At 73.3% G+C, this 57,671-nt stretch carries 37 protein-coding genes and 1 tRNA gene (1 of these 38 cut by a window edge); 29 read left to right on the top strand and 9 right to left on the bottom strand.

What is annotated here, in order from left to right:
* The 24 genes from ACIRBX_RS19890 to ACIRBX_RS19775 form a co-directional block, all read left to right on the top strand.
* Window positions 1-616 carry the 3' portion of a TIGR02234 family membrane protein gene (locus ACIRBX_RS19890; RefSeq protein ID WP_402298336.1) on the top strand. 11 nt of this gene lie to the left of the window's left edge, so the window shows 616 of its 627 coding nt (coding positions 12-627); its start codon lies beyond the left edge, outside the window; its stop codon occupies window positions 614-616.
* 111 nt (window positions 617-727) lie between these two features.
* Complete coding sequence (locus tag ACIRBX_RS19885) at window positions 728-994, top strand: HGxxPAAW family protein (RefSeq protein ID WP_402298335.1); 267 nt, start codon at window positions 728-730, stop codon at window positions 992-994.
* A gap of 116 nt (window positions 995-1,110) precedes the next feature.
* Window positions 1,111-1,560: a DUF2752 domain-containing protein gene (locus tag ACIRBX_RS19880; RefSeq protein ID WP_402298334.1), complete on the top strand. Its 450-nt coding sequence runs from the start codon at window positions 1,111-1,113 to the stop codon at window positions 1,558-1,560.
* A 227-nt stretch (window positions 1,561-1,787) separates the two neighbouring features.
* Window positions 1,788-2,600 carry an indole-3-glycerol phosphate synthase TrpC gene (trpC, locus tag ACIRBX_RS19875; RefSeq protein WP_402298333.1) on the top strand — a complete coding sequence of 271 codons (813 nt, stop codon included), beginning with the start codon at window positions 1,788-1,790 and terminating at the stop codon, window positions 2,598-2,600.
* Window positions 2,601-2,607: 7 nt separating this feature from the next.
* Complete coding sequence (trpM, locus tag ACIRBX_RS19870) at window positions 2,608-2,751, top strand: tryptophan biosynthesis modulator TrpM (protein WP_380148896.1); 144 nt, start codon at window positions 2,608-2,610, stop codon at window positions 2,749-2,751.
* 61 nt (window positions 2,752-2,812) lie between these two features.
* Window positions 2,813-4,060, top strand: coding sequence for a tryptophan synthase subunit beta (gene trpB, locus ACIRBX_RS19865; RefSeq protein WP_402298332.1), 1,248 nt, complete (start codon window positions 2,813-2,815; stop codon window positions 4,058-4,060).
* 2 nt (window positions 4,061-4,062) lie between these two features.
* Window positions 4,063-4,869 carry a tryptophan synthase subunit alpha gene (gene trpA, locus ACIRBX_RS19860; protein WP_402298331.1) on the top strand — a complete coding sequence of 269 codons (807 nt, stop codon included), beginning with the start codon at window positions 4,063-4,065 and terminating at the stop codon, window positions 4,867-4,869.
* A gap of 996 nt (window positions 4,870-5,865) precedes the next feature.
* Window positions 5,866-6,120, top strand: coding sequence for a hypothetical protein (locus tag ACIRBX_RS19855; protein ID WP_402298330.1), 255 nt, complete (start codon window positions 5,866-5,868; stop codon window positions 6,118-6,120).
* A 173-nt stretch (window positions 6,121-6,293) separates the two neighbouring features.
* Window positions 6,294-6,812 carry a MauE/DoxX family redox-associated membrane protein gene (locus tag ACIRBX_RS19850; protein WP_402298329.1) on the top strand — a complete coding sequence of 173 codons (519 nt, stop codon included), beginning with the start codon at window positions 6,294-6,296 and terminating at the stop codon, window positions 6,810-6,812.
* 113 nt (window positions 6,813-6,925) lie between these two features.
* Window positions 6,926-7,747, top strand: coding sequence for a DsbA family protein (locus tag ACIRBX_RS19845; RefSeq protein WP_402298328.1), 822 nt, complete (start codon window positions 6,926-6,928; stop codon window positions 7,745-7,747).
* Window positions 7,748-7,820: 73 nt separating this feature from the next.
* Window positions 7,821-8,858, top strand: coding sequence for a prolipoprotein diacylglyceryl transferase (gene lgt / locus ACIRBX_RS19840; RefSeq protein ID WP_402298327.1), 1,038 nt, complete (start codon window positions 7,821-7,823; stop codon window positions 8,856-8,858).
* Between the two features lie 163 nt (window positions 8,859-9,021).
* Window positions 9,022-9,765, top strand: coding sequence for a VIT1/CCC1 transporter family protein (locus ACIRBX_RS19835; RefSeq protein WP_402298326.1), 744 nt, complete (start codon window positions 9,022-9,024; stop codon window positions 9,763-9,765).
* Between the two features lie 485 nt (window positions 9,766-10,250).
* Complete coding sequence (gene gltB / locus ACIRBX_RS19830) at window positions 10,251-14,834, top strand: glutamate synthase large subunit (RefSeq protein WP_402298430.1); 4,584 nt, start codon at window positions 10,251-10,253, stop codon at window positions 14,832-14,834.
* On the top strand, window positions 14,827-16,287 hold the full coding sequence (locus ACIRBX_RS19825; protein WP_402298325.1) for a glutamate synthase subunit beta: 1,461 nt from the start codon (window positions 14,827-14,829) through the stop codon (window positions 16,285-16,287). Before gltB ends, ACIRBX_RS19825 begins: the two co-directional genes overlap by 8 nt.
* A 543-nt stretch (window positions 16,288-16,830) precedes the next feature.
* Window positions 16,831-17,085, top strand: a complete 255-nt coding sequence (locus ACIRBX_RS19820; protein ID WP_402298324.1) for an acyl carrier protein — start codon at window positions 16,831-16,833, stop codon at window positions 17,083-17,085.
* Entirely contained in the window at window positions 17,072-17,917 is an 846-nt protein-coding gene (locus tag ACIRBX_RS19815) for an alpha/beta fold hydrolase (protein ID WP_402298323.1), read from the top strand. Before ACIRBX_RS19820 ends, ACIRBX_RS19815 begins: the two co-directional genes overlap by 14 nt.
* A gap of 222 nt (window positions 17,918-18,139) precedes the next feature.
* The gene (locus ACIRBX_RS19810) at window positions 18,140-25,345 is read left to right on the top strand and encodes an SDR family NAD(P)-dependent oxidoreductase (protein WP_402298322.1); all 7,206 of its coding nucleotides are present in this window, start codon (window positions 18,140-18,142) and stop codon (window positions 25,343-25,345) included.
* Window positions 25,346-25,434: 89 nt separating this feature from the next.
* A complete protein-coding gene (locus ACIRBX_RS19805; RefSeq protein WP_402298321.1) occupies window positions 25,435-32,952 on the top strand; it encodes a beta-ketoacyl synthase N-terminal-like domain-containing protein in 7,518 nt (2,505 codons plus the stop codon).
* 90 nt (window positions 32,953-33,042) lie between these two features.
* The gene (locus ACIRBX_RS19800) at window positions 33,043-34,638 is read left to right on the top strand and encodes a PfaD family polyunsaturated fatty acid/polyketide biosynthesis protein (RefSeq protein ID WP_402298320.1); all 1,596 of its coding nucleotides are present in this window, start codon (window positions 33,043-33,045) and stop codon (window positions 34,636-34,638) included.
* Window positions 34,635-36,641 carry an acyl-CoA dehydrogenase family protein gene (locus tag ACIRBX_RS19795; RefSeq protein ID WP_402298319.1) on the top strand — a complete coding sequence of 669 codons (2,007 nt, stop codon included), beginning with the start codon at window positions 34,635-34,637 and terminating at the stop codon, window positions 36,639-36,641. The genes ACIRBX_RS19800 and ACIRBX_RS19795 overlap by 4 nt, the downstream gene beginning before the upstream one ends.
* Window positions 36,642-36,671: 30 nt before the next feature.
* On the top strand, window positions 36,672-38,456 hold the full coding sequence (locus ACIRBX_RS19790; protein WP_402298318.1) for an acyl-CoA dehydrogenase family protein: 1,785 nt from the start codon (window positions 36,672-36,674) through the stop codon (window positions 38,454-38,456).
* The gene (locus ACIRBX_RS19785) at window positions 38,443-38,703 is read left to right on the top strand and encodes a hypothetical protein (RefSeq protein WP_402298317.1); all 261 of its coding nucleotides are present in this window, start codon (window positions 38,443-38,445) and stop codon (window positions 38,701-38,703) included. The genes ACIRBX_RS19790 and ACIRBX_RS19785 overlap by 14 nt, the downstream gene beginning before the upstream one ends.
* Window positions 38,700-39,404 carry a 4'-phosphopantetheinyl transferase family protein gene (locus ACIRBX_RS19780; RefSeq protein WP_402298316.1) on the top strand — a complete coding sequence of 235 codons (705 nt, stop codon included), beginning with the start codon at window positions 38,700-38,702 and terminating at the stop codon, window positions 39,402-39,404. The genes ACIRBX_RS19785 and ACIRBX_RS19780 overlap by 4 nt, the downstream gene beginning before the upstream one ends.
* Window positions 39,405-39,444: 40 nt before the next feature.
* Window positions 39,445-40,740: an NAD(P)/FAD-dependent oxidoreductase gene (locus tag ACIRBX_RS19775; protein WP_402298315.1), complete on the top strand. Its 1,296-nt coding sequence runs from the start codon at window positions 39,445-39,447 to the stop codon at window positions 40,738-40,740.
* Window positions 40,741-40,743: 3 nt separating this feature from the next.
* On the opposite strand, the gene ACIRBX_RS19770 is transcribed toward ACIRBX_RS19775, so the two are convergent.
* Entirely contained in the window at window positions 40,744-41,376 is a 633-nt protein-coding gene (locus tag ACIRBX_RS19770; RefSeq protein ID WP_402298314.1) for a MerR family transcriptional regulator, read from the bottom strand.
* Between the two features lie 87 nt (window positions 41,377-41,463).
* Here ACIRBX_RS19770 and ACIRBX_RS19765 point away from each other — a divergent pair, with 87 nt between their 5' ends.
* Window positions 41,464-41,910, top strand: a complete 447-nt coding sequence (locus ACIRBX_RS19765) for a DUF3291 domain-containing protein (protein ID WP_402298312.1) — start codon at window positions 41,464-41,466, stop codon at window positions 41,908-41,910.
* Window positions 41,911-41,955: 45 nt separating this feature from the next.
* Window positions 41,956-43,395: a DHA2 family efflux MFS transporter permease subunit gene (locus ACIRBX_RS19760; protein ID WP_402298310.1), complete on the top strand. Its 1,440-nt coding sequence runs from the start codon at window positions 41,956-41,958 to the stop codon at window positions 43,393-43,395.
* Window positions 43,396-43,454: 59 nt separating this feature from the next.
* On the opposite strand, the gene ACIRBX_RS19755 is transcribed toward ACIRBX_RS19760, so the two are convergent.
* The 4 genes from ACIRBX_RS19755 to ACIRBX_RS19740 form a co-directional block, all read right to left on the bottom strand.
* Entirely contained in the window at window positions 43,455-44,363 is a 909-nt protein-coding gene (locus ACIRBX_RS19755; RefSeq protein ID WP_402298308.1) for a hypothetical protein, read from the bottom strand.
* A gap of 75 nt (window positions 44,364-44,438) precedes the next feature.
* Window positions 44,439-45,350 (bottom strand): hypothetical protein, encoded by a 912-nt coding sequence (locus ACIRBX_RS19750; RefSeq protein ID WP_402298306.1) that lies wholly within the window; start codon window positions 45,348-45,350, stop codon window positions 44,439-44,441.
* Between the two features lie 76 nt (window positions 45,351-45,426).
* The gene (locus tag ACIRBX_RS19745) at window positions 45,427-47,244 is read right to left on the bottom strand and encodes a bifunctional metallophosphatase/5'-nucleotidase (RefSeq protein ID WP_402298305.1); all 1,818 of its coding nucleotides are present in this window, start codon (window positions 47,242-47,244) and stop codon (window positions 45,427-45,429) included.
* A 294-nt stretch (window positions 47,245-47,538) separates the two neighbouring features.
* A complete protein-coding gene (locus tag ACIRBX_RS19740; RefSeq protein WP_402298303.1) occupies window positions 47,539-48,207 on the bottom strand; it encodes a LuxR C-terminal-related transcriptional regulator in 669 nt (222 codons plus the stop codon).
* 214 nt (window positions 48,208-48,421) lie between these two features.
* Here ACIRBX_RS19740 and ACIRBX_RS19735 point away from each other — a divergent pair, with 214 nt between their 5' ends.
* Complete coding sequence (locus tag ACIRBX_RS19735; RefSeq protein ID WP_402298301.1) at window positions 48,422-51,292, top strand: LuxR C-terminal-related transcriptional regulator; 2,871 nt, start codon at window positions 48,422-48,424, stop codon at window positions 51,290-51,292.
* A gap of 394 nt (window positions 51,293-51,686) precedes the next feature.
* Here the strand turns inward: ACIRBX_RS19735 and ACIRBX_RS19730 are convergent, their stop codons facing one another.
* Genes ACIRBX_RS19730 through ACIRBX_RS19720 form a run of 3 tightly spaced genes read right to left on the bottom strand, consistent with a single transcriptional unit; the run spans window position 51,687 to window position 54,938 of the window.
* Window positions 51,687-52,220: a hypothetical protein gene (locus ACIRBX_RS19730; RefSeq protein WP_402298299.1), complete on the bottom strand. Its 534-nt coding sequence runs from the start codon at window positions 52,218-52,220 to the stop codon at window positions 51,687-51,689.
* A complete protein-coding gene (locus ACIRBX_RS19725) occupies window positions 52,207-53,835 on the bottom strand; it encodes a VWA domain-containing protein (protein ID WP_402298297.1) in 1,629 nt (542 codons plus the stop codon). The genes ACIRBX_RS19730 and ACIRBX_RS19725 overlap by 14 nt, the downstream gene beginning before the upstream one ends.
* 23 nt (window positions 53,836-53,858) lie before the next feature.
* Entirely contained in the window at window positions 53,859-54,938 is a 1,080-nt protein-coding gene (locus ACIRBX_RS19720; protein ID WP_402298295.1) for a hypothetical protein, read from the bottom strand.
* A 259-nt stretch (window positions 54,939-55,197) separates the two neighbouring features.
* Here ACIRBX_RS19720 and pyk point away from each other — a divergent pair, with 259 nt between their 5' ends.
* Window positions 55,198-56,628: a pyruvate kinase gene (pyk, locus tag ACIRBX_RS19715; RefSeq protein ID WP_402298293.1), complete on the top strand. Its 1,431-nt coding sequence runs from the start codon at window positions 55,198-55,200 to the stop codon at window positions 56,626-56,628.
* A gap of 84 nt (window positions 56,629-56,712) precedes the next feature.
* Here the strand turns inward: pyk and ACIRBX_RS19710 are convergent.
* Window positions 56,713-56,795: transfer RNA gene (locus ACIRBX_RS19710), tRNA-Leu, on the bottom strand.
* A gap of 93 nt (window positions 56,796-56,888) precedes the next feature.
* Here ACIRBX_RS19710 and ACIRBX_RS19705 point away from each other — a divergent pair.
* A complete protein-coding gene (locus ACIRBX_RS19705) occupies window positions 56,889-57,542 on the top strand; it encodes an ANTAR domain-containing response regulator (RefSeq protein ID WP_402298291.1) in 654 nt (217 codons plus the stop codon).
* Window positions 57,543-57,671 lie beyond the last annotated feature (129 nt).

Genomic DNA, 57,671 nt, shown 5'->3' with positions numbered 1-57,671 from the left:
GCTGCCTTCGCCCCGTACCGCCGAGAGCCCCGTGAGTGCCGCGCCGAGCCCGGGAGGGCGGCGGATGCTCGGGGTGATGCTGGGGCTCACGGTGCTGGGCGCGGTGCTCGTGCTGACGGCGGTGAGCCGGGTGTGGGCCGAGGGGACGGCCGACGGGCAGATGGCGGTGTCGGCGACCGGGAGTGCGGTGTCGGGGCTGCCGGGCGGGCTGGCGCTGGTCGGGCTGGCCTCGGCGGTGGCGGTGTTCGCGGTGCGCGGGGTCGGCAAGCAGGTGGTCGGTGTGCTGCTGGCGCTGGCCGGTCTCGGGGCGGCGGTGGCCGCCGTGCTGGGCGCGACCGACAGCGCGGCGCTGCACGCGGCGGCGGCCCAGAAGCTGGCCCTGACGAGCGCCTCGGCCGAGCAGGTGAGCCACACCGCCTGGCCCTGGGTGGCCTTCGCCGGGGGGCTGCTGCTGGCGGCGGCCGGTCTGCTGACGGTCCGTCACGGGCGGTCCTGGCCCGCCATGGGGGCCCGGTACGAGGCGCCGGCCCGGAAGGCCGCGCCGAGGGCGAGGGCGGCCGGTACCCCCGCCGACCTCTGGCAGGCGCTGGACCGGGGCGAGGACCCGACCGCCTGACCGGTGGACCCCCGCTTGGGTTCGGGTGTGTGGGCCCGGCACAATGGAGCAGTCAACCCGACGGGCGCCCGCAGCCCGGCCGGGCCCCGGAGAACCAAGGAGCACCATCAGATGTCGGCAACAGCGCACGGCCACACCCCCGCCGCCTGGACCGGCTCGACCATCGCCTTCATCGGCTTCACGGTCAGCGGCGTTGCGATGATCATCCCCGCCGTCTGGCTCTTCTGGGTGGGCCTGGGCGTGGTCCTGCTCGGCGGCGTCGTCGGCAAGGCGATGTCGATGGCGGGCATGGGCAAGCAGCCCAGCCCGTACTTCGCCACTCCGGAGGAGACCCTGGCCCGCCGCGAGCTGGCCGCGAAGGCCACCGCGGGCGTCTGAGCCACCGGGCCGGTACGGGAGCGACGGGGCGCGTGCGGCGCCCGGTCGCTCCCGTTCGCATGACATCCGCCCCCGCCTCGGGGGTGCGCCCGGCTCCCGGGGGCAGAATCGGCTCCGTGACCGCAGCCCCGCAGCCGAAGCCGACCACCACCCCGTCCTCCCGGGTCCGCCGGGTGGCCCGTCCGCTGCTGGCCCTGGCGGCGGTGGCGGCCCCCGCCCTGTACGTCGCCTCGGTCGACCCGAACGTGCCGGGCCACTACCCGGTCTGCCCGGTACTGGCCGCGACCGGCTGGTGGTGCCCGGGCTGCGGCGGCCTGCGGGCGGTGCACGCGCTGGCCCACGGCGACCTGGTGACCGCCGCGCACGACAACCTGCTCGCGGTGGCACTGGTGCTGGCGGCGGGTCTGCTCTGGGCCGGCTGGACCTGGGCCGCGCTGACTGGGGGACGGCCGCCGAGGGCGCGGCTGGATGCGGGGCGGGTGGTGCTGATGGTGCTGGTGCTGGTGGTGTTCACGGTCTACCGCAACCTCCCGGTCGGGGCCGCACTGGCGCCTCCGGTGGTCTGAACCGGCCGCCTCCACGCCTCCCGCACGCATCCTCCACGGCGCGTGGCCCGGTCCGCTCCGCGAGACGCGCGCCGGGCGGATGCGGTTCGCGCCCCCGGCTCCCGATACCATCGACCTGCCGACGGCGGTGGGAAGTCCGGAACTGTTCAGCAGGACGGATTCCGCAGCCGGCGGTGAAACACCCGACGAGCCGGGCACCCGCCCGGCGGAATGATGGGGGCGCCCGCGTGAGTGTGCTCGACGAGATCATCGACGGGGTCCGTGCGGACCTCGCCGAGCGGCAGTCCCAGGTCTCCCTGGACCAGCTCAAGGAGCTGGCCGCGAAGGCTCCGGACGCCAAGGACGGAGTGGCCGCGCTGCGCGGCGACGGTGTCCGGGTGATCTGCGAGGTCAAGCGCTCCAGCCCCTCCAAGGGAGCCCTGGCGGCGATCGCCGACCCGGCCGCCCTGGCGCTCGACTACGCGGCCGGCGGTGCCGCCGCGATCAGCGTGCTGACCGAGCAGCGCCGCTTCGGCGGTTCGCTGGCCGACCTGGACGCCGTCCGCGCGGCGGTGGACACCCCGCTGCTGCGCAAGGACTTCATCGTCACCGCCTACCAGCTCTGGGAGGCCCGCGCCCACGGCGCCGACCTCGCGCTGCTGATCGTGGCGGCCCTGGACCAGCCGGCCCTGGTCTCGCTCATCGAGCGGGCCGAGTCGATCGGGCTGACCCCGCTGGTCGAGGTGCACGACGAGGAGGAGATCGCGCGCGCGGTGGACGCCGGCGCGAAGATCATCGGCGTCAACGCCCGCAACCTCAAGACCCTCGAGGTGGACCGGAACACCTTCGGCAACGTGGTGGACGCCATCCCGGCGCACATCGTCAAGGTGGCCGAGTCCGGCGTGCGCGGCCCGCACGACCTGATCGCCTACGCCAACCTCGGCGCGGACGCGGTGCTGGTCGGCGAGTCGCTGGTGACCGGCCGGGACCCGAAGGCGGCCGTCGCCGACCTGGTCGCCGCTGGTGCCCACCCGGCGCTGCGCAACAACGGGCGGGGCTGACCCGCAGATGAACGCCCGCCTCGCTCCCGGCTGCCGGCCGCGCGGTTGCCGCGCGCCCGCGCGTCGGGTGCTGGGCCGGCGGGTCCGGTACGTGATCGGTTGCGAACCGGGACAGGTCCCCGGTCGGCGATGGCGACGCACGCACGGCTGACGTTCCGTCAGCATGCATGTCGTACACGCCAGTTCACCGATCACACGAGGACGTAACTGCCATGTCCGAGAAGGACTACCTGCCAGGCACCCAGGTCCCCGACGCCCGGGGGTACTTCGGGGCGTACGGCGGCCGCTTCATCCCGGAGGCGCTGGTCGCCGCCGTCGAGCAGGTCGCCGAGGAGTACGAGAAGGCCAAGGCCGACCCGGAGTTCGCCGCCGAGCTGGACGGGCTGCTGAAGGACTACACCGGCCGCCCGAGCCCGCTCACCGACGTGCACCGGTTCTCCGCCGAGGCCGGCGGGGCGCGGATCCTGCTCAAGCGCGAGGACCTCAACCACACCGGCTCGCACAAGATCAACAACGTGCTGGGCCAGGCCCTGCTGACCCGCCGGATGGGCAAGACCCGGATCATCGCGGAGACCGGGGCCGGCCAGCACGGCGTGGCCACCGCCACCGCCTGCGCGCTGTTCGGCTTCGACTGCACCGTCTACATGGGCGAGGTCGACACCGAGCGCCAGGCGCTGAACGTCGCCCGGATGCGGATGCTCGGCGCCGAGGTGGTGGCCGTGAAGTCCGGCAGCCGCACCCTCAAGGACGCCATCAACGAGGCGTTCCGCGACTGGGTGGCCAACGTGGACTCCACCCACTACCTGTTCGGCACGGTGGCCGGCCCGCACCCCTTCCCGGCCATGGTCCGGGACTTCCACCGGGTGATCGGCGTCGAGGCCCGCGAGCAGGTGCTGGAGCGCACCGGGAAGCTCCCGGACGCGGTGGTCGCCTGCGTCGGCGGCGGCTCCAACGCGATGGGCATCTTCCACGAGTTCATCCCGGACGCGGGCGTCCGGCTGATCGGCTGCGAGGCGGCCGGCGAGGGCGTGGACACCGAGAAGCACGCGGCCACCCTGACCAAGGGCGACCCGGGCGTGCTGCACGGCTCGCGCACCTACGTGCTGCAGGACGAGGACGGCCAGACCATCGAGTCGCACTCGATCTCGGCCGGCCTGGACTACCCCGGCGTCGGGCCGGAGCACGCCTGGCTGAAGGACTCCGGTCGGGCCGAGTACCGCCCGGTCACGGACGACCAGGCCATGCAGGCACTGCGCCTGCTGTCCCGCACAGAGGGCATCATCCCGGCCATCGAGAGCGCCCACGCGCTCGCCGGGGCGCTCGAACTCGGCCGCGAGCTGGGCCCGGAGGCGACCATCCTGGTCTCGCTCTCCGGCCGTGGCGACAAGGACATGCACACCGCCGCCGAGTACTTCGGCCTCTACGACGCCGCGCGCAACGACAGCAACGGGGGCAAGTGACCATGGCTTCGAAGTTGAGCGCGGTGCTGGCCGCCGCGAAGGACGAGGACCGGGCCGCGCTGATCGGCTACCTGCCGGCCGGCTTCCCGACCGTGGACGGCGGCATCGCCGCCGCCAAGGCGCTGATCGAGGGCGGCTGCGACGTGGTCGAGGTCGGCCTGCCGCACTCCGACCCGGTGCTGGACGGCGCGGTCATCCAGACCGCCGACGACATCGCGCTGCGCGGTGGCGTGAAGATCAAGGACGTGATCCGGACCGTCGCCGAGGTGGCCGCCGCCCACCCGGCGGCGGCGGTCCTGGTGATGACGTACTGGAACCCGGTGGAGCGCTACGGCGTGGCCCGGTTCGCCGCCGACCTGGCGGCTGCCGGGGGCGTCGGCTGCATCCTGCCGGACCTGCCGGTGGAGGAGTCCGCCGAGTGGCGGAAGGCGGCGGGCGAGCACGGTCTCGACACCGTCTTCGTGGTCGCCCCGAGCAGCAAGGACGCCCGCCTCGCCGAGGTCACGGCGGCCGGCTCCGGCTTCGTCTACGCCGCCGCCGTGATGGGCGTGACGGGCACCCGGTCGGCCGTCGGCAGCCTGGCCGAGGACCTGGTCGCCCGCACCCGGGCCACCACCGACCTCCCGGTCTGCGTCGGCCTCGGAGTCTCCAACGCGGCCCAGGCCACCGAGGTGGCCGCCTTCGCGGACGGCGTGATCGTCGGCTCCGCCTTCGTCCAGCGCATGCTGGACGCGGCCGACGAGCCGGCCGGCCTGGACGCGGTCCGCGCCCTCGCCGCCGACCTGGCGGAGGGCGTCCGCAAGCGCTGACCCCACCGTCCGAGGCCCGTGCGAACCCCTGGGGGGCGTACGGGCCTTGGCGTTCCGTCAGGTCGTCGACACCGCATCGGCGGCGTACTGGCTCGGCGGCAGACCGGCCCGTTCCACCCGTGCGCCGGGTCGGCGCTGCCTCGGCCTTCCGGGCTGGCCGGTGTGGCGCCGCAGGGCGAGCCGACGGTCCGTCAGCCGGGTCGCGCCCTCGCGGCCGATCCGGTGGGGCGGCGTCCGCAAGGGCTGACCCCACCGTCCGAGGCCCGTGCGAACCCCCGGGGATCGTACGGGTCTTGGCGTTCCGTCAGGTCGTCCCTACCGCATCGGCGGCGTACTCGCTCGGCGGCAGACCGGCCCGTTCCACCCACATGCCCGGCCGGCGCCGCCTCGGCCCGCCTGGTCGGCCGGGTGCGGGCGCCGCAGGGCGAGCCGACGGTCCGTCAGCCGGTCCGCGCCCTCGCGGCCGATCCGACGGGGCGGCGTCCGCAAGGGCTGACCCTGCCCCGGGGCCCGGGCGAACCCGCCGGGAAGCGCACGGCCTCGCCGACCCGTCAGGCCCCGACATCCCACCCTCGCCGCACCCGCAGCCGGGCGTCGGCCGGGCGTGCGCGCCACGGGTCAGGCCGGGGCGAGCCGACGGCCCGCAAGCCGACCGACCCGTCCGTTCGGTTCGGCCATCCGGGGTGGCCCGCGTACGTGATGGTGCGGGCTCGCCCCGGGGGTCTCGGTGCCGCCGGTCGACGGCCCGTCAGGCCGGTTCCGGGGGAGGCGCGATCGGGGCTGCGGGATGCCGCCGGCCCCGGCCGGGAGGGCCGCTCCGCGAGGCCCGCGCACGCGGTGGTGCGGCGCGGAGACGTCAGCGCGGACACACCGGGGGCACTGCCCCGTCCGGGTGAAGTCGCCGGGCTCGTCGCATCGGCGGGGATTGACCGGCGTTGAGTGGAGGGACGAGTTCGTGTGCGGTACGGACCGTTCCCGACCGAAGGAGTCCGCCCAGTGCCCTGTTTCCACCGTGCCGTCCTGCTCCGTGCGGCGGTCGCCGCCCTGGTGCTCGGCGTGACGATGGGGGCGGAGGCCACCGTGGGGCCGGCCATCGCGCGGCGCGGGGTGGAGCGGGCCGAGCACGAGGCGTACCGCTGCGGGCAGTTGGCCGCTGCGGACCCGGCGGCCCGGGCCGGGCGCTCGCAGCCCGGGGGTCGCCCGGCCCTGGACCGGGCCGACGAGCGACTGCGCTGTCGACCGCCGCGCTGACCGGCCGTCAGAGCGGGGCACCGGCACGCCAGATCATATCGGACATACGCACTATTACTTCACTCATTCGGCTTAAGGTGCGAATGTGGAGTAACCGCCATTCATCCCCTACGGTTCATCAGGAAGCGTGAGCGGCAGCCACGTCACGACGCACCGATGGGGGAGGACACCCGATGGCCGTTGAGCAGACCGCCGGACACCAGGGCGGCGGGTCCGCCCTGCGCCGGGTGGTGGACGGCCCGCCCGGCGAGTGGATCGGTCTGGCGGCCCGGCTCGGTCTGGCCGTGGTCTGGGCCTGGGCCGGCTTGGCGAAGATCGCCGATCCGGCGGAGGCCGCCCAGGCGGTGCGGGCGTACGAGATCCTCCCCGAGTCCCTGGTGAAGCCGGTGGGCTACGGGTTGCCGTTCCTCGAAGTGACGCTCGCCCTGCTGCTGGTGGTCGGTCTGGGTACCCGGATCGTCGCGGTGGTCTCGGCCCTGCTGCTGCTCGCCTTCATCGCCGGGATCGCCTCCGCGTGGGCCCGGGGCATCTCGATCGACTGCGGCTGCTTCGGCGGCGGCGGTGCGGTCGACTCCTCGAAGACCGAGTACGCGCAGGAGATCGCGCGTGACACCGGCTTCCTGCTGCTGGCCGCCTGGCTGATCTGGCGCCCCAGGACCAGGCTCTCGGCCGACGCCTGGCTGAACGCCTGACCATCTCGGCGCCCGGTCACCGCAGCGCCGAGCCACCGGCCCCCGCCCCGGACCCGACGGACCCCCGACGACTTCCCCCGCCCACCCGGCCCCCACCTTGGACGTACCGAGACATGAGCGAGAAGAACCGAGAAGGCAAGCGCACCGCCCGCGAGCGGATGCTGGAGGAGCGGGCCGCCGAGGAGGCCCGGGACAAGCGGAGGAAGAAGCTGATCGCCGGCGGCGTGGTGCTCGCGGTGATCGCGGTCGGCGTGGTGATCGGCGTGGTGGTGCAGAACCAGCGGGACAAGCCGGACACGCCGGTGGCCCACCCGGCCGGCACCATCGGGGAGAAGAACCTGGTGATCCCGGACGGCCCGGCGACCGCTCCCTCGGTGCTCACCGTCTACGAGGACCCGCGCTGCCCGGCCTGCGGCATCTTCGAGCGCGAATTCGCTTCCACGGTCGACCAGTTGGAGGACGCCGGGAAGCTCCAGGGGAACTACCACATCGTCTCCTTCATCGACCGCTCGCTGGGCGGCAAGGGCTCCAAGTACGGGGCCAACGCCCTGGGCTGCGCGCAGGACGCCGGCAAGTTCCGCGCGTACCACGACGTGATGTACAAGAACCAGCCCGAGGAGACCGCCGACACCTTCGGGAACAAGCAGACCCTGATCGACCTGGCCAAGCAGGTGCCCGGCCTGGACACGCCCGCCTTCCAGAGCTGCGTCAACGACAACAAGTACGCGGACTGGGTCTCGGCGGTGCAGCAGGACTTCGACAAGTCCAGCTACAAGTCGACCCCGACGGTGCTGCTGAACGGCCAGCCGGTCTACCCCAAGAACGCGGCCGGCGAGCAGATCTCCCCGGAGAACCTGGTGAAGTGGGTCGAGGAGGCCAACGCCGCCAAGCAGGCCGGAGCGACGGCCGCTCCGAGCGCCTCGCCGACGCAGTAGGAGGAACGTTCGGAAGCTGTGACCCCGCGCGGTGCAGGAGCGCCGGGCGGGGTCCGGTAGCGTCGACCCTGCCATGGAACTCGCATACATTCCGAGCCCGTCGCGGGGCGTCTACGAACTAGGACCGATCCCGCTACGCGCCTACGCGTTCTGCATCATCATCGGCGTCGTCGTGGCCGTCTGGCTCGGCAGCAAGCGCTGGGTCGCCCGGGGCGGCGCCAAGCACACCGTCGGGGACATCGCCGTCTGGGCGGTGCCGTTCGGCCTGGTGGGCGGCCGCCTCTACCACGTGATCACCGACAACCAGCTGTACTTCGGGGAGGGCCGGGACCCGGTCGACGCCCTGAAGATCTGGGAGGGCGGCCTCGGCATCTGGGGCGCCATCGCGCTCGGCGCGGTCGGTGCCTGGATCGGTGCCCGCCGCCGGGGCGTGCCGCTGCCCGCCTACGCCGACGCCATCGCCCCCGGCATCGCGCTGGCCCAGGCCTGCGGCCGGTGGGGCAACTGGTTCAACCAGGAGCTGTACGGCCGGTCCACCGACCTCCCCTGGGGCCTGGAGATCGACAAGGTCGAGTCCGACGGCACCAGGATCGTCGGGGTCTTCCACCCGACCTTCCTCTACGAGTCGCTCTGGTGCGTCGGCGTCGCGCTGCTGGTGATCTGGGCCGACCGGCGCTTCAACCTCGGCCACGGTCGGGCCTTCGCGGTCTACGTCGCCGCGTACAGCGTCGGCCGGTTCTGGATCGAGGGGATGCGGATCGACGAGGCGCACCACTTCCTCGGTCTGCGGCTCAACGAGTGGACCGCGATCCTCACCTTCGTCGCCGCCGTCGTCTACCTGGTGGTGGTCGGCAAGCTGCGCCCCGGTCGTGAGGCCCCCGACAGCATCGACCCGGCCGCCAAGGCCGACCCGTCCCCGGAGGCCGGCCCCTCCACGGACGCGGACGCCGACGCAGGCGCGGATGCAGATGCGGCCAAGGACCCGTCCTCGGACGCGGACGAACTGACGGTGTCTCAGCCGGAGTCCGCCAAGAGCGACCGGACCCCTTCCGTGCCCCCCGCCGGCCAGCCCGCCGATCCGGTCCGACCGGAGCCCGGCACCAAGGCCTGACCAGCGCGTACCCGACTCCTCGGCCGCCCGCACCGGTTCGGTGCAGGGCGGCCGAAGTGTACTTCGGACAGCCTTACTTTGCTGGAAAGCCCTCCATGATCGGACTACCTTTCGAAGGGTCAACAGGAACGTTCAACCACCTTTCCAAGGGGGGCTATTCGCCATGGCCGCAACCATCGCCCAACCGTTCGTCAGCGGGGACCCGGCGCCGCGGGTGCCCGCCGAGGGGCACCACCGGGACGTCAACGGCGGCTGGCTGCGGCCGGCCGTGTTCGGTGCGATGGACGGCCTGGTCTCCAACTTCGCGCTGATGACCGGTGTGGTCGGCGGCGCCGCCTCCCCGGGCACCGTGATCATCACCGGCCTGGCCGGGCTGGCGGCCGGTGCCTGCTCGATGGCGGCGGGGGAGTACACCTCGGTGGCCTCCCAGCGGGAGCTGGTGGAGGCCGAGATCGAGGCCGAGCGGCTGGAGCTGAGCCGCAACCCGCAGGGCGAGCTGGCCGAGCTGGCCGGGCTCTACGTGGCGCGCGGGGTGGATCCGGAGCTGGCGCACGAGGTGGCTCGGCAGCTGTCGGCCGATCCGGAGCAGGCGTTGGAGACGCACGCCCGCGAGGAGCTCGGGGTGGACCCGCACGACCTGCCGTCGCCGATGGTGGCGGCCGTCTCCTCCTTCACCTGCTTCGCGCTCGGCGCGCTGCTCCCGCTGCTGCCCTACCTGCTGGGCGCCACCACCGTGGCCCCGGCGCTGCTGCTCTCGCTGGCCGGACTCTTCCTGTGCGGCGCGGTGGTGGCCCGGGTGACCGCCCGGACCTGGTGGTTCAGCGGCCTGCGCCAGCTGGTGCTGGGCGGCGCGGCCGCCGCCGTGACCTACGGTCTGGGTGCCCTGATCGGTGGTCAGCTCGGCTGACCGGAGCGCCCGGCCCGGCCCCGGCCCGGCCCCGGCCGGGCGCTGAGCTGGGCCGTTCGGGGGTATTCCGAACCCTGCATGACTATGACCTTGCCCACATGACCGCGCGGCCCGACCCGTACTGATCCCGTCGAACGCCCGGTCGGGCCGCAGATTCTCATGCCGGGGTCGCCTCGCGGCGCAGGATTCGCAGGACCTCTGTTCTCGCCATGTGGACACCTGATGACGGCGCTGTTTCGCGCCTGTGGGCAGGGGGCACACTGGTGGGGGCACGCGGCCGAGCACAGGCTTGCTCCCCGTCCCCGATCCGTCAGGTTGAGCGCCCTGACCAGGGCTGATCGTCCGCAGTGTGGACGGAAAATCCCACTGTCCGGTCAGTCCGACATCATGTAACCTGCACGAAATCGCATGAGGGCCAACGTCGTCCCTACTGCACCAAGCACTTGCCAGAGACGACGACGGGAGAGCCGATGCTGTCTGCATCCATGCACTCCGCCAACGAGCCCGGTCAGGCCGCCGCGCGGCCGTACGCGCTCGTTCCGGATGCGCGACCCACTGCTCAGGGCCTGTACGACCCGCGTAACGAGCGCGACGCCTGCGGCGTCGGTTTCGTCGCCACGCTGACCGGCATCGCCGACCACACGATCGTCGACCAGGCGCTCACCGTGCTGCGCAACCTGGAGCACCGGGGTGCCACCGGCGCCGAGCCGGACTCCGGTGACGGCGCGGGCATCCTGACCCAGGTGCCGGACGCCTTCCTGCGCGCCAAGGTCGCCTTCGAGCTCCCCGAGGCCGGCTCCTACGCCGTCGGCATCGCCTTCCTGCCGGACGAGGACGCCGCCGACGCGGCCGCCGTCGCGCAGATCGAGGCCATCGCCGCCGAGGAGGGCCTGACCGTCCTCGGCTGGCGCGAGGTGCCGGTCACCCCCGACCTGCTCGGCGCCACCGCCCGCTCCGTGATGCCCCGCTTCCGCCAGGTCTTCGTGACCGGCGAGGGCAAGAGCGGCATCGAGCTGGACCGGATCGCCTTCGTCGTCCGCAAGCGCTCCGAGCGCGAGGCCGGGGTGTACTTCCCCTCGCTCTCCGCCCGGACCATCGTCTACAAGGGCATGCTGACCACCGGTCAGCTGGAGCCGTTCTTCCCCGACCTGTCGGACCGGCTGTTCGCCTCCGCCATCGGCCTGGTGCACTCGCGGTTCTCCACCAACACCTTCCCGAGCTGGCCGCTGGCCCACCCGTACCGCTTCGTCGCCCACAACGGTGAGATCAACACCGTCAAGGGCAACCGGAACTGGATGACGGCCCGTGAGTCCCAGCTGGCCACCGACCTGATCCCCGGCGACCTCGACCGGATCTTCCCGATCTGCACCCCGGACCACTCCGACTCGGCCTCCTTCGACGAGGTCCTGGAGCTGCTCCACCTGGGCGGCCGGTCGCTGCCGCACTCGGTGCTGATGATGATCCCGGAGGCGTGGGAGAACCACGCCACCATGGAGCCGGCCCGCCGCGCCTTCTACCAGTACCACTCCAACCTGATGGAGCCCTGGGACGGCCCGGCCTGCGTGACCTTCACCGACGGCACCAAGATCGGTGCGGTGCTCGACCGCAACGGCCTGCGCCCGGCCCGGTACTGGGTCACCGAGGACGGCCTGGTGGTGCTCTCCTCCGAGGTCGGCGTGCTCGACATCGACCAGGAGAAGGTCAGCCAGAAGGGCCGGCTGCAGCCCGGCAAGATGTTCCTGATCGACACCGTCCAGGGCCGGATCGTCCCGGACGAGGAGATCAAGGCCGAGCTGGCCGCCGAGCACCCGTACGAGGAGTGGGTGGCCGCCGGGCAGATCGAGCTCAAGGCGCTGCCCGAGCGCGAGCACATCCACCACACCCACGCCTCGGTGACGCGCCGTCAGCAGACCTTCGGCTACACCGAGGAGGAGCTGCGGGTCATCCTGGCCCCGATGGCGAAGACCGGTGGCGAGGCGCTCGGCTCGATGGGCACCGACAGCCCGATCGCGGCACTGTCCGAGAAGCCCCGGCTGCTCTTCGACTACTTCATCCAGCTGTTCGCCCAGGTCACCAACCCGCCGCTGGACGCCATCCGCGAGGAGCTCGTCACCTCGCTGCTGTCCAACCTCGGGCCGGAGGGCAACCTGCTCTCCGCCTCGGCCGCGCACTGCCGCTCGATCGGCATCACCTTCCCGGTGATCGACAACGACGAGCTGGCCAAGCTGATCCACGTCAATCAGGACGGCGACCAGCAGGGCCTGAAGGCGGTCACGCTGTCCGGTCTCTACAAGGTCGGCGGTGGCGGCGAGGCGCTGGCCGCCCGGCTGGCGGAGATCGCGGCCGAGGCCGACGCGGCGATCGCCGACGGTGCCCGGATCATCCTGCTGTCGGACCGTCACTCGGACGCCGAGCACGCGCCGATCCCCTCGCTGCTGCTCACCTCCTCGGTGCACCACCACCTGATCCGCACCAAGCAGCGCACCCAGGTGTCGTTGCTGGTCGAGGCCGGTGACGTCCGCGAGGTGCACCACGTCGCGCTGCTGATCGGCTACGGCGCCGGCGCGGTCAACCCGTACCTGGCCATGGAGTCGGTCGAGGACCTGGTCGAGCAGGGCGTCTTCATCGAGGGCATCGAGCCCGAGAAGGCGATCAAGAACCTGATCAAGGCGCTCGGCAAGGGCGTGCTCAAGGTGATGTCCAAGATGGGCATCTCCACCGTCGCCTCCTACCGCGGCGCCCAGGTCTTCGAGGTCATCGGCCTCGACCAGGCCACCGTGGACGCCTACTTCGCCGGCACCACCACCAAGCTCGGCGGCATCGGCCTGGAGCAGATCGCCAAGGAGGTGGCCGCCCGCCACGCCAAGGCGTACCCGGCCTCCGGCATCTCGGCCGCGCACCGCGCGCTGGAGATCGGCGGCGAGTACCAGTGGCGCCGCGAGGGCGAGCCGCACCTGTTCGACCCGGACACCGTCTTCCGGCTGCAGCACTCGACCCGCTCGCGCCGCTACGACATCTTCAAGCAGTACACCGAGCGGGTGAACGCCCAGTCCGAGCGCCTGATGACGCTCCGCGGGCTGTTCAAGTTCGACGGCCTGGGCCGCGCCCCGATCTCCATCGACGAGGTCGAGCCGGTCTCCGAGATCGTCAAGCGCTTCTCCACCGGCGCCATGTCCTACGGCTCCATCTCGATGGAGGCGCACGAGACGCTGGCCATCGCGATGAACCGCCTCGGCGGCAAGTCCAACACCGGTGAGGGCGGTGAGGACCCGGAGCGCCTGTACGACCCGGAGCGCCGCTCGGCGATCAAGCAGGTCGCCTCCGGCCGGTTCGGCGTCACCTCCGAGTACCTGGTGAACGCGGACGACATCCAGATCAAGATGGCCCAGGGCGCCAAGCCCGGTGAGGGCGGTCAGCTGCCCGGCCACAAGGTCTACCCGTGGGTCGCCAGGACCCGGCACTCCACCCCGGGTGTCGGTCTGATCTCGCCGCCGCCGCACCACGACATCTACTCGATCGAGGACCTGGCCCAGCTGATCCACGACCTCAAGAACGCCAACCCGGACGCCCGCATCCACGTGAAGCTGGTCTCCGAGGTCGGCGTCGGCACGGTCGCGGCGGGCGTCTCCAAGGCGCACGCGGACGTGGTGCTGGTCTCCGGCCACGACGGCGGCACCGGTGCCTCGCCGCTGACCTCGCTCAAGCACGCGGGCGGTCCCTGGGAGCTCGGCCTGGCCGAGACCCAGCAGACCCTGCTGCTGAACGGGCTGCGCGACCGGATCGTGGTCCAGACGGACGGTCAGCTGAAGACCGGCCGCGACGTCGTCATCGCCGCCCTGCTGGGCGCCGAGGAGTTCGGCTTCGCGACCGCTCCGCTGGTGGTCTCCGGCTGCATCATGATGCGGGTCTGCCACCTGGACACCTGCCCGGTCGGCGTCGCCACCCAGAACCCGGTGCTGCGCGACCGCTTCTCCGGCAAGCCCGAGTTCGTGGTGAACTTCTTCGAGTTCATCGCGGAGGAGGTCCGGGAGATCCTGGCCGAGCTGGGCTTCCGCACCATCGAGGAGGCGGTCGGCCACGCCGAGCACATCGACGCCGCCGACGCGATCACCCACTGGAAGGCGGCCGGTCTCGACCTGGCCCCGCTGTTCCACGTGCCCGAGCTGCCCGAGGGCGCGGCCCTGCACAACACCACCGGCCAGGACCACTCGCTGGACAAGGCGCTCGACAACCAGCTGATCGCGCTGGCCGAGGACGCGCTGGAGCGCGGCGACTCGGTGCGCATCCAGCTCCCGATCCGCAACGTCAACCGGACGGTCGGCACCATGCTCGGCCACCAGGTGACGAAGCGTTACCGGGGCGCGGGCCTGCCCGAGGGCACCATCGACGTGACCTTCACCGGCTCGGCCGGCCAGTCCTTCGGCGCCTTCGTGCCGCGCGGTGTGACGCTCCGTCTGGAGGGCGACGCCAACGACTACGTGGGCAAGGGCCTCTCCGGCGGTGTGGTGATCGTCCGCCCGGCCCGGGACGCGGCCGCCATCGGCGCCGACGCCCAGAACCACGTGATCGCGGGCAACACCATCGGCTACGGCGCCACCTCGGGCCGGATCCACCTGCGCGGCAAGGCCGGCGAGCGCTTCGCGGTCCGCAACTCCGGTGCCACCCTGGTGGTCGAGGGCGTGGGCGACCACGGCCTGGAGTACATGACCGGCGGACGGGTCGTCATCCTCGGCGAGACCGGCCGCAACCTCGCGGCGGGCATGTCCGGCGGCATCGCCTACGTGCTGGACCTGCGCCCGGCGAACGTCAACGACGGCATGGTGGGCATCGAGGCCCCGACCGCCGACGACCGCGAGTGGCTGCGCGAGACCGTGCAGCAGCACTACGAGGAGACCGGCTCCACCGTGGCCGCCGAGCTCCTGGCCGACTGGGGCGGCGGGGTCTCCCGCTTCTCCAAGATCATGCCGACTGACTACAAGGCAGTGCTCGCCGCCAAGGACGCCGCTGAGCGCGATGGCCTCTCCGAGGCCGAGACCACTCGCAAGATGATGGAGGCGGCACATGGCTGACCCCAAGGGCTTCCTGACCACGCCCAAGCAGCTGGCCGAGCGCCGTCCCGTGGACGTCCGTCTGCGGGACTGGAACGAGGTCTACGTCGAGCGCAGCCTCCTGCCGATCATCACCAAGCAGGCCGGCCGCTGCATGGACTGCGGCATCCCGTTCTGCCACAACGGCTGCCCGCTCGGGAACCTCATCCCCGAGTGGAACGACCTGGCCTTCCGGGACGACTGGAAGGGCGCCATCGAGCGCCTGCACGCGACCAACAACTTCCCGGAGTTCACCGGGCGGCTGTGCCCGGCGCCGTGCGAGTCGGCCTGTGTCCTGGGCATCAACCAGGACGCGGTGACCATCAAGAACGTCGAGGTCACCATCATCGACAAGGCGTGGGACAACGGCGGGGTCACCCCGCAGATCCCCGAGCGCCTCTCGGGCAAGACCGTCGCCGTGGTCGGCTCCGGCCCGGCCGGTCTGGCCGTGGCCCAGCAGCTCACCCGGGCCGGCCACACCGTGGTCGTCTACGAGCGGGCCGACCGGATCGGCGGTCTGCTCCGGTACGGCATCCCCGAGTTCAAGATGGAGAAGCGCCACATCAACCGCCGCATCGAGCAGATGCGCGCGGAGGGCACCCGCTTCCGCACCGGCGTCAGCGTCGGTGAGGACATCACCGGCCAGCAGCTGCGCGAGCGCTTCGACGCCGTGGTGGTCGCCGCCGGTGCCACCACCGCCCGTGATCTCCCGGTCCCCGGCCGGGAGTTGAAGGGCATCCACCAGGCGATGGAGTACCTGCCGCTGGCCAACAAGGTGCAGGAGGGCGACTTCGTCGAGCCCCCCATCACCGCCAAGGGCAAGCACGTCATCGTGATCGGCGGCGGCGACACCGGCGCCGACTGCCTGGGCACCGCGCTCCGCCAGGGGGCCGCCTCGGTCACCCAGCTGGAGATCATGCCGCGCCCCAGCGACGACCGTCCGGCCGGCCAGCCCTGGCCGACCATGCCGATGACCTACAAGGTCACCTCCGCGCACGAGGAGGGCGGCGAGCGGGTCTACGCGGTCAACACCACCCACTTCACCGGCGACGAGGACGGCAACGTCCAGGAGCTGCACCTGGTCGAGGTCGAGTTCAAGGACGGCCGGTTCCAGCCGGTGCCGGGCACCGAGCGGGCCCTGCCGGCCCAGCTGGTCACCCTGGCGATGGGCTTCACCGGCACCGACGTGAAGAACGGTCTGGTCGAGCAGCTCGGCGTCGAGCTGGACGCCCGGGGCAACGTGAACCGGGACGCCAAGTTCGCCACCAACGTGGACGGCGTGTACGTCTGCGGTGACGCCGGCCGTGGCCAGTCGCTGATCGTCTGGGCCATCGCGGAGGGCCGTTCGGCCGCCGCCGCGGTGGACAAGTACCTGGGCGGCAAGACCCCGCTGCCCGCCCCGATCCGACCGACCGACCGCCCGCTGGTGGTCTGACCACCTCCGGTGGTCGCCTGAAAATCCCTCACCAGTAACCGCCGGTCGGTCCCCGTCCGGCTGCTTCAACCGCTGCCCGCCAGAGCCGCCGGGCCCATGCGGTCCCAACGGCGTCTGCCCCCTCCCCGACCAAGTGGGGGGCAGGCGCTGTTCTCTGCGTTTCCGCCGGGTTAATGACAGGTAGATGCTGGACGTTCCCTGCATGTGCACGGGAATCTGACGGTGACCCCCCTTGCCTTTCCGGGTTCGCGCCCGATGTGACACACGGGGTGGTGGCGGTCCGTCAGATTCCGGCCGGTCAAGTTAGTTGACGGTTGAATGTCAGGTTGCTTTCGGATCTGATTGGACCCAGTGGTTGAGCGAGCCGGGTTCGAACTCGACGGCCCACGCTGCCACTTCCTTTCGGTGCCCCCACGCCCGAGTCCAGTCACCGCACCGAGGACCTGCCCGGGAAATCGGGCGGTCAAGCGTATCCGAAACACATCTGAGCGGCACCGGCCGTATTTCGGCCGTTGTCGAGAGGAAGGACCAACTGTGGCTCAAGTGACGGCAGTTGAAGCCCAAGACTGGCTGATCGAGAAGATCGCCCACCGGCTCGGCGCCACGCCGGACCAGGTCACCCCCGAGCAGTACTTCGACGAGCTGGACCTGGATTCCACCGAGGCGCTCATCCTGGCCGGCGAGATGGAGAGCTGGCTCGGCTTCGAGCTCGGCACCACCACGCTCTGGTACCACCCGACCATCAAGGACCTCGCGGCCCACATAGCGGAGGAGTGCAGCAGGCGTGCAGCCGCGTAGCCGGGGCCCGGTCCTGGTCCTGCCGCTGCGCCCGGCCGGACCGGGGGGCCGCACCGTCCACCTGGTGCACCCGGGGGCGCTGGCCGCCCAGGTGCACCACACCCTGGCCGAGGCCCTGCCGGAGGGCACCGGGCTGACCGTGCTGGACCTCTCGGCGGTGCCCGAGTACGGCGAGGCCGCCCTCACCGGGGGCCGGGCCGAGACCACCGTCGGGGCCCTCGCCGAGCGGCTGGTCGCGGAGCTGGGGGACGGACCGGTCTCCCTGGTGGGGTGGTCGTTCGGCGGCGTGGTGGCCCAGGCCATGGTGGAGCTGCTGCCCGCCGGACGGCGTCCGGAGCAGCTGGTGCTGCTGGACAGCATCGCGCCCACCGAGGAGTACCAGCAGCCCGACGAGGCCCTCGAACCCCCGTTGCTGCTCGGCTGGTTCGCCATGTACCTGGGGGCCAAGCGCGGCCGTCCGGTCCCGCTCGCCGACGGTGCGCTGGACGGCCTGGGGGTGGACCAGGGCCTGCCGCTGGTGCTGGACGCCGGCACCGGCAGCGGCGCCCTGCTGCCGGGCACCCCACTGCCCGGCCTGCGCAAGCTCTACGACACCTACGTGGACGGCCTGTTGCGCAACAACCGGCTCACCGCCCCGCACCGGCCGGTGCCCTCCAGCGTCCCGCTGGTGCTGGTCAAGGCCGAGCGGAGCCTGATCCCGGGGGACCCCACCCTCGGCTGGCAGCCGCTCGCCCCGCGCGGCCTCGGCCTGGCGGTGGCCCCCGGCGACCACTACACCATGCTCACCCGACCGGACGCGGCCCGCGCCGTGGCCCGCCTGCTCGACCGCTGAGCGCCCGCCGCCCCGGCCCGCACCCAGCCCGCCGCCCCGGCCCGCACCGAGCCGGACGTCCCGGCCCGCACCCAGCCGGGCGCTCAGCCCCGTACTCAGCCCGGCGCTGAGCCGTCCGCCGCTCCGCTCCGCGCACCAGACCGCGCAACCGCCTTGCCCCCGCCCAGAGTTGGGCCCGGGGCCGGGCGGCGTACCCGGCCATCCGACCAAGAGAGCCCCGCCGTGAACCCTTCGCAGCCAGCGCACTCCCCGAAGAACGAACCCTTCGAAGCCCGCAGACCGAGCGACCGCGAGCTCGACCGCCGGCTCGCCAACGACCCGATCGCCATCGTCGGGATGTCCGCCCTGTACCCCAAGTCCCGTGACCTGCGGGAGTTCTGGTCCAACGTGGTGGCGGCGGCCGACTGCATCACCGAGGTGCCGGCCGACCACTGGGACCTGGACGAGCACTACGACCCGGACCCGAGCGCCCCCGACAAGACCTACTCCCGGCACGGCGGCTTCATCCCGACCGTGGACTTCAACCCGCTGGAGTTCGGCCTGCCGCCGAACACCCTGGAGGTCACCGACGTCCTCCAGTTGCTGAGCCTGATGGTCGCCCGCGACCTGCTCAAGCACGCCGGGGCGGAGGGCTCCTGGTACGACCCCTCGCGCACCGGCGTGGTGCTCGGGGTCACCGGGGCCAACCAGCTGACCCAGCCGCTCTCGGCCCGCCTGCAGACCCCGGTCATCAAGGAGGTGGCCCGCAGCGTCGGGCTCTCCGAGCGGGACGCCGAGGAGATCGCGGAGAAGTTCAAGCTGGCCTTCGCGCCCTGGGAGGAGAACTCCTTCCCCGGCATGCTGGGCAACGTGGTGGCCGGCCGGGTGGCGAACCGGCTGGACCTCGGCGGCATCAACATGACCATCGACGCGGCCTGCGCCTCCTCGCTCGGCGCGGTCAAGTCGGCGATCAGCGAGCTGATCGAGGGCCGCTCCGACACCATGCTGGTCGGCGGCTGCGACGCCGAGAACACCATCTTCATGTACCTCTGCTTCGCCAAGACCCCGGCCTTCTCCAAGACCGGCCGGATCCGTCCGTTCGACAAGGAGGCCGACGGCACCCTGATCGGCGAGGGCATCGGCATGCTGGCGCTGCGCCGGCTGGCCGACGCCGAGCGGGACGGCAACACCATCTACGCCGTGATCAAGGGCATCGGCGCCTCCAGCGACGGCCGCTTCAAGTCCATCTACGCGCCGCGCAAGGAGGGCCAGATGACGGCCCTGCGGCGGGCCTACCAGGACGCGGACTGCACCCCGGAGAGCATCGAGCTGTTCGAGGCGCACGGCACCGGCACCGCCGTCGGCGACGCCACCGAGCTGTCCGCGCTGGCGGCCGTGGTGGCCGAGTCCACCGAGGCCCGGCAGTTCGCCGCGGTCGGCAGCGTCAAGTCCCAGATCGGGCACACCAAGGCGGCGGCCGGCGCGGCCGGTCTGATCAAGCTCTCGATGGCCCTGCACCACAAGCTGCTGCCGCCCACCATCAACGTGGACGAGCCCAACCCGGCCATCGACTTCGCGAGCAGCCCGTTCTACGTCAACACCGAGACCCGGCCGTGGATCCGCGACCCGGAGCGCGAGCGCCGCCGGGCGGCGATCTCCTCCTTCGGCTTCGGCGGCACCAACTTCCACGTGGTGCTGGAGGAGTACGGCGACGGGGACGACCTGAAGGTGCTCTTCCCGGTCGCGAAGGTGCACCACTGGCACGCCCCGACGGCGGCCGAGCTGGTGGGCGCGCTGGACGGCCCGGAGGCGGCGGGGGTGGCTCCGGCCGGGCACGCCCGGATCGCCCTGGTGGCCCGGACCGCCGAGGAGCTGGCCGAGCTGCGCGCGCTGGCCGCCGCCGAGCTGGCCGGGAAGCCGGGGGCGACCGAGTGGGCGCACCCCAAGGGTGTCTACTTCCGGTCCGCCGCAGGCGAGCCGGGCAAGGTGGGTGCGCTCTTCGCGGGCCAGGGCAGCCAGTACGTCAACCCGGGGCACAAGGCCGTGCTCGCCGTCCCGCCGCTGCGGGCCGCCTTCGACGCGGCCAACCGCCGCTTCGCCGGGGCCGAGCCGCTCTCCCGGGTGGCCTTCCCGCCGCCCGCCTTCGACCCGGCGAGCCGGGCCGGGCAGGAGGAGTCGCTGCGCCGCACCGAGTACGCGCAGCCCGCGATCGGCGCGCTGGCGGCGGGTCAGTTCCGCTACCTGAGCGACCTCGGCTTCGCCGCCGAGGGCCACCTCGGCCACAGCTTCGGCGAGTTGACCGCCCTCTGGGCGGCCGGCGCGCTGGACGACGAGGCCTTCTTCGGCCTGGCCCGGGCCCGGGGCGCGGCGATGGCGCCGCCCGCCGAGGTGGGCTTCGACCCCGGTGCGATGGCCGCGCTCAGCGCGGACGACCGGCAGGTCGCCGAACTGCTCGCCGCGCGCGACGGCTTGGTGGTCTGCAACCGCAACGCGGCCGACCAGATCGTGGTCGGCGGCGGCACGGCGGAGATCGAGGCGCTGGTCGAGGCGGCCAAGGCCGCCGGGCTGCGGGCCAGCCGGCTGCCGGTCTCGGCCGCCTTCCACACCCCCTACGTCGCCCACGCGGTGGAGGCGTTCCGGGCGAGCGTGGAGCAGGTCGAGGTGCGCGAGCCGCGCGGCCCGGTCTACGCCAACACCCCCGGTGCGGTCTACGGCGCCGACGTCGCGGCCAACCGGGCCGTGCTGGCCCAGCAGTTGGTCAACCCGGTGCACTTCGCCGACCGGGTCGAGGAGATGTACGCGGCGGGCTTCCGGACCTTCGTGGAGTTCGGCCCGAAGGGCGTGCTGACCCAGCTGGTGCGCCGCATCCTCGGCGAACGCCCCTACCAGGCAGTCCAGTTGGACTCCGGTCCGGGCGGCGACGCGGACCTCGCGCTGAAGCGGGGAGTGGCGCAGCTGCTGGTGCTCGGCCTGCCGCTCACCTCGGCCGACCCGTACGTGGCGGCGGAGGAGCCGGTGGACACCGGCAAGAAGGGCATGACGGTGCCGCTCAACGGCATCAACCACGTGTCGGCGCAGCGGAAGGCCGCGTACCAGGAGGCGCTGAACAACGGCTACCGGGTCTCGACCGCCCCGGCCGTTCCGGCTGTGGCCGCCCCCGTCGCCGCCCCCGCTCCGGTGGCCGTCCAGGCTCCGGCGCCCGTGGTGGCCCCGGCCCCGGCCCCGGCCCCGGCCGCGGCCCCGCTCCCGGCGCCCGTGGCGCCCGCACCCGTCGCGGCGGCCGTGCCGCCGTCCCCGCCGGTCATACCCCCGGTGGTCCCCGTACCTGCCCAGGAGGCAGCACCCGTGGCGCACGAACGCCGGTCCGACCGGCTGTCCGAGCTGATCAGCGATCACCTCGCCCTGCACGACGACTACATGAACGGTCAGATGCAGAGCGCCGAGCGGCTGGCCGGTCTGCTGGAGAACGCGGCCGACCAGGGTCGGCTGACCGAGGTGCTCGGCGGCGTGACCGCCGTCAAGGAGCACGGTCTCGCCATCGGCCGCACCCACCTGCGGGCCAACGAGATCCTCCGCGACCTCGCCGCGCTGGAGCTCGGCGGTTCCCCGGCGTCCACCCCTGTGGCTCCGGTGCCCGCCGCCTTCGTCGCCCCGTCGGCCCCGGTCGTCCTGCCGGCCGCAGTCCCGGCCCCGGCCCCGGTGGCGCAGATCCCCGCTCCGGCGGCGCCGGTCGCGGCCCTGCCCCCGGCCCCGGTCGCCGCTCCTGCCCCGGTCGCCGCTCCGGCGCCCGTCGTCCCGGCGCCGGTCGTCGCCGCGCCCGTGGCCCCGGCACCCGTCGCGGTGCCCACCGCTGACGTCGCGTCGGCCCTGCTGGCGGTGGTGTCGGCCAAGACCGGCTACCCGATCGACATGCTGGACCTGGGCATGGACGTGGAGGCGGACCTCGGCATCGACTCGATCAAGCGGGTCGAGATCCTGGGTGTGCTGTCGGAGCAGTTCCCGAGCGACACCCACGTGGGCCCGGAGCAGCTCGGTGAGCTGCGCACCCTGGGCCAGATCGTGGACTTCATGAGCGCGGCGGCTCCCGCCGGTGCCCCCGCTGCCGCCTCCGCTCCCGTCCAGGCCGCTCCGGCCGCTGCCGCCCCGTCGGCGGACATCGCGGGTGCGCTGCTGGCGGTGGTGTCGGCGAAGACCGGCTATCCGGTGGAGATGCTGGACCTGGGGATGGATGTCGAGGCGGATCTGGGGATCGACTCGATCAAGCGGGTCGAGATCCTGGGTGTGCTGTCGGAGCAGTTCCCGAGTGACACCCACATGGGGCCGGAGCAGCTCGGTGAGCTGCGCACCCTGGGTCAGATCGTGGAGTTCATGAGCGCCGCCGTCCCGGCCGCACCGGTGGCCGTGGCCGCTCCGGCCGCCGGTCCGAGCGCCGCCGACGTCGCGGGTGCGCTGCTCGCCGTCGTCTCCGCCAAGACGGGCTACCCGGTGGAGATGCTGGACCTGGGCATGGACGTGGAGGCGGATCTGGGGATCGACTCGATCAAGCGGGTCGAGATCCTGGGTGTGCTGTCGGAGCAGTTCCCGAGTGACACGCACATGGGGCCGGAGCAGCTCGGTGAGCTGCGCACGCTCGGTCAGATCGTGGAGTTCATGGCCGGCGCCGTCGCACCGGCTGCGGCTCCCGTGGCCGTCACCCCGGTCGTCGCCCCGGCTGCCGGTCCGAGCGCCGAGGACGTCTCGGCCGCCCTGCTCACCGTGGTCGCGGCCAAGACGGGCTATCCGGTGGAGATGCTGGACCTGGGGATGGATGTCGAGGCGGATCTGGGGATCGACTCGATCAAGCGGGTCGAGATCCTGGGTGTGCTGTCGGAGCAGTTCCCGAGTGACACGCACATGGGGCCGGAGCAGCTCGGTGAGCTGCGTACCCTGGGCCAGATCGTGGAGTTCATGGCCGGCGCCGTCGCGCCGCAGGCCCCCGCTCCCGTCGCGGTGGAGGCTCCGGCCCCCGCCGCCCCGGTCGCGAGCCCGGCCCCGGCCGCCGACGTGCTGCCCGGTCGGCTCGGCCGCACGCACGCCACGCTGACCGAACTGCCGCTCCCCGACCGCCTGGTGGGCGCCTACCCGGTCGGCTCCGGCGCGCTGCTGGTGGACGACGGCGGCGAGCTGACCCCGGTGCTGGCCGAGCGGTTGGCCGCCGACGGCTGGCAGGTCCAGGTGCTCCGGCTGCCCGGGGTCACCCGGCAGCTCGCGGGCGTCCGCGACCTGGCGCTGAGCGGCTGGGGTGTCAACGAACTGGCCGACCGGATCGAGGAGTTGACCCAGGTCCGACTGGCCGTCAACCTGGCGGTCCGGCGGGACGGCGACTGGGCGGACGGCGTGCGCCGGCTGTCCCACGCGCTGCTCACCGCCAAGCACCTGGTCGAGCCGCTGACCCGGGCGGCCGGCACCGGCCGGGCCTGCTTCGCCACCGTGACCCGGCTCGACGGCGGCTTCGGCCTCGCGGGCGTGGACGAGGCGCTGGCCCCGTCCGGTGGCTACGGCGGCCTGGTGAAGACCCTTGCGGTCGAGGCCCCGGAGCTGTTCTGCCGGGCCGTCGACCTGGCGCCGGGCCTGTCCGCCGCCGCCGCCGTCGAGCTGCTGCTGGACGAGCTGCTGGACGCCGCCGCCGAGCCGGTGCAGGTCGGCCACGACGGCACCCGCCGGGTGACCCTCGGTCTGCTGACCACCGATCAGCTGCCGACCGACGCCGAGCCGGTGGCCTCGCCGACCGCCGACGACCTGATCGTGGTCACCGGCGGAGCCCGGGGCATCACGGCGCGCTGCGTGGTCGACCTGGCCGCCGCGCACCAGCCGGGCTTCCTGCTGCTGGGCCGGACCGCCCTCGTCGGTGAGCCGGCCTGGGCCCAGGGCCTCACCGGGGACGCCGAGTTGAAGGCCGCCGCGGTCGCCCAGCTGCGCACGGCGGGGGAGAAGCCGACCCCGAAGCGGGTGGAGCAGCTGTACCAGGCCGTGGTGGGCGAGCGGGAGATCCGCCGCACGCTGGCCGAGGTGCAGGCGGCCGGCGGGACGGCGGAGTACCTCGCGGTGGACATCACCGACGCCGCCGCCACCGCCAAGGCGCTGGCCCCGTACGCCGCCAAGGTGACCGGGCTGGTGCACGGCGCGGGTGTGCTGGCGGACCAGCTGATCAGTGCCAAGAAGGCCAGCGAGATCGAGCGGGTCTTCGCGCCCAAGCTGACCGGGCTGCGCTCGGTGCTGGACGCGCTGCCCGCCGACGGGCTGAAGCACGTGGTGCTGTTCACCTCGGTGGCCGGCTTCTTCGGCAACCGGGGCCAGTCCGACTACGCGATGGCCAACGAGGCGCTGAACGCCTGGGCGGCCGGCTGGAAGCGCAAGCACCCGCAGGCCCGGGTTTCGGCCCTCAACTGGGGTGCCTGGGACAGCGGGATGGTCTCGCCGCAGATCAAGGCGGTGTTCCGGGAGCGCGGCATCACGCTGATCCCGGAGGAGGTCGGCACGGCCCTGTTCACCGGCCAGTTCGCGCCGGAGCGCGGGCAGGACGTGGTGACGGTGCTCGGCCCGACGACGCCGCTCTCGGTCCGCGAGCAGTCGGTGCCGGAGGCGACGGTGCTGGAGCGCCGCCTGGACGTGCTGGCCGGCGACCCGATCGTGGCCGACCACGTGATCGGCGGGGTGCCGGTGCTGCCGGCCGCCGTCGCGCTCGGCTGGGCCGTCGGCGCGGTGGAGCGGCTCAGCGGGGGGACGGTCCGTCAGGTCCGGGACTTCGCGGTGCACAAGGGCGTCACCTTCGACGGCAGCGTGCCCGCCGGCTTCCAGCTGGCCGCCTCGCCGGCCGGGGACGGTGCCACCACCGAGGTGGTGATCCGCTCGGTGGCCGAGGGCGGCGCGGTCCGGCCGCACTACGCGGCCGGTGTGGTGCTCGGTGCCGACCCGGCGGGCGAGGTGAACCGGCCGAGCATGGCCGGGCTGCCCGCCCTGGGCGGCGGCCGGGAGGCCGGCGGCTTCTACGCCGACGGCACGCTCTTCCACGGCGAGGCCCTGCGCGGTCTGCGCCGGGTGCTGGCGGAGGACGAGAGCCGGCTGGTGCTGGAGGCGGAGCTCTCCGAACTCCGGCCCGGGAACGGTGCGTTCGCCGGTTCGCTGTACGGCCCCGGCACCGCCGACCTGCTGCTCCAGGCCGCCCTGGTCTGGATGCGCCTCTACCGCTCGACCGTCAGCCTGCCGCTCTCGGTGGCCCGGGCGGAGCTGTACCAGGCCCTGCCGGACGGCGAGCCCTTCCTGATCGTGGTCGAGCCGGTCTCCGCCAACGGGACCAGCGCGTCCCTGACGGTGACCGCCTGCGCCCCCGGTGGCCGGGTGCTGGCCCGCTTCGGCGGGATCAGCCTGGTCTCCACCCCGCAGCTGGCCGCCAAGTTCGCCGCCAACTGACGTACCCGGTACCTGGACCCGGCCGACCGCCCCGCGTGGGCGGTCGGCCGGACCCTCAGGTCTCAGCTCCGGAAAGGACCGCAGCTTCCATGAGCAAGTACGCCATTGTCGGCCTCTCCTGCCTCTTCCCCGGCGCGGCGACGCCCGCCGAGTTCTGGCAGAACCTGAGCGCGGGCGTGGACAGCCGCCGGGAGGGCGGTGCGGAGGTGTTCGGCCCGGCGGCCGACCCCCGCGACGAGGACCCGGCCCACCGCATCTACTGCAGCCGGGGCGGCTTCGTCTCCGGTTTCGACTTCGACCCCACCGGCTACCTGCTGGACGCCGACCGGTTGGCCGGTCTGGACCGGGTCTTCCACTGGACCCTGCACGTGGCCCGCGAGGCGCTGCGTGACAGTGGGGCCGCCGACCGGCCCGAGGTGCTGGCCCGGACCGGCCTGATCATGGGCAACTACTCGTTCCCGACGCCCGGTTCGGCCCGGATCAGCCTGCCGCTGGTGGACCGTGCGGTGCTGGCCGGTCTGCGGGAGGCGGGCCTGCCCGGCCTCACGCTGCCCGAGCCGGCCGCCGCCGAGCCCGCCGACGCCCGGGTCAGCGGCGCCCCGGCCCGGGTGGCCGGGACGGCCCTCGGCCTCGGCGGCCCGCGCTTCGCGCTGGACGCCGCCTGCTCCTCCGCGCTCTACGCGCTGAAGCTGGCCTGCGACCAACTCGCAGCCGGGCAGGCCGATCTGGTGCTGGCGGGCGGCGTCTGCGCCCCCGACCCGACCCTGATCCACCTCTCCTTCTCCGATCTGCACGCCTACCCGGAGAACGGCTTCAGCCAGCCCTTCGACGCCGCCTCGGCCGGCATCCTGACCGGCCAGGGGGCCGGCATGGTGGCGGTCAAGCGGCTCGCCGACGCCCAGCGCGACGGCGACCGGATCCACGCCGTGATCGACGGCATCGGGCTCACCAACGACGGCGCGGGCCGTCACCTGCTGCTGCCCAACGCGGCCGGGCAGCACAGCAGTTACCGGCACGCCTACGCCGAGGCCGGGGTCGAGCCGACCGCGATCGACTACCTGGAGTGCCACGCCACCGGCACCCCGGCCGGTGACTCCACCGAGGCCGAGTCGGTGGCCCGCTGGTTCGGCGGCCACGGCCGGGTGCCGCTGCTCGGCTCGGTCAAGGGCAACATCGGGCACCTGCTCACGGTGGCCGGGCTGAGCAGTCTGCTCAAGGTCATCCTGGCCATGCAGCACGGCGAACTCCCGCCCACCATCGGGGTCCAGGCCCCGGTGGACGCCACCATCGGCGCCGCCCTGGTGCGCGAGCGGACGGCCTGGCCCGAGCACGAGGGCCCGCGCCGGGCGGCGGTCTCCGCGTTCGGCTTCGGCGGTACCAACGCCCATGTGGTGCTGTCCGGTTCGGCCGACCAGGAGGCGCCGGCGGAGGCCGTCGAGGCGCCCGCGCTGGACATCGTCGGCCTCGGTGCGCACTTCGGCACCCTGGAGACGGTGACCGCGTTCGAGCGGGCCCTGCACGAGGGCACCGACGCCTTCCGCCCGCTGCCCGAACTGCGCTGGCGCGGCATGGAGTCCGGCTCGGTGCCGGAGGGCGGCTTCGTCGACCAGGTCGCCATCGACCCGGTGGACTACCGCATCCCGCCCGCCGACCTGCGCAACTACAACCTCCAGCACGCCCTGATGGCCAAGGTGGCCGACGAGGCACTGGCCGACGCGGGCTTCGCCCGCACCCCGGCCGAGGGCCAGTCGGTCCCCGCCCCGCGCCGGGTGGCGGTGGTGGTGGCGATGGAGATCGAGCCCAGCGCCCACCTGCACCTGGCCCGGCACGGCCTGGCCGGCCGGCTGCGCGAGGCGTACGCGGCGGCCGGGCTGGAGCTGACGGACCGGCAGGCCGAGCAGCTGGCCGAGGCGGCCCGGGACGGCGTGCACCAGCCGATCGTGGCGAACGAGGTGCTCAGCTACATCGGCAACATCATGGCCAGCCGGATCTCCGCCCTGTGGAACCTGACCGGCCCGTCCTTCACCATCTCCTCCGACGGTGCGGGCACCGCCGAGGCACTGGACATCGCCCGGCTGCTGCTGCTCGACCCGGAGATCGAGGCGGTGCTGGTCGGCGCCGTCGACCTGGCCGGCTCGCCGGAGTCGCTGCTGCTGCGCGGCGACGCCCCGGTGGCCGGAGCCGGCCTCAGCTTCGGTGCGGGCAGCGAGGGTTGGCGGATCGGCGAGGGCGCCGGGGCCGTGGTGGTCACCCGGCCCGGCAGCGACCGGCCGGTCTACGCCCGGCTGGACTCCGCCGTGGTGCGGCACGCCGTCCCGGTCGCCGGGGCGCTGCCGGAGGCCGATCCGGCGCTGTTCGCCGAGACGGCCCGGGAGGCGCTGGCGCTGGCCGGCGTCGGCCCGGCCGAGATCGGCTACCTGGAGGCGCACGCGGGCGGCACGCCGGAGCAGGACACCGCCGAGCTGACCGCACTGGCCGCCGTCTACCCGGCGGGGGCCTGCGAGCCCGCGCTCGGCAGCGGCAAGGCGCAGCTCGGCGACACCCAGGGCGCGGCCACCATGGCCGGGCTGCTGCGCGCCGTGCTGGCCCTGCACCACGGCTACCTGCCGGCGGTGCCGAACTGGCGCGGCCCGGCCGAGCGGCACGCCGAGACCTTCGCGGCGGCCGGCTTCCACCTGCCCGGCGAGTCCCGGCCGTGGCTGCGGGCCGAGCGCTCGGCCCGCCGGTACGCGGCGGTCAGCTTCCTCGGCGCCGGCGGTGCTCACGGGCACCTGGTGCTCTCCGCCGGGCAGACCCGGGGCGCGAGCGTCGAGCGGGACTGGCGGCGGGCCGGCGGCCCGGTGCTGCTGGCCCTGGGCGCGACGGACGAGGCCGGGCTGCTGGCCGAGCTGGACCGCCACCTCGACCTGCTCTCGGCCGACGCCGACCCGTACGCGCTGGCGGTGGCCGCCAGTGGGCGGCTCACCCCGGAGCTGACGGTGCGTGCGGTGCTGGTCGGCGCCGACGCGGACGCCCTGGCCGGGCAGCTCACCGCCGCCCGGCGGGACCTGCCCGGCGTGTTCGAGCGCGGCGAGGAGTGGGCCACCCCGGCCGGCAGCTACGCCACCGCGCGGCCGATCGGGCCGGACGGGAAGGTCGCGCTGGTCTACCCGGGCGCCTTCAACTCCTACCCGGGGCTGGGCCGCGACCTGTTCCGCGCCTTCCCCGGCCTGCTCACCCGCTTCGAGGCGGAGGCCGAGCAGCCGGACCGGGCGTTCCGCTCCGCGCTGCTCCACCCGCGCTCCCAGCAGCCGCTGGGCAAGCGGGAGTTGATGGGCCTGGAGGAGCAGCTGGGCGGCGACCTGCCGTTCATGCTGGCCACCGGCACCAGCTTCGCGATCCTCTACACCGACCTGGTCCGCGAGCTGCTCGGGGTCGAGGCGCACGGCGCCTTCGGCTACAGCCTGGGGGAGAGCAGCATGCTGTTCGCCACCGGCGGCTGGCAGCGGGAGGCCCGGCGGGACGACCGGATCAGCGCCACCCCGCTCTTCAAGGACCGGCTCTGCGGCCCCCGCCGGACGGTCCGCGAGCTCTGGCAACTGCCGGAGGACGCACCGGACTCGGCGGTCTGGGGCAGCCACGTGCTGCTGGCCGGCGCGGACGCCGTCCGGGCGGCGATGGCCTCCTACGACCGGGTGTACCTGACCCATGTGAACACCCCGAACGAGGTGGTGATCGCCGGGGCACCCGACCAGTGCAAGGCGCTGATCGCCGAGCTGGGCTGCCCCTCGGCCCGCTCGCCGGTCAACTCGGTGATGCACTGCCCGGTGGTGGACGGGGAGTTGGGCGGCCTCGCCGAGCTCAACGACCACCCGGTGGGCCCGGTCGGCGGGTTGAGCCTGTTCACCGCCTACGACTACGCCACGGTCGGTGACCTGGACCGGCGGACGGTGGCCGAGCGGATCGCGCACACCCTGCGCTCCACCATCGACTTCCCGAAGCTCACCCGGACCGCGTACGACCAGGGCTTCCGCTACTTCGTCGAGGTCGGGCCCAGCTCCACCTGCACCCGCTGGGTGAAGGAGTCGCTCGGCGCCGACCCGCACGTGGCGGTCTCGGTCGACCGGCGCGGGGTGCCCGCCACCAGGTCGATCGCCCAGCTGGCGGCCCGGCTGCTGGCGCACGGCGTACCGCTCGACCTGACCGCGCTGCTCGGCGAGCTGCCGGCCCCGGCGGGCAGGCGGCTGCGCTTCCCGGTCGGCGGCGGCCCGTCCATCCCGGCGGCGGTGGCCGCTGCGGCGGCGCCCGTGCTGAGCGGGGTCACGGCGCAGCCGGCCGCCTTCGCGGGCGTCGGCATCGTGGCCGGAGCGCCGCTCGCCGCGGCGGCCCGTGCGGGCGTCGGGGCGGGTGCCGGTACCTCGACCGCCCGGCCCGCAGTCTCCGCCCGGAGCCGCCTGGCCGAGGCCGCCACCGCGACGGCGCCGGGCGGTACCGCCACCCCGGTCACCTCGGTGGCCCGGGCCGCCTCGGCCACCTCGGTCGCCCCGGTGCTCTCGCCCGTGCCGACCGTCGAGACCGGTCAGGCCGGTCCGGCCGGTCCGGCCAGATCAACGGGCCTCGCCGGTGCGGCCGGTGGCGCGGCCGCATCCGCGCAGCCGTCCGCGCCCGTCGCGATCCTGCCGGGGCCGCCCGCCGTGAGCGCCGCCGCCCCGTCCGCGCAGCCCACCTCGCCGGAACGGTCGTCCGCCGCCGTCCCGCCGTCTTCCGGACCGTCCGGTCCCGTCCCCGTGAAGGGCCAGCCCCCGATGCCTGTCGATCCGTCAGTCGCCGATCCCGAGGTCATCACCTTCGACGGCGAGCCGATCTCCTTCCTGCCCTGGGCCGAGCCGGAGGCCGCCCAGCAGTCCGCGGCCGTGGCCGTGCCCGCGCACTCGTCGGCCCCGGCTCCGGCCACCGTCCCGCAGACCGGGGACAACCCGGCCGGCCAGCTGGTCCGCGAGCTGCGCGAGCAGCTGCTCGCCACCCACTCGGTGGTGATGGAGACCCAGCGGGTGCTCCAGGAGTCCACCCTGAGCCGGGCCGAGGCCCTGCTCGCCCAAGCACCGGTCACCCGGCCGGAGTTGCCGGTGCTGCCGGCGCCCGAGCCGATCGCCCTGGTGATCGAGACCACCGTCCCGCAGCCGCCCGCGCTGCCCGCCGCGGCCTCCGTGGTCGGGCCCGAGCCGCTCGCCCCCGCCAAGCCGGCCGGGGTGATCTGGGACCAGGCCGATCTGCTGGAGTTCGCCACCGGCAGCCTGGCCAAGGTGTTCGGCGCCGAGTTCGCCGAGATCGACTCCTACGGCAAGCGGGTGCGGCTGCCCGCCGAGCCCTACCACTTCGTCACCCGGGTCACCGACCTCAAGGCGGAGACCGGCGTCTACCAGCCGTCCTTCATCCGCACCGAGTACGACGTGCCCGAGGACGCCTGGTACGCGGTGGACGGCGGCGTGCCGCCGGCCGTGGCGATCGAGGCCGGTCAGTGCGACCTGCTGCTGATCAGCTACCTCGGCATCGACTTCAAGAACAAGGGCAAGCGGGTCTACCGCCTGCTGGACTCCACCCTGGTCTTCCACGGCGACCTGCCGAAGACCGGGCAGACCCTGCGCTACGACATCTCGATCAACCGGTTCGTCACCCAGGGCGAGACCACGATCTTCTTCTTCTCCTACCTCTGCTACGCCGACGGCGAGTTGATCCTCGAACTCAAGGACGCCTGCGCCGGCTTCTTCAGCCAGCAGGAGCTGGAGACCCCGCTCGGGGTGGTCATCACCGAGAAGCAGAAGGCCGAGCGGGCGGCGCTGAAGAAGACCTGGTTCAAGCCGTTGGCCGACACCGGGCACAACGACCTGACCGCCGCCGACCTGGAGCTGTTGGCCCAGGGGAAGCCCGGCGAGGTGTTCGGCCCGCACCACGCCCAGGACGAGGGGATGAACCCGGCGCTCCGGCTGCCGGACGCCCGGCTGCGGATGATCGACCAGCTGCACATCGACCGCACCGGCGGCCCGCGCGGCCTGGGCCTGCTCACCGCGAGCAAGCGACTCCAGCCCGACGCCTGGTACTTCGAGTGCCACTTCCCGGACGACCCGGTGCTGGCCGGCTCCATGGTGGCCGAGGGGGCGGTGCAGGCGCTCCAGGCGTACCTGCTCCACCAGGGCATGCACCTGGTGCTGCCGGACGCGCGCTTCCAGACCATCATCGGCCTGCAGACCGAGGTGCAGGTGCGCGGCCAGATCACCCCGCAGCACAGCGAGATCCGGTACGAGATCGAGGTGATGGAGCTGACCCTGCTCCCGCGCCCCTCGGTGATCGCCGACATCCTGGTCTACCTGGGCGACAAGCCGGTGATCCGGATGCACAACTTCGGCATCCAGATCCGCGAGAAGGACGGCGCCCCGTACCGTCCGGAGGCGGGCGGCGTGCCGGTCTTCCTCGGCCGGCGCAACCGCAGCGGCGAGCCCGCGATGATCAACGAGCTGCACCTGGCGCACGCCGCCAAGGGCGACCTGGGCACCGCGATGGGCCCGGAGTTCGACGTCTACGCGAACAGCCGGGCGCCCTACATCCCCAACGGGGACTTCCAGTTCGTCGACCGCATCATGCGGCTCGACGGCACCCGGGGGGACCTCAACCCCGGCTCGGAGATGGTCACCGAGTACGACTCCCCGGCGGACGCCTGGTACTACACCCAGAACGCCCACCCGCACATGCCGAACGCGGTCTACATGGAGACCTCGCTCCAGGCCGCCATCCTGCTCGGCTACTACCTCGGGGCGACCCTCAAGCGGCCCGAGGAGCAGTACGCGATCCGGAACCTGGACGGCAAGGCCACCCTGGTCAAGGACCTGGACCTGCGGGGCAAGACCGTCCGGCACCACTCCAAGCTGCTGATGACCAGCGCGATGTCCGGCGCGGTGCTGCAGAACTTCAGCTACGAACTCTCCGCCGACGGCGAGGTGTTCTACGTCGGCGAGTCGCTGTTCGGCTACTTCAGCGACGCCGCGCTGGCCAACCAGGTCGGGCTGGACGCGGGGCAGTACGTCGCCCCGTGGATCGAGCAGGCGAAGCCGGCGAACGTCCGGCGGATCGAACTCCCGGCGGACGCCCCGGCGTTCACCGACCCGACCGGCGGCCGGCTGCACCTGCCGGGCGAGCACTTCGCCCTGGTGGACCGGGTCGACCTGGTCGAGGGCGGCGGCAAGCACGGCGCCGGGTACCTGCACGGCCACCGCGAGGTCCGCCCCGACGAGTGGTACTTCGACTGCCACTTCCACCGCGATCCGGTGATGCCCGGCTCGCTCGGGGTGGAGGCGATCCTCCAGGGCCTGCGGCTGTTCGCCCTGGAGCAGGGCCTGGCCGAGGGGATCGAGAACCCGCGCTTCGGGCTGGCCGTGGACGTGCCGATGAGCTGGAAGTACCGGGGCCAGATCCTGCGCCACGACAAGGAGTTGAGCTTCGACGTGCACGTGAAGGAGATCCGCCGCGAGCCCGGCCGTGTGGTCGTGGTCGCCGACGCCGAGCTGTGGAAGCCCGGCCTGCGGATCTACGAGCTCACCGACGTGGCCATCGAGGTCCGCTCCGACGCCGTCTGACGGCCCACCAGTACCGGGGGCTGCCGAGCCCGGTCCTCGGCCCGGCAGCCCCCCATCCCGCCCCGCCGCGCTAGGAGACAGACCCCACCCATGGACACACTGGAGACACCACTCCGCTGGTACGGGGAGAGTTACCCCGCCACCGACTCGCCGGGCATCTACCAGGCCCTGGCCGCACTGGACCGGCCCTGCTTCATCGTCCGCACCCCCGACGGCATCGGCGCCGTCGCCGAGGGCCACCCGGCGGCCCGGGGAGCCGGAGGCGGCCTGCCGCTGCTGGCCGCCGTCCCGCCGCTGCCCGCCGACCGGCTGGGCTCGCCCGAGTTCCGCGCCGCGCACGGCGTCCGCCAGCCCTACCTGGCCGGCGCGATGGCCGGCGGGATCGCCTCCGCCGATCTGGTGATCGCGCTGGCCAAGGAGGGCTACCTGGCCTCGTTCGGCGCGGCCGGCCTGCTGCCGGAGACCATCGAGCAGGCGCTCACCCGCTTCGCCACCGAGATCCCCGGGCTGCCGTTCGCGGTCAACCTGATCCACAGCCCCAGCGAGGAGCGCCTGGAGCGCGAGGCGGTCGAGCTCTTCCTCCGCCACGGCGTGCGCTGCGTGGAGGCGTCCGCCTTCATGGCGCTCACCCCGCACGTGGTCCGCTGGCGCCTGGCCGGGCTGCGGCGCGGCCCGGACGGCCGGGTGGTGGCCGAGCACCGGCTGATCGCCAAGATCTCCCGGACCGAGACCGCCGAGCGCTTCATGCGGCCCGCCCCGGCCGCCATGGTCGGCACCCTGCTGACGCAGCGTCTGATCACCCCGGAGCAGGCCGAGCTGGCCCGCCACGTCCCGATGGCCGACGACATCACGGTGGAGGCCGACTCCGGCGGCCACACCGACCGCCGCCCGCTGCCCGCCCTGCTGCCGTCCATCCTGCGGCTGCGGGACACCGTCCAGCGCGAGCACCGCTACCCCGCCCAGATCCGGGTCGGTGCGGCCGGGGGCCTCGGCACCCCGACGGCGGTGGCCGCCGCCTTCGCGATGGGCGCCGCCTACGTGGTGACCGGCTCGGTCAACCAGTCCTGCCTGGAGTCGGGCGCCTCCAAGGCCGCCAAGGCGATGCTGGCCGAGGCCGGGATCGCCGACTGCGAGATGGCACCCGCCGCCGACATGTTCGAACTCGGCGTGGAGCTCCAGGTGTTGAAGAAGGGCACGCTCTTCCCGATGCGGGCCAAGCGGCTCTACGAGCTGTACCAGGCGTACGACGGCCTGGAGGCGCTGCCGGCCGAGGAGCGGGCCCGGCTGGAGACCCAGGTGTTCCGCCGTCCGCTGGCCGACGTCTGGGAGGAGTGCGTCGGCTACTTCCGGCGGCGCGACCCCGAGCAGCTGGCCCGGGCCGAGGGCAACCCCAAGCGGAAGATGGCGCTGGTGTTCCGCTGGTACCTGGGGATGTCCTCCCGGTGGTCGGTGGTCGGCGACCCGGACCGCACGCTGGACTACCAGGTCTGGTGCGGCCCGGCGATGGGCAGCTTCAACGACTGGGTGACGGGCAGCTACCTCAAGACCCCCGGCAACCGCCGGGTGGCCGACGTGGCCCACCACCTGATGCACGGCGCCGCCTTCCACACCCGGGTCGCGCAGCTGCGCACGGCCGGCGTCCGGATCCCCGCCACGGCGGGCGACTACCGGCCGGTGCCGCGGTGACCCCCGAGGAGCTGGACCGCGAACTCGGCGACCCGGCCGACCCGGAGAACCCGTACGGCTGGGCGGCGGCCGTCCGGCGGGACGAGGCGGGGGAGTACCCGTCGGACTTCGCCGACGTGCTGCGCAAGCACGACTTCCACCTGAACTACCTGCCGGCCTCGCTCGGCGGCACCTTCGAGAGCTTCGACCGGAGCCTCACCCTGGTCCGGACCGCCGCCCGGCGGGACCTCAACGTGATGCCCAGCACGATGTTCTCCATCACCGCCGCCACCTGCGTCCGGCTGCACGGCTCGCCCGCCCAGCAGGAGCGGGTCGCCGAGATCCTCCGCCGCGGCGGCTCGGTCGCCTTCGCCCTCTCCGAGGCCGACCACGGCAGCGACCTGCTGGCCAACGAGGCCCGCCTCACGCCTGCGGCGGGCGCCGCCGACGGCGCTGCGGCCTCGCCTGCGGCGGGCTACCCGGGGGGTGTCGTCGCTCCCGTGCACACGGCGAGTGCCGTCGCCGAAGGCGCTGCTTCCGGCGCTCCTCTCGCGGCTGATGCCCAGTCGTCTGCGGCGGGCCCGGCGGGTGGGGCCTCGGTCGCTGCTGCTTCTGCGCCGAGCGTGCAGTCGCCGGTGGCGGGCTCGGTGGGCGGGGCTTCCCCTGCTGCGCCTGTGCCCGCGCGCAGCGCCGAGCCGCCTGCGGCGGGTGCCGTTGCCGGTGGCCTCGCTTCGCCGGTACTCGGTCCTGCCGTCGGCGGCCCTCTCGCGGCTGATGCCCCGTCGTTTGCGGCGGGCCCGCCGGGCGGGGCTGCCCCGGATGCCGGGGCCGAGGCTCCGGCGGGGTGGCGGCTCGACGGGGTGAAGTGGATGGTCGGGCTCGGGCAGCGGAGCGAGGCGGCCTACGTGGTGGCCCGGACCGGGGAGCGGGGGCCCGGAGCGTTCTCAGCCGTGCTCACCGACCTGGACGGGGTGGAGCGCGGGCCCGAGGTGCCGACGGGCGGGATGCGCGGGATCGACTTCGCGCACCTGCGGTTCGACGGGCACCCGGTGGCCGAGGCCGATCTGGTGGGCCGTCAGGGGGAGGCCCTGGAGGCCGCCGTCAAGGCGCAGCAGGTGGTGCGGCTGATGAGCACCGCCGGCAGCCTCGGCTGCGCCGACACCGCCCTGCGCCTCACCCTCGACTTCGCCACCGAGCGCCGGATCGGCCGTACCCAGCTCATCGACTCCCCGTACCCCCGGCGCGAGTTGGCCATCGCCTCGGCCGCCCTGCTGGCCGCCGACGCGGTCGCGCTGGCGGCGGCCCGCGGCATCCACGTGGTGCCGGAGCAGTTCAGCGTCTGGGGCTGCGCGGCCAAGCACGTGGTGGCCGAGGCGGTGGAGGACGTGATGGCGCGCTGCGCCACCGTGCTGGCCACCCGGTCGGTGCTGCGCACCGAGGGCCCGGGCGGCGGGATCTTCCAGAAGCTCCAGCGGGACGCCGCCCTGGTGCGGGTGGTGGACACCTCCACGGTGGCCAACCTGCGCTCCTTCGCCGGCCAGCTGCCGGCGCTGACCCAGGCCCTGACCACCTTCCACGCCGACCCGAGGGCGGTCCGGGAAATCTTCGACCTCGACGCCGAGCTGCCGCCGTTCGAGCTCGGCCGGCTGGACCTGAACAGTCGGGGCCGCGACGTGGTGACGGCCAACCTGCCGGACACCGGCCCGATCCACCGGCACCTCACCGACCTCGCCGTCCAGGTCGCCACCGCCGACCCGAAGGGCAACGAACTGGTCGACCTGGCCGAGCGGTTCGCCTGGCTGCACGCCGCCGCCGCCTGCCTGCACCTGTGGGTGGTGAACCGGGAGAACGAGGTGCTCGGCCGCCCGGACTGGCTCACGGCGGTGCTGGCCTACCTGCTCTCGCGCGCCGAGGGCACCCCCGTCCGCCGCCGCGAGGCCGAGCTGGTGCCTGCCCTCGCCACCGTCCGGGACCTGCACGGGCGCCACCGGATGTTCTCCGCCGCCCCCGTCCGACTCACCTGACCCTCCCGCCGATCCACAGGAGCGAACACCGTGCCGAAGGCAGACCTGACAGAGCTGGCCGCGCGGCTCGAAGAGCAGCTCGGCGACCCGCACGATCCCGACAGCAGCATGCCGTTCGAGCAGATCCTGGCCCACGACGAGCGGGAGGAGTTCCCCTACGCCTTCGTCAACCTGCTCCAGCGCTGGGGCGTGCACGAGTACGTGATCCCGGCGGCCCAGGGCGGCAAGGCGGGTGACGTCGAGGTCGGCTTCAACCTGCTGCGCCTGATCGCCCGCCGGGACCCGACCTCGGCCACCGCGCTGATGCTCACCAGCCTCAGCTTCATGCCCGCCTGGATCGCCGGGACGGAGGAGCAGAAGCAGTACGTCGTGGACCGGATGAAGCAGGGCACCAAGCTGGCCTGGGGCCTGTCGGAGCGTCACCACGGCAGCGACGTGCTGGCCAACGAGATGCGCGCCGAGAAGGTCGAGGGCGGCTACCTGCTCACGGGCGAGAAGTGGCTGATCGGCAACGCCACGGTGGCCGACGGGGTGAGCGTCTTCGCCCGGACCGACCCCAAGGGCGGCCCGGCCGGCTACTCGATCTTCCTGGTGGAGAAGCGCAACACCCCGGCCGGCTCGGTGGTCGAGCTGCCGAACGAGCGGCTGCACGGCCTGCGCGCCCTGGACATGAGCGGCGTGCGGCTGGACGGCGTCTTCGTGCCGGACTCGGCCCGGCTCGGGCACGAGGGCCAGGGCCTGGAGATCGCGCTGAAGAGCGCCCAGGTGGCCCGCACCACCATCGGCTCGATGGCGCTGGCCGCCGTCGACACCGCACTGCGGGTGACCCTGGACTTCACCGAGCAGCGCGAGATCTTCGGCAAGAAGGTCAGCGACATCCCGTACTCCCGGCGGCAGTTGACCGAGGTCTTCGCCGACCTGCTGATCGCCGACGCGGTCAGCCTGGGCGCGGTGCGCAGCCTCCAGCTGGTACCGGAGCAGACCAGCGTCTGGTCCTCCGTCGCCAAGTACTTCGTGCCGACCCTGCTGGAGCGCTCGATGGCCCAGCTGAACATCGTGCTCGGAGCCCGGCTCTACCTGCGCGCCCACCCGCACTACGGCATCTACCAGAAGATGCTCCGCGACCTGCTGGTGGCCATCTTCGCCGACGGCAACACGGTGGTGAACCTCAAGAACATCGCCCTCCAGCTGGACGGCCTGCTCGCCACCACCAAGGACCCGCAGGCCCGGTCCGAGGCCGAGCTGCGCACGCCGGTGCTCTACGGCATCGACCGCAAGCTGCCGCTCTACCGGCCGTGGGACCAGGAGCTGTTCAGCCGGGGCAAGGACGACGCGCTGCTCGGTGCGCCGGCCGCGCTGGACAGGCTGCGCGAGCTGGCCGCCGAGGCCAAGGGCGAGGAGCAGGGCTGGCTGGAGCGGGCCGCCGAGCTGGCCGGCGAGCTGCTGGGCCGGACCGACCGGCTGTACGCCGAGGCGACCAGCCTGCGGGCGGGCCTGGGCCGGGAGTACGGCCAGTCGGCCGAACTCTTCGACCTGGCCAAGCAGTACACCACCCTGCACGCCACCGCCGCCGTGGTGCACACCTTCGTCCATTCGCACGCCGCGCTGGACGACCCGCTGCCCAGCGGCGCCCTGCTGCTGCTCCAACTGGAGCGACTGGCCAGGGAGTTCGAGCCGCACCGGGTGGTCACCGGAGCCGTCGAGGTGGACGAGGTGATGCGGGTGCTGCGCCGGCTGCACCGTGGCAACCGGCTGTTCTCGTACTGGCAGTTCCCGCTCGCCGACCGGATCGGAGCCGACCGTGCCCAGAGCTGACCGCCGCACCGGAGCCCGGACCCCCGCCCGCGCCGAGACCCGGACCGCCGCCCGCACCGCCATCTGCCACGGCTGCCAGGGGGTCTTCGGCAAGGACGAGTTGGACCACACCCTGAAGGTCTGCGAGCCCTGCCGGACCGGCTTCCGGCAGTCCATGGACGAGTGGCTCAAGCGGCTGGTCGGGCTGGGCGCACTGACCGAGTCGGCCGAGCCGCGCCCGGCCGCCCCGTACCGGGCCAGGCCGTGACCACGGCGGCCGTCACCGCCGACGCCCACCTCTACCTGCTGCCCGAGCGCTCCGTCGAGGGCTTCGCCGAACTCCACGGCGGCACCGGCCTGCTGACCAGGGCCGAGCGGGAGAAGATGGCGCGCCAGCGGACCGACGGGGCCCGGCGGCGCTACCTGGGCGCCCGGGTGCTCTCCCGGTACGCGCTGAGTGCCCGGGACGGGCGCCCGGTGACCGACTGGCGGTTCGAGGTGGCCGCCTCCGGCCGGCCGGAGGCCGGGCCGGGCGGCCACGGCCTGCGGTTCAACCTCTCGCACACCGACGGCCTGGTGGCCTGCCTGGTCACCGAGGGCCGCACCTGCGGGGTGGACGTGGAGCCCACCCCGGCCCGGCCGGACGCGGTGACCCACCTGCCGCGCTGGTTCGCCCCCGCCGAGCGGGCGGCGCTGGCGCAGGCCCCGCACCGGGCCGAGGCGGTGGCCGCGTACTGGGTGCTCAAGGAGGCCTACCTCAAGGCCATCGGCACCGGCCTGCGCCGGGAGCTGGACGGCTTCGCGCTCAGTGCCCCCTGGCGGCCCCCCGTCCGCCTCCACGACCCGCTCCAACCACCGGGCGCCGACTGGAAGTTCGACCTGCTCCACCCCGCCCCCGGGTACGTGCTCGCCACCGCCGTCGCCGACGGCACGGCCGGCCGCCTGCACCAGACCTGGATCACCCCCTAGCCCACTGCCCGTCGTCAGTCAGCAGAAGAGGAACGCCGAGATGTCCAAGCCCCGTGTCGCCGTCGTCGGAGCCGGTGTGGCCGGCCTGTCCGCCGCCTACAAGCTGCGCGAGCACGCCGAGATCACGCTCTTCGAGGCGGAGGGCCGCCCCGGCGGCCACGCCAACACCATCGAGGTGGAGGACGAGGGCCGCACCCTCGGCATCGACACCGCCTTCGTGGTCTTCAACCAGCCCAGCTACCCCAACCTGAGCAAGTTCTTCGCCGAGCTGGGCGTGGAGTCCCGCCAGCACGCGGGCGGCTTCAACTTCTTCGACCTGGACAGCGGGCTCCAGTACGGCACCGCCGAGATGGCGCTGCCGGAGGAGGAGGTGACGAGCCGTTACGACGCCGAGTTCCAGACCATCTGGCGCGAGGCGCACCGCTTCCACCGGGAGGGCCGCAAGGACTTCCTGCGCAAGCGCACCGACATGCCGCTGGGCGAGTACCTGGACCGGGGCGGCTACAGCCAGGAGTTCCGCCACGGCTACGTGATCCTGCTCTGCACCGCCGTCTGGTCGGTGCCGGCCGAGCTGATCTGGGAGATGCCGGCCACCACCGTGATCGCCTTCTTCATGGCCCACGACGAGGGCGGCCTCGGCGGCCAGGGCGTGGACTGGCGCACGGTCAGCGGCGGTTCGATCTCCTACGTCCGCAAGGCGATCGCCGCGATCGGTCCCGAGCTGCGGCTGGCCGAGCCGGTCACCGGCATCCGCCAGGAGGAGGACGGCGTCACGATCGCCACCGGGCGTGCCGCCGAGCGCTTCGACCACGTGATCCTGGCGACCCACGGCGACACCGCCCGGGAGCTGCTGAGCAACCCCGACGACGTCCAGCGCCGCACCCTGGAGAAGATCCGCTACAACACCTCGCTGGCGGTGCTGCACACCGACCCCTCGGCGATGCCGGCCGACCGCAGCCGCTGGGACAACTGGAACTACGGCAAGGTGGCGGTGGACGGCGTCAGCCGCCCGTACGTGGCCTACTACATGAACCGGCTGCACGGCTTCGAGTCGTCCACCGACTACTTCGTCACCCTGGACTACCCGCGCGGGCTGCGCGAGGAGCTGGTGATCCGTGAACTCCCGTACTCCCACCCGGTCATCGACATCGACCTGCGCCGGCTCCAGCAGACCATCTACCAGGTGAACGAGGGCACCCGGGTGAAGCTGGCGGGCTCGTACTTCCACTCCAAGCAGCTCTACCACGACCAGATCGGCTCGCACGAGGCCGCGTTCTCCTCCGGCATGGAGGCGGCGGCCCAGCTGCTGAAGGAGCTGGGCCACCGCGACGCCTGACGGTCAGTCGACCGGGAGGCCGTACCGCTTGGCGGACTCGTTCTCCTGCGCCATCCGGCGCAGGGCGAGCAGCACGGGCTCCAGCAGGATGGTGAGCAGCACGGCGCGCTCCACCCGCTCCAAGGGGTCGGGCACGCCCTCCAGTTGGTCCAGGTCGAGGGCGGCGGTGCGTTCGGCCAGCTCGGCGTAGGGGAGCAGGGCCTGCCAGTCGGCCGGCAGGCCCAGCTCCCGGAGCGTGCCGAGGGTGTCGGTGACCACCGCGCGGGTAGGAGCCTTGTCGCTGATCTCCCAGCCCATGGCGGAGATCAACTCGTCTGCGGGGGAGGGTTCTTGCGGTCCGTCCTCGGACGGACCGGCATCGCCGGTCGGCACCGCGCCGACCGCCAGGCCGAGCAGGAAGTGGACGTCCGTCGAGTGCTCGTCCAACCCTCGGAGCACCTCCCGGGTGGTGGACACCGACAGGCCGCGCACGGTGACCAGTGCGCGGGCCAGCCGGAGCCGGCGGAGGTGGTGCTCGTCGTACTCCGCCTGGGTGGCGGAGGTGGCCACCCCGGCGGGCAGCAGTTCCTCCCGCAAGTAGTACTTGATGGTCGCCACCGGGACGCCGCTGCGGCGGCTCAGCTCCGAGATCCGCATCTTCTCCGCTCTCCACTGGAAATTAGGTAGCTGCACTGTCTAATATAGATAGTGCGACACTCCAATAGTGCACCGAAAGGCCGACGCATGCCCACGCTGCCCTGGACCACCCCGAACGCCCCTCGCCCGAACAGCCAGGTGCTGGTGATGGCCTCCCGGCTGGAGGTCCGGTCCCTCAAGGACGTGCCGCGCTTCTTCCTCAAGTCCCTGGCCACCTGGAAGCAGGTCAAGACCGCGCCCGGCGCGGTCGGCGCCTCGCTGATCGCCCAGCCGCTGAAGGGCGTCTTCTGGACGCTCTCGGCCTGGGAGGACCGGCAGTCGCTCTACGCCTACGCCAAGGCCGAACCGCACTACTCGATCATGACCTCGCTCCGTGCGGTGACCAAGACCTCCGTCTTCACCTTCTGGGACACCACCGCCGAGCAGCTGCCGATCACCTGGACCGACGCCCGGCACCGGCTCGCCGAGCAGCAGCGCACCGACGCCGCCGCTGCCGCCGAGTCCGCCGAGGGCGACGGCGAATCCGCCGCCTGACGGTCACCCTTCCCCAACATCCCCGCCCGACAAGGGAGATCCGCCATGTCCGCACCCGCCCCCGCCGGGCGCAAGGTACCGCTCTGGCTGTCGATCGTCGCGTGCAGCCTGCCGATGTTCATGGTGGCGCTGGACAACCTGGTGGTGTCCACCGCGCTGCACACCCTCGCGGTGGACCTGAAGGCCAGCACCCAGGACCTCCAGTGGTTCGTCAACGCCTACGTGCTGAGCTTCGCCTGCCTGCTGCTGACCGGTGCCGCGCTCGGTGACCGCTTCGGCCACCGCAAGGTCTTCGCGCTCGGCATCGTGCTCTTCACCCTCTCCTCGATCGGCTGCGGACTGGCCGACACCAGCGGCCAGCTGATCCTGGCCCGGGCGATCCAGGGCTTCGGCGCGGCGGCCGTCATGCCGCTCTCGCTGACCCTGCTGTCCAACGCGGTGCCGGAGAAGATGCGCAGCCTGGCGCTCGGCCTCTGGTCGGCCGTCAGCGGGCTGGCCATCGCGCTCGGCCCGGTGGTCGGCGGCGCGGTGGTGGAGGGTCTGGCCTGGGAGTGGATCTTCTGGATCAACATCCCGGTCGGCATCGTCGCCGTCCCGCTGGCTCTGATGGCGCTGCGCGAGAGCCGGGGCGAGAAGGCCAAGCTGGACCTGGTCGGCATGGTGCTGGCCACCGGCGGTCTGCTGGCGATGGTCTGGGGCATCGTCAACGGCAGCGAGGACGGCTGGACCGACACGAGGATCCTCGGCGCCTTCGCGGTCGCCGTGGTGCTGCTGGCCGCCTTCGTGGCCTGGGAGCGGCGGGCGCCGCACCCGCTGCTGCCGCTCGGCTTCTACCGGATCCGCGCCTTCACCCTGACCAACCTGGTCTCCGCCTCGATGTACTTCGGGGTCTTCGGCTCGATCTTCTTCCTCTCCCAGTACCTGCAGATCGCCCCGCCGCGCACCCCGCTGCACGCCGGCACCCTGACGCTGGCCTGGACGCTGATGCCGATGGTGATCGCGCCGATCGCCGGTGCGCTGACCGACAGGGTCGGCGGCGGGCGGCTGATGGCGCTGGGCCTCTTCCTCCAGGCCGGCGGTCTGGCCTGGATCAATCTGGCGGCCGGTCCGGACACCCCGTACTCCCGGCTGGTCGGCGCGATGCTGCTGGCCGGGGCGGGCATGGGCTTTGCGATCGCCCCGACGGCCGCCGTGGTGCTCGGCGCGGTCGGCCCGGAGCACCGGGGCAAGGCGTCCGGTGCCAACACCACCGTCCGGGAGATCGGCGGGGCGCTCGGCATCGCGGTGCTGAGCAGCGTCTTCACCGCCAACGGCAGCATGCGCAACGCGACCGAGTTCACCGACGGCCTGCACCCGGCGGTCTGGGTCGGCGTGGCGGTGGTGGTCCTCGGCGGTCTGGCCGCCCTGGCCATCCCGCGCCCGCCGAAGGCGGCGCCGGCCGAGACCGTGGAGGCCACCGAGGCCCCGGCCCCGGTCGCCGTCTGACCACACGTCACCACCAGTGCGGGGCCCGGGGAGCGTGCGACTCCCCGGGCCCCGCGCCGTCAGTGGGCCGGCCGGGGCGCGCCGGTGGCCAGGTCCAGCACCAGCCGGGCGTCCAGCGGCCTGGTCAGCCGCACGGCGACCGGCTCGCGGAGCAGGGCGGCGTCACAGCTCGCCGTGGTCCGCAGCGGCTCCAGCTGGGCCATCAGCACCACCACCCGGTCGGTCTCGTACGCCTCGGTGCCCACCACCTCCTCGCAGCCGCCGCGTCGGACCTCCCCGGTGACGGTCAGGCCGTCGGCCGAGACGGCCAGGAAGCCCACGCCCTGCCGCTCCCACTTCCCGGACGGGGTGCCGGCGGGGGGCTGTTGGGGGGCGACGGCCGGGAAGGCGAACGGCTCCTGGTAGCCCTCGACGGTGAACTCCCAGACGGGGACGGTGGCCTGGCCCCGACTGGTGGCCACGGTGCGGCTGCCCCGGGCGGCTCCGGTCACCTTCAGCGGCGGTTCGCAGGCCGGGCCGCACGGGTGCTTCCCCTCGGCGAGCCGGGCCAGCACCTCCGTCGGCGAGAGCATCGGCAGGGCCGCCCGCTGCCCGTACACCCAGACCACTTCGGCGGTGGCGTCGGCCGTCGGGAGGGCGACGACCGGCTCGAACAGACCACTGAGGTAGGCGACCTTGCCGCCCTTGGTGAACGCGTCGGAGGGCAGCCACTCCAGGTCCGCTGCCAGCGGGTGGTAGCCGGTCGACCAGGCCCGCTCGGCTTCCGACCCGGGCCACTCCCGGGCCACCTGTGCGGCCCGCTCCCGCAGCTCGGCCGCCACGGTCGGTGCGGGTAACGTGCCGACGGTGCTCCGGTGCCCGCCGGTGGCGTTCGACTGCCCGCCGGTGGTGCTCGGGTGCCCGCCGGTGGCGGTGCCGCAGCCGGCCAGCAGGAGAGCCGTCAGAGCGAGGCCGGTGAGTCGTCGCATGTCCATCATCTCCCGTGCCGGAAAGCGGAGTTGGTGGGACTCGGACGTGGCTCCGGCCCGTTCGGTTCCCGCCGCTCAGCCGACCGCTCCGACCCGCCGGGGCTCACCGGTCTCCAGGTCGAGCACCGTCCGGCCACCGAGCGGGCCGCGCAGGTGGACGGTGGCCGCGCCGCTCACCCGCTCGCCCGCGCAGTCCCCGCCGGGGTCGGTGGCCAGGAGGACGAACGGGACCACCGAGTCCTCCGTCTCGTAGGTCTCGCTGAGCACCACCCGGCGGCACGGCCCGAGGTCGACCGTGCCGGTGAGGGTGAGGCCGTCGTCGCCGGCGGTCCGGGCGCCGAAGGAGCCGACCGACAGGCCGGCCGGGGAGCCCGGCCAGCCGGCCGGCGGCAGCGGGCGGGCCCGGTCCTGCGCCCCCACGGCGGGCAGCGCGAACGGCTCGGCGTAACCCTCGACGGTGAACTCCCAGACCGGGACGGTGGCTTGGCCACGGCTGGTGCCGACCTCGCGGCGGCCGGCGCGGACCTCGCCGACCGGCAGCGGAGTGCAGTCCCCGTGGCAGGGGCCGGCCTGCCGGTTCCCGGCCAGGTCGAGCAGGCTCTCCCGGACGGAGCGCAGCGGGAGGCCGAGCGCGCTGCCGTCGCCCCAGCGGACCTCGGCGGCCGGTTCGCCGCCGGGCAGCCGCGCCGGGAGGGCGAAGGAGCCGCTCAGGTACCCGGCCTTCTCGTGCAGGCTCCGGAAGGCACCGGCCGGCAGCCACTCCGGGTTCGGGTCCAGCGGGTAGTAGCCGGTGCGCCAGGCGAGTCGGGCGGCCGAGTGCTCCCAGGCCCGCACCACCTCGGCCGCCCGGGCCCGGGCGGCCGAGGCGACCGGGTCCTCCGGCGCGGTGCTGCTCCGGCTGGGCGCCGGGTCGGGCCCGTCCGGCGCGGTGCAGCCGGCCAGCAGCAGCGCCGAGATGGCCGCCGCGGCGGCTCGTTTCGCCCTCATGTGCCGCTCCGGAACGCCGGGTCGGCGGCACCGAAGTCCGGTGCCGCCGACCCGAGGATGCCCGCCCGGGGCCGGATCAGAACAGCGGGACGCCGTTCCGGACCAGGCGCCAGGTGCCGCCGCCGAACTCGGCGGGGTCGATGCCGCCCTTGGCCTTCACCCAGGTGATCATCGTGTTGCGGATCTCCTCGGAGTTCGACCAGGCCACCGTGGCCTTGGCCACGTGCGGGAAGTTGCCGCCGCCGTTGGCCCGGTAGTTGTTGACCGCCAGCACGAACTGCTTCGCCGGGTCGACCGCCGCGCCCTCGAAGGAGAGGTTGACGATCCGGGAGCCGACTGGCTGGGTCAGGTCGATGTCGTAGGACAGGCCCCAGATCGAGTCGTAGTTGTAGTCCGGGGTGTTGTTCGCCTGGTTGGTCAGGGTGTCCAGGTCGACCGGGTCGTTCGGGCCGAGCTGGGCGAAGTACTTCGCGGAGTACTCCAGGTAGTCCTTGATCTGGGCACCCGTCAGGACCCGGGCCTCCAGGGTGTTCTCGTAGATGTAAAGCCCGGCGGCGTCCCGCAGCTTCACCGTGCCGGCCGGGATCACGGCGGTGCGGTTGAACGGCGCGGCCTGGGCCAGCACCGGCAGGGCGGCGTACGGGGTGCCCACCAGCGCGGCCTTCACGGTGTCCGCCTGCACCCGGCCGATCAGGTCGATGATCGGCACGTCCTTGAACCGGGCCTCGGCGATGGAGAGTTCGGCCTTGCTGGTGCCGATCACCTGGTTGACGTAGGCGACCGTCTTCCTGTGCTGGGCGTCGATCAGCCGGACCACCTCCCGGTCCTCCGGCACGGTGTTGGAGTTGAGCACCCGGGAGGTCACCGAGGTGACGGCCCACCGGCCGCGCTCGAACTCCACCTCGAAGTCGAAGCAGGTCAGCCGCTGGCCCCAGGCGAGCGGCTCGGAGAGCACCACGGTCTTCCCGGTCTCCCGGTTGGTCACCAGGCGCTGCGGGATCTCCTTGTGCGCGTGGCCGACCAGGATCGCGTCGATGCCGGGCACGGCGGCGGCCAGCTCGGCCGCCACGTTCTCGCCCCAGGGCAGCTGGTCGCCCCAGGAGCTGGGCTCGTCGGCCCCGGTGTGCGCGGCCACCACGACCACCTCGGCGCCGGCCGAGCGCAGCCGGGGCACGTACTTCTTGGCCTGCTCGACGATGCCCGGGAAGACCATCTGACCGGCCACGTTGGCCTTGTCCCAGATCGCGATGCCCGGGTTGGTCAGGCCCAGGATGCCGACCCGCAGCGCCCGGCCGTGGCCGAGGTGCAGCTCCTTGATCACGTAGGGCGGGAAGGCGGGCCGCTCGTTCTTCGCGTCCAGCGCGTTGGCACCGAGCAGCGGGAAGTCCAGCTGGCGCTCGAAGGCGCGGAGCAGCGGGATGCCGTAGTTGAACTCGTGGTTGCCCAGCGCGGCGGCGTCGTACCGCAGGGCGTTCATCGCCACGGCCATCGGGTGCTTGGGCGCCCGCTTGCCGGTGATCGGCTCGACCCGGGCGTAGTAGTAGGCGAGCTGGGTGCCCTGGATGGTGTCGCCGGCGTCGATCAGCAGGGTGCGCTCGCAGCCCTTCTCGGCCCGGATCTGCTTCACCAGGGTGGCGATCTTGGCGAGGCCGACGTCGTTGTGCGCCTTGTCGTCGTACTCGGCGTCGGTGAAGTAGTCCCAGTTCAGCACCCGGCCGTGCAGGTCGGTGGTGCCCATCACGGTGAACGTCTGCTTCTTCTTCTCCCGGCCGCGCTGCTCGGCGGGCGCGGCCGAGGCCTCGGTGGCGAGCGCCACCGGGAGGCCGCCGGTCAGGGCGGCACCGGCTGCGGTGACCGCCGTCCGGGCGACGAAGTCACGACGGTTCAGGGGCATGGAGGGCTCCAACGTGAACGGACGGGGCGTCAGCAGGCAGGCGGTGACGCGCGTAGAAGTCTGCACGCAAAACCCGGCCGGGAACACCCCCCAACACGTTTCCAACAGGTGAGTTCTGAGGGACCCCCACATGACGCCCACCGTGCGCCGGGCGCCGGTCCCGCCGTGACCGTCCGCCCCTACCTTCCGTGTACCCCCGGCCCGGGGTGGCTACCCCCGGGGCCGGGCCGGTGGGCGGAGCTGGCGCGGACGGGAAGTTCGGCGATATGTGTAGGCGTGCGACCGCATGGCGGTCTAGATGTAACCCTCGCGCAGGGCGTGGGCGACGGCGTGCGCGCGGTTGCGGAGATTGAGGCGGGTGGTCAGGCCGTGCAGGACGTTCTTGACGGTCCGTTCGGAGTAGGAGAGCCGGCCGGCGATCTCCCCGGTGTCCCAGCCCTCGGCGATCAGCCGGAGGATGTCGGACTCGCGCTCCGAGATGCCGGGCGGGGCGTAGCCGGGCAGGCCCTGGACGCTGCGTTGGAGCCGGCCCATCTGCGCGATCAGCCGGCCGAGCAGGTCGCCGGGCAGGTCGCCCTCGCCCCGGGCGGCGGCCAGCACGGCCTGCCCGAGGCGCTCGGCGGTCGCCTCGCGGCGGCGCAGGATCGCCGAGACGCCGCACTCCACCGCCTCCAGCAGATCGGCCTCCCGGATCTGGTCCACCACCAGCACCACCCGGCTGCTGTCCCGGTGCACCAGCCGCCGCATGGTGCCGGTGACGGCGGTGTCCACCGACTCCGCCACCACCACGGTGACCGTGCCGGGCCCGGCCTCGGCGACCACCTGGAGGTCGCTGCAGCCGCGCAGCTGGCTGGCGGCACCCGCGTAGGAGATCGGATCGGTCGCGTGGATCGCTACCTGGACCACGGCGGTGTGCCGCAGCGTTTCGTCGGCGAACTGGATCGTCACGGTGGCCTGCCTCATGCCTCGTCGGTGCCCTGACATGCGGGAACGACTGAGCCACGGCCCCTCCCGCCTGGACAACATGCTCACCGCGGGCAGGCCGGGGCGGCCATCGTGGTCCACCACGAGATCCGCCGGGTGAGACGAAGGTCACACGTTTTGGTGGTCGATCGGGGGGTCCGGCTCAGGGCGCCGACACGTGGAATGAACGGGACGGGCAGGAGGAGGCGGAGCGATGTACAGCGGTGGCACGGCAGCCGGGGCGGCAGCCACGGTGCCGGCCGGTCGGGCCGGGCGTCAGACGGTGCTGGCCGAGCGTCAGACGGTGCTGGCCGAGGCGGCCAGGCTGGCTGACCTGGCCAGGCACGGTGCGGGTCGGCTGCTGGTGATCACCGGGTCGAGCGGGATCGGCCGCAGCGCCCTGCTGGACGCGGTGGCCGCCCCGGAGGTCTCCTGGGGCATGACGGTGCGTCGGGCGGCCTGCGCCCCCGACGAGAGCGGCCACCCCCATGCGGTGGCCCGTCAGCTCAGCGGCCCCGGTCCGGAGTTCGGTCCGGACCAGGACGGCCGGGCTCCCTGGGAGCTGCTCCGGGAGACCGCGGTGCGGCGCCCGCTGCTGCTGCTGGTGGACGACGTGCAGCACGCCGACCGGGAGTCCGCCGACTGGCTGCGCCAGCTCGCCCGCCGGCTGCACCGCCTGCCGGTGCTGCTGGTGGTGACCGAGCGCCGGGACCCGGGGCCGACCGACCTGCTGCCCCCGTTCGGCGCCGGCCTGCCCGCCACCGTCCTGCAGAGCCGCCGGCTCGCCCCGCTCAGCCGGGCCGGCAGCGCCGAGCTGCTGGCCGGCCGGCTCGGCCGCCCGGTGTCGGAGAGCCTCGCGGAGGAGTGCCACCGGGCCACCGGCGGACTCCCGCTGCTGCTCACCGCCCTGACCTGCCCGGAGAGCCGCCCGCTCGGTGCCGCGCTCGGCCCGGTGCCGACCGGCGCCTTCCGCGAGGCGGTCGGCCACTGGCTGGCCGGCGTCGGCGAACCGGCCGCCACCACCGCCCGCACCATGGCCGAGCTCAGCGGCACCCGCACCGGCACGGTCACCCTGGCCGACCTGGTCGCCGCCCAACTGGCCCCGCCGGTCCGGCCGTACCAGCCGTACGGGCCGGCCGTGCCGGACCACGCCGGCGGGGCGGGCCACCCGGAGCTGCCCGACCACTCCGGCTGGCTGCCGGACTGGGTGCAGAGCCTGCGGGCCCTCGGCCTGCTGCTCCCCGGCCCGGCCGACGCGCTGCCCGAGTTCGCCCACCCCTGGCTGCCCGCCGCCCTGCTGGCCGGCTGGAGCGACCAGCGCCGGGCCGAGCTGCACCGCAGCGCGGCCACCCTGCTCTACGGTCGGGGCGAGCCGGACGGCGTGGTCGCCGAACAGCTGATGCGCACCGAGGTGTGCGGCGCCGAGTGGGCCGCCGACGTCCTGATCGGCACCGCCCGGCAGGCCCAGCGCGAGGGCGGCCGGGAGTACGCCGTCCGGCTGCTGCGACGGGCCCTGCGGGAGCCGCTCAGCCAGTGCCGCCGGGGCACCGTGCTGGTCGAACTCGGCTGCCTGGAAGTGACCTTGGGCCCGCCCGAGTCGGTCAACGGCACCCGCCACCTGGCCGAGGCGGTCCGGCTGCACCAGTCCGACGAGGCGGTCTTCGAGGCCGCCAACGCGCTCGGTGTGGCGCTGGCCGGCCGGGGCGAGACGGCCGCCGCGCTGGACGTGCTGGAGGACCTGGCCGAGCGGTTCGCCGACCGGGCCGACCTGGCGCACGCCGTGCACGCCGCCACCGCGCTGATCGCCTCCCACGACGGGGACAGCTGGATCCAGGTGGTGGAGGGGGTGCGCCGGATCGAGGCCCGCTCGGCCACCGGGGTGGCACCGGCCGCCTACGGGCTGCTGACCGAGTTCGACGCCACCAGCGGACGGCTGTCCGCCGCCGAAGTCTCCCGCCGGGTGGTCGAGTTGACCGCCCAGCCGCAGGACAGCTTCTCCGCCAGCTACCTGACCGCCTCCGCCGCCACGCTGGCCCAGTGGGCCGACCGGCTGGACCTGGCCGACCGGCTGGTGGCCGAGGGCCTGACCGCGCACCGGGGCGCCAAGCTGCACCCGGCCTACCAGTGCCTGCTCAGCGTGCGGGCCGAGAGCCGGGTGATGCGGGGTCAGTTCACCCTGCTGCTGCAGGAGTTGGCCGCCGCCTCGGACCAGCGCGGCGTGCTCAGCCTGGGCAATGCGCACCTCACCTCGCAGGCGGTGATCGCCCTGGCGGAGACCGGCCACCCGGTCCAGGCCCGGCAGCTGGTCGCGGCCGGCTTCGAGGACAGCCCGCCGAGCGGCCCGTCCTCCTGGGAGATGAACGAACTCGTCTACGCCCGGGGCCTGCTGCACCTCGCCGACGGCCGGGTCACCGAGGCGCTGGCCGATCTGCTGGACTGCGGCCGGCGCCAGTTGGAGCGGCAGGTGCTCAGCCCGATCGTCACCCCCTGGCGGTCGGCCGCCGCCGACTGCCACCTGCTGCTCGGCCAGGTCGGCCCGGCGGCCGAGCTGGCCGCCGAGGAGCTCCGGCTGGCCCGGGTCTGGGACACCCCGCGCACCGTCGGCCGGGCCCTGCGGGTGCACGGTGCCGCCACCGGCGGACGGCAGGGGCTGGCCACCGTGCAGGAGGCGGTGCAGCTGCTGCGGGCGGACGGGCTGGACGTCGAACTGATCCCGGCGCTGACCACGCTCGGCCGGCTGCTCGGCGGCAGCGGGCAGCGGGCGGCTGCCCGGGAGGCCCTCCGCGAGGCGGTCAGCCGGGCAGAGCGGATCGGTGCGGTCCGGCTGCGCGGCGTGGCCGCCGATCTGCTGCTGGCCTCCGGCGCCAAGCCCGACCGGCAGCGGCAGACCGGCGCCGGCGCGCTGACCGCCGGTGAGCAGCGGGTCTGCCGGCTGGCCGTCGAGGGCAACTCCAACCCGGAGATCGCCGAGCTGCTGCACCTGGCGCTGCGCACGGTCGAGACCCATCTGACCAACAGTTTCCGGAAGTTGGGCATCCGGCGCCGGGCCGAGCTGGCGGGGGTGCTGGAGGCGCCGGAGGGGTGAGCGGGCGCACGGACGTCCGGGGGAGGGGACCGTCGGCACCGGCGGATGCGGCGGGGCGGCGGTCACCTGGGGTGGTCCTCTCCGGTCGGCTGGTCGAGGTCCAGCCTGCGGGAGTGACGGGAGTGACAACAGGGCCGGACGGTCACCGTCGGGGGACGAACCAGGTGTCCGCGAGGGCAGCCGGAACGCCCGCCGGCCCGGACGCGGGTGCGTCAGGGCCGGGTTGACGGTGCCTCAGCCGGGGCCCGGGCACCGCGCGGGCAGCCGTCCGGGTGGCGTACCGGCGGTGCCGGCAGCCCTCCGGCCACGCTCCCGGCCGGGCATCGGGTCACGGCCCCGGCCGGGCTTCGGTGCGGGCCCGGGGTGCTGCCGGGAGCACCCCGGGGGTGTCGGGTCAGAGCAGGCTGCCGAGCCGCTCCAGCTCCGCCTTGAGGGCGGCGGCCGGGTCGACCTCGCCGGGCACCAGGGTCTCCCAGCTGCGAGCCCGCACGTAGCCGTCCAAGGCGAGCGGAAGCTCCCGGTCGAGGACCGCCCGGGCCTGCCCCTCCTCCGCCCGCTCCAGCGCCGCGAACAGTCCCTCCGCGTCCACCGAGCTCGGCAGCCCGATGGCCGCCGACCGCTCCCGGAGCTCCGCGAGCTCCGCCCGCAGTGCGGCGGGCAGCTTCCGGCGTGGTGGCGGGGGTGCCGGCGGCAGTACCGGCTCACCGGGCCGGCCGGCACCGATCGGGTCCGGTCCCTCGGGGCGCTCCCAGGGCCACCGATTCGGCCCGAGCAGCGCCCCCGCCCCGTACAGCCCGGCGATCACGGCCGGCCACCACGGGCCGGCCGCCCCCGCGAAGTACAGCGCGAGGCCCCCGGTGCCCGCCACGCAGCCGATCACGTTGCGCGGCGACTCCAGGTAGCCCCACAGCCGGTCACTGATACCCACGGATCTCCTCGAACGCCCCGTCCAGCGAGCCCCGTCCGTCGAACAGCTTCCCGCCGGTCAGGTCCGCGATGCCCTGGAGCTGCCCCTTCGCGGCGTCGCCGAACAGGATCGGGAAGACCGGCACCGCCCGTGCGCCTCCGGACAGCGAGCCGTACCAGGCGCGGAAGTCCTGGTCCTTGAGGCCCTCGTTGCTCTCCCCGTCCGTCATCACCACGATCGAGGTGAAGCGGTCGTCCCCGGCCGCCGCCTGCTGACGGCCCACCAGCTCGAAGGCGGCCTTCAGGCTGCTGTACACGGCCGTGCCGCCGTCCGCCCCCATCGCCTGCACCTCCTGCTGGATCCGGGCCAGCTCGGCGTCCGGCGGCCCGGCCGGGATGCGGTAGGTCCGCTCGGACTTCACCGACGAGGCGAACTCCACCACCGTCACCTCCTCGCGCTGGCGGAACCGCCGCTGGCCGCGCGGGTCCTGGGCCCCCGTCAGCCGGCCCATCGCCGCCTTCAGCGCGTCCAGCCGCTGCCCCTTCATGGAGCCCGAGGTGTCCAGCACGTAGACCGTCCGGGACGGCCGGCGCAGCTCGTTCTGGTACGCCGTCAGCAGCCCGTCCGCCACCGCCCGGTTGCCCGGGAAGGGCAGCTCCCTGCGCCGGTCGGCCGCCAGCCCGGCGGCCGGGGCGACCCCGGCGGTCACCGGCCGGCGCAGGGTCTCCTCGGTGATCCGCTGCTGGGTCTTCGCCTCCAGCAGGTAGCGGCCCAGCCGCTGGAAGGAGTCCTGGGCGGGCTTGCCGGCCGAGGCCAGCAGGGTGAGCGGGTAGTCCGCTGACACCACGCCGTCCACCGGCCGGACCACGGTCAGCCGGTCCTCGGCCGGCAGGGTGCGGTTCAGCGAGAGCAGCACCGACTCGTAGTTCACCAGGGCGCCGACCTTGCCCTCGTTCTGCTTGGCGGCCTTCTGGTACGCCTCCGCGAGCCAGCCGGAGGAGCCGGAGGTGAGCTTCTGGCCGGTGAAGAACTGCTTCAACTGCGGTGCGGCCTTGGCCACGTCGGCGTCGGTCAGCGCCGAGCCGGCCCCGGAGAACGCCGAGGCCACCGCGACCAGCGCGGAGAAGCCGGAGTTCGAGCGGGACGGGTCGGCCATCCCGTAGCTCAGCTTCCCGGCCGCCGCCGCCTCGCCGATCTTCTGCCAGGTGACCTGCGAGCCGTCCCCCCAGCCGAGCTCGCTCAGCATGGTGGCCCGCACCCCGACCGCCACCGGGGTGGTCATCACCGGCGTCTCGGAGAGCAGCTTGCCCTTGCCGGTGTCGTCCAGCCGGAGGTAGTGGTTGGACGGGAACCAGAGCGCGTCGTACTTCCCGTCCGCCTGCCCGGTGGCGACGGTGTCGGCGCCGTCCAGCGAGCCGGTCCAGGTGAACTCCACCCGGACCCCGGTGGCCGTCTTCGCGTCGGCCAGCACCGGTGCCATGTCCTGGAGTTCACTGCCCGCCAGCACCCGCAGCACGCCGTCCTTCGGCTGCTCCGGCCCGCCGCCCCCGCCGCCGCTCCCGCCGCCGCCCTCGCTCGTGCAGCCCGCCAGTGCCAGCGCCAGCGCCAGCACGCCGGGTGTGATCCTGCGCAGCACTCCTGCCCCCCTCGTCATGCCCGTCACGACTTCGCCTTGGCGGCGGTCACCAGCTCGTTCAGCACCTGGACCGTCGGCGGCTGCGCCTGGACGATCCCGGCCTCGGTCAGGCTCTTGGCGAACTGCGCCGTGCCCTGCTCCTTGAAGGCGTTGACGAACGCCTCCGGGCGGGCCTGCGGGCGGAACCCGTGGGTCGCCGCGAGCGCGGTCAACTTCGGATCGTCCCTGAGCAGTTCGGCGATCTTCCAGCCGTCCGACGTCAATCCGAGCGCGGTGTGGTCACTCGAAACGGTGGTGTCCGGGTAGAGCACCACCAGGTCCTTCACGGTGGTCCCCTGGATCGCCATGGCGGCGACCTGGGACTCGTACACCAGCACCAGCGGCCGGCCGACCCCGCTCAGGAAGTCCTTGAACGGGCCGTCCGAACTGGTCTTCTGGTCGCCCTGCTTGGCGGTCAGCTTGTTCAGCAGCGGGCCGACCTTCTGCTGCCCGGCGCTGTCCGCGACCACCCGGTCGCCGTTCTCCAGGTAGGCGGCGGCGGCCAGGTAGAGCGCGCCCGAGGAGGAGGTGGCCGGGTCGGTGCTGGTGGCGATCAGGTCGCCGCGCAGCTCCGGGCTGCCGTCCACGCCCTTCAGGTCGGTCCAGCGCCGGTCCGCCTTCACCGCGTTGAGGTAGCCGCGCATGTCCAGGGTCCAGACCCGGCCGTCCTTCCTGGTCGCCAGCTGGTTCTCCAGCAGCACCTGGGCGGTCCGCTCGTTCGCGATCATCACCAGCGGCGAGTAGAACGGCCGGACCGGTTCGGTGCTGATGCCGCGCTTCTGGGCCACCTCCTCGGCCGGCCCCCGGCTGGCCGGGAAGACCATCCCGTAGCCGTCCAGGTTCGTACTGGCCATCGACCAGGAACCGATGGTCTGGCTCCTCACGTCGAAGCCCTTGGCCCGGAACTCCTCGGCCACCGCCGGGTCGTTGAAGAACTCCGCCTTCTCCGACCCGATCAGGATCCGCACCTCGGTCAGCTTCGGCCCGCCCTCCGGCCGGAGCACCGCGTACGCCACCCCGCCCAGCAGCACCAGCGCCGCAAGCACGCCGATGACTCGTCTCATCGCCAACCCTTCCCCCACCAGCGGCACTTCAGGACCTTGAGATTCCCGCCCGGCCGGGTGTACTGCCCGAACCGGAGGTGAACCAGGGGTGAACAAGCCTTCACGGAACCGCATCGGCTCCGGGTGTCAGGACCAACTCGTCGCCACGGCAGGCGAACTAACGCCGTGTCACGTCGTTCACCGAATCGTTCGACAACTGCCACGACGGAGTCGGCCGGAAGGTCTAAGTTACGTACCGGTAATGCCTAGGCTCTCAGCCATGCGCCGAGCAAAAATCGTCTGTACCCTCGGGCCCGCCGCCGATTCGTACGAGCAGATCAAGGCCCTGGTCGACGCCGGTATGGACGTCGCCCGTTTCAATCTCAGTCATGGCTCCCAGTCCGAGCACGAGGAGCGCTACCGCCGGGTCCGCAAGGCGGCCCGGGAGACCGGCCGCAGCGTCGGGGTCCTGGTCGACCTCCAAGGTCCGAAGATCCGCCTGGGCACCTTCGCCGAAGGGCCCGTACTCCTCGAACGCGGCGACGAGTTCACCATCTCCGTCGAGGACGGGGTGGTCGGCGACCGCGACACCTGCGGCACCACCTACCCCGGGCTGGCCGACGACGTCCGGCCCGGTGAACGCGTCCTGGTCGACGACGGCCGGGTCTGCCTGGAGGTCGCCTCGGTCGACGGCCCCCGGATCCGCTGCACCGTCGTCGAGGGCGGTCTGATCTCCGACCACAAGGGTCTCAACCTCCCCGGCATCGCCGTGTCGGTCCCCGCGCTCAGCGACAAGGACGTCGCCGACCTGCGCTGGGCCCTGCGGACCGGGGCCGACATCATCGCCCTCTCCTTCGTGCGGAGCGGGGCCGACGCCGAGGACGTCCGGCGGATCATGGCGGAGGAGGGCCGGGTCGTGCCGGTCATCGCCAAGATCGAGAAGCCGCAGGCGGTGGAGAACCTCGAGTCCATCGTGGACGCCTTCGACGGCCTGATGGTCGCCCGCGGCGACCTCGGGGTCGAAATGCCGCTGGAGGACGTGCCGTTGGTCCAGAAGCGGGCCGTCAAGCTGGCCAAGCGGAACGCTAAGCCGGTGATCGTGGCGACCCAGATGCTGGACTCGATGATCAACGCCTCCCGGCCCACCCGGGCCGAGGCCTCCGACGTGGCCAACGCGGTGCTGGACGGCACCGACGCGGTGATGCTCTCCGGGGAGACCTCGGTCGGCAAGTACCCGGTGGAGACCGTCCGCACCATGGCCCGGATCATCAGCGCCGTCGAGGAGGACGTGCTGGCGGCCGGCCTGCCGCCGCTCACCGAGTCGAACAAGCCGCGCACCCAGGGCGGCGCCGTCGCCCGCGCGGCGGCCGAGATCGGTGACTTCCTCGGGGCCAAGTACCTGATCGCCTTCACCCAGTCCGGCGACACCGCGCGCCGGCTGACCCGCTACCGCTCGCCCATCCCGGTCATCGCCTTCACCTACGAGCCGGCCGTCCAGGGGCAGCTGGCCCTCACCTGGGGCGCCGAGAGCTTCCTCGGCCCGTTCGCCCCCACCACCGACGAGATGGTGGCCCAGGTGGACGCGGCGCTGCTCTCGCTCGGGCACTGCGCGAAGGGGGACATCGTGGTCATCACGGCGGGCTCCCCGCCCGGCCTGGCCGGCTCCACCAACCTCGTCCGGGTGCACCACGTGGGCGAGCTCGACAACTGACGACGGGAACGACAGCGGGGCGCGGCCGTCCGGCCGCGCCCCGCTGTCGTCACCCGAGGGGCCCGTCGGACGGGCCGTCAGCAGTGCCGGGTGCGGGATTCGAACCCGCAAGCCCTTTCGGGCAGATGTGTTTGAGACATCCGTGTATGCCATTCCACCAACCCGGCGAGGGTGAGCGCTCAGAAGGATACCCTGTGCGCGCCGTCCGGTGCAGCTAGGTAGGCTCGTGGGTGCAGCACCCCGCCGGAACGAGGAGCCCCGTGAGCACCGCCGACGAGCAGGCACAGCCGCTTGACACCGACTCGCCCCAGATCACCCGCATTGTCATCGCCGAGGACGAGGCGCTGATCCGCCTCGACCTCAAGGAGATGCTCGAGGAGGAGGGCTACACCGTCGTCGGTGAGGCCGGGGACGGCGCGACCGCCGTGAAGCTGGTCGAGGAGCTCAGGCCGGACCTGGCCATCCTGGACGTCAAGATGCCGGTGCTGGACGGGCTGTCCGCCGCCGAGCAGATCCACCAGGCGCACCTGGCGCCGGTGCTGATGCTGACCGCGTTCTCCCAGCGCGAGCTGGTGGACCGGGCCCGGGACGCCGGCGCTATGGCGTACATCGTGAAGCCGTTCAGCAAGAGCGACCTGGTGCCCGCGATCGAGATGGCCGTCTCGCGCTACACCGAGATGCGCACGCTGGAGGAGGAGATCGCCGACCTCACCCAGCGGCTGGAGACCCGCAAGCTGGTGGACCGGGCGAAGAGCGTCCTGCAGACCAAGTTCGGCCTCAACGAGCCGGCCGCGTTCCGCTGGATCCAGAAGACCTCGATGGACCGCCGGATGACCATGGCCGCGGTGGCCGAGGCGGTCATCGAGGAGGGCCACGCCCAGGACAAGAAGAAGGCCGAGGCGGCCGAGGACTGACCGGCGCGGCGGGGGGGGGGGGGGGGGCCCCCGGGGGGGCCCCCCCCCCCCCCCCCCCCCGGGGGGGGGGGGGGGCGGGCCCCCCCCCCCCCGCCCCCCCGCCCCCCCCCCGCCCCCCGGCCCCCCCCG

The organism is Kitasatospora sp. NPDC096147 (assembly GCF_044763225.1).
Classification (GTDB): Bacteria; Actinomycetota; Actinomycetes; order Streptomycetales; family Streptomycetaceae; genus Kitasatospora.
Note: the sequence above shows the minus strand (reverse complement) of the source record. Positions and strands in the feature narration are given on the sequence as shown.

What these genes read in the sequence shown, in the direction of transcription:
- ACIRBX_RS19885 (WP_402298335.1), top strand. Translation starts at nt 728, where the DNA reads ATGTCGGCAACAGCGCACGGCCACACCCCCGCCGCCTGGACCGGCTCG.
- trpM (WP_380148896.1), top strand. Translation starts at nt 2,608, where the DNA reads ATGAACGCCCGCCTCGCTCCCGGCTGCCGGCCGCGCGGTTGCCGCGCG.
- trpB (WP_402298332.1), top strand. Translation starts at nt 2,813, where the DNA reads ATGTCCGAGAAGGACTACCTGCCAGGCACCCAGGTCCCCGACGCCCGG.
- trpA (WP_402298331.1), top strand. Translation starts at nt 4,063, where the DNA reads ATGGCTTCGAAGTTGAGCGCGGTGCTGGCCGCCGCGAAGGACGAGGAC.
- ACIRBX_RS19850 (WP_402298329.1), top strand. Translation starts at nt 6,294, where the DNA reads ATGGCCGTTGAGCAGACCGCCGGACACCAGGGCGGCGGGTCCGCCCTG.
- ACIRBX_RS19845 (WP_402298328.1), top strand. Translation starts at nt 6,926, where the DNA reads ATGAGCGAGAAGAACCGAGAAGGCAAGCGCACCGCCCGCGAGCGGATG.
- lgt (WP_402298327.1), top strand. Translation starts at nt 7,821, where the DNA reads ATGGAACTCGCATACATTCCGAGCCCGTCGCGGGGCGTCTACGAACTA.
- ACIRBX_RS19835 (WP_402298326.1), top strand. Translation starts at nt 9,022, where the DNA reads ATGGCCGCAACCATCGCCCAACCGTTCGTCAGCGGGGACCCGGCGCCG.
- gltB (WP_402298430.1), top strand. Translation starts at nt 10,251, where the DNA reads ATGCACTCCGCCAACGAGCCCGGTCAGGCCGCCGCGCGGCCGTACGCG.
- ACIRBX_RS19825 (WP_402298325.1), top strand. Translation starts at nt 14,827, where the DNA reads ATGGCTGACCCCAAGGGCTTCCTGACCACGCCCAAGCAGCTGGCCGAG.
- ACIRBX_RS19805 (WP_402298321.1), top strand. Translation starts at nt 25,435, where the DNA reads ATGAGCAAGTACGCCATTGTCGGCCTCTCCTGCCTCTTCCCCGGCGCG.
- ACIRBX_RS19800 (WP_402298320.1), top strand. Translation starts at nt 33,043, where the DNA reads ATGGACACACTGGAGACACCACTCCGCTGGTACGGGGAGAGTTACCCC.
- ACIRBX_RS19775 (WP_402298315.1), top strand. Translation starts at nt 39,445, where the DNA reads ATGTCCAAGCCCCGTGTCGCCGTCGTCGGAGCCGGTGTGGCCGGCCTG.
- ACIRBX_RS19770 (WP_402298314.1), bottom strand. Translation starts at nt 41,376, where the DNA reads ATGCGGATCTCGGAGCTGAGCCGCCGCAGCGGCGTCCCGGTGGCGACC.
- ACIRBX_RS19765 (WP_402298312.1), top strand. Translation starts at nt 41,464, where the DNA reads ATGCCCACGCTGCCCTGGACCACCCCGAACGCCCCTCGCCCGAACAGC.
- ACIRBX_RS19760 (WP_402298310.1), top strand. Translation starts at nt 41,956, where the DNA reads ATGTCCGCACCCGCCCCCGCCGGGCGCAAGGTACCGCTCTGGCTGTCG.
- ACIRBX_RS19755 (WP_402298308.1), bottom strand. Translation starts at nt 44,363, where the DNA reads ATGCGACGACTCACCGGCCTCGCTCTGACGGCTCTCCTGCTGGCCGGC.
- ACIRBX_RS19750 (WP_402298306.1), bottom strand. Translation starts at nt 45,350, where the DNA reads ATGAGGGCGAAACGAGCCGCCGCGGCGGCCATCTCGGCGCTGCTGCTG.
- ACIRBX_RS19745 (WP_402298305.1), bottom strand. Translation starts at nt 47,244, where the DNA reads ATGCCCCTGAACCGTCGTGACTTCGTCGCCCGGACGGCGGTCACCGCA.
- ACIRBX_RS19740 (WP_402298303.1), bottom strand. Translation starts at nt 48,207, where the DNA reads ATGAGGCAGGCCACCGTGACGATCCAGTTCGCCGACGAAACGCTGCGG.
- ACIRBX_RS19735 (WP_402298301.1), top strand. Translation starts at nt 48,422, where the DNA reads ATGTACAGCGGTGGCACGGCAGCCGGGGCGGCAGCCACGGTGCCGGCC.
- ACIRBX_RS19720 (WP_402298295.1), bottom strand. Translation starts at nt 54,938, where the DNA reads ATGAGACGAGTCATCGGCGTGCTTGCGGCGCTGGTGCTGCTGGGCGGG.
- pyk (WP_402298293.1), top strand. Translation starts at nt 55,198, where the DNA reads ATGCGCCGAGCAAAAATCGTCTGTACCCTCGGGCCCGCCGCCGATTCG.